This is a genomic window from Gemmobacter aquarius (assembly GCF_003060865.1).
GTDB classification, from domain to species: domain Bacteria; phylum Pseudomonadota; class Alphaproteobacteria; order Rhodobacterales; family Rhodobacteraceae; genus Paragemmobacter; species Paragemmobacter aquarius.
Genome location: NZ_CP028918.1, coordinates 3089098 through 3145949 on the forward strand (window position 1 = coordinate 3089098; position 56852 = coordinate 3145949).

Consider the following 56852-nt stretch of genomic DNA (forward strand, 5'->3'; position numbering starts at 1 on the left):
GATGCGCTGCCCTATATCCTGACCGTCCTCGTCCTTGCAGGTTTCGTTGGCAAGGCCATCCCGCCCCGCGCGGGCGGAGAGCCATATGTCAAAGAGCGCTGAACTTGCTGCGATCATCCGCGCCCGTGCGGGGAATGCGCCGGTCAAGCTGGGGCTGATCCTCGGCTCGGGCCTAGGTCATCTGGCCGGGGCGGTGGATGGCGTGGCGATCCCCTACGCCGACCTGCCCGGTTTTCCGCATGTCGGGGTGTCGGGGCATAACCCCAACCTCGTGATCGGTGATCTGGAAGGCGTGCGCGTCGCGGTCTTTGGCGCGCGCGAGCATTACTACGAAAGCGGCAACCCCTCGGCCATGCGCCTGCCGTTGGAAACGTTGAAGGCTCTGGGGGCCGATCACCTTATCGTCACCAACGCAGCGGGAAGCCTGCGCCCGGATATCCGCCCCGGCGATCTGATGCTTTTGTCGGACCATATCAACTTTTCCGGCCTGAACCCGTTGATCGGCGAGCCGACCGATGCCCGCTTCGTTCCCATGGGCGATGCCCACGACCCGGCGATCCGCGCCGCGCTGAAAGCCAGCGCCGAAGCCGAAGGCGTGGCCCTGCCCGAGGGCGTTTACGCCTGGTATTCTGGCCCATCCTTTGAAACCCCCGCCGAGATCCGCGCGATCCGCACGCTTGGCGGCGATGCCGTCGGCATGTCCACCGTGCCTGAAGTGATCTTGTCGCGCTTCCTGCATCTACGCGTCGCGGCCATTTCCACCGTCACCAACATGGCGGCGGGCCTGTCGGACGAGAAGATCAGCCACGAACACACCAAGGCCATGGCCCCTTTGGGTGCGGCAAAACTGGAACGGGTGCTCAGGCATTACCTGCGCCATCTCCGATGAGCCTGCCTAGGGTTTGACTTCGCTGCCAAAGGGGCGCAACCCTTGGCAAATCCGCGCTTTTCCCCGGCACGCCCATGCAGATCTACCTTCCCATTGCCGAGGTCTCGGTCAACGCCTTCCTGCTTTTGGGCCTGGGCGGAATCGTGGGCTTCCTTTCGGGCATGTTCGGCGTCGGCGGCGGCTTCCTCATCACACCGCTTCTCTTCTTTATCGGTGTGCCGCCTGCCGTGGCCGTCGCCACCGGCGCGAATCAGGTCGTCGCATCGTCGGTGTCGGGTGTGCTGGCGCAGTTGAAACGCAAAGCCGTCGATATGCGAATGGGGTCGGTGCTTACCGCAGGCGGCTTCATCGGGTCGGGCATCGGGGTCTGGGTATTCAAACTGATGACAGCACTGGGCCAGATCGACCTGTTCGTGCAGCTGTCCTATGTGCTTTTCCTCGGGCTTATCGGCGCGATGATGCTGCAGGAAAGCGTGCGCGCCTGGATGCGGACCAAGTCGGGCGCCCCGGTCCGCCGCAGCCATGTGCATACATGGGTGCACGGCCTGCCGCTGAAGATGAAGTTCCGCGCGTCCGGCCTTTACATCTCGGTGCTGCCGCCGCTTGGCATTGGCGCTGCCGTGGGCTTTCTGGCGGCCATCATGGGGGTGGGCGGCGGCTTCATCATGGTTCCGGCGATGATCTACCTTTTGGGCATGCCGACCAAGGTCGTCGTGGGCACCTCGCTTTTCCAGATCATCTTCGTCACGGCCTTCACCACCCTTGCCCATGCGATCACCAGCCAGACCGTCGATATCATGCTGGCGTTCCTGCTCATCATCGGCGGCGTGATCGGGGCGCAGATCGGCGCGCGCATCGGCGTGCGGCTGAAAGCCGAACAACTCCGCATCCTGTTGGCACTTCTCGTGATCACCGTCTCGTTCAAGATCGCGCTCGACCTGCTGTTACGCCCGAGCGAGCTTTATTCGGTGATGCCGGGGGTGCTGCCATGAAGGGGCTGGCCCTTGCCGTTCTCTTCCTCGCGTCCCCGGCCTTGGCCGCACCCGAACAGATCGTGGCGGGCCTGTCGCAAAACCGCGTCTCGATCACCGCCGATTTCGACGGTACGGAAATTCTTGTCTATGGCGCCGTGAAACGCGACACCCCCGCACCCCATGGCGCAATGGAAGTCATCGTGACAGTCGAGGGACCGGCAACACCCCTTACAGTCCGCAAGAAAGACCGCCGCGCCGGTATCTGGATCAATAGCGACGCTGTCCACATCGATGCAGCCCCCAGCTTTTACGCGGTCGCGACCACCGGCCCTCTGGAACGCATCCTGTCCGACACCGAAGACCTGCGCTACCGCGTCAGCCCCGACCGCGCAGTTCGCGCCATCGGCCTGACATCCGAAGCCGCCGACCCCGACAGCTTCGTCGCGGCGCTCATGCGGATCCGCTTTGCCGAAGACCGTTTCCGCCTGCTGCAAGGCTCGGTGCAATTCGTCGAAGATACACTGTTCCGCGCCGATGTGGTCTTGCCTGCCAACCTGACCGAAGGCGAATACAAGATCCGTATTTTCCTGACCCGCGGGGGCAAGGTCATCGACACACAGGACCGCGTGGTCGGCGTGCGGAAAGAAGGGCTAGAGCGGTTTCTGAACAACCTCGCCCATGAAATGCCGCTTCTCTACGGCCTGCTCGCGCTGGCACTGGCCGGGCTTGCCGGATGGGGGGCTTCGACCGCTTTCGCGATCATGCGACGCTAACCCCCGCCGCCTTTGCCTCGGCTGCAGGAAAGGCGCGGGCCATGGTCAGGCCCCGCGTGGCGTTCAGGACCATCAACGCCGCCCAAAGACCGTGGTTGTGAAGCGCGGGCACCAGCACCGCCAGAGCAACGCCGTAGACCACGACCGAGAATGTCATCGCCCGCCGCATCTCGCGCGTCAGCGTGGCCCCGATGAAGATGCCGTCGTATATCCAGCTTGCTACCCCGATCAGCGGGGCAGCAACCAACCACGGCAAGTAGAGGCGCGCCTCGGCCCGCACTTCGGGGGCGGTGGTCATCAGGTCGATGATGGCAGGGCCGAACAGCGCAAAGACCGCCGCCATCGCCGCACCGCCCGCAAGGCCCCATTGCATCGCCATGCGTGATGCCTGCCGCACCATTCCCGCCGCCCTCGCGCCGACAGCCTGACCGACAAGGCTTTCTGCGGCAAAGGCGAACCCGTCCAGCGCATAGGCAGTGATCGACAGGAACTGCATCAGGACCTGATTGGCCGCCAGAGTACCGTCTCCGAAACGCGCGCCAAGGAAGACAAAGGTGGTGAATGACAGTTGCAGCAGCACGGACCGGATCATGATGTCACGATTGACCGCCAGCATGACCGCCAGCGCCGTCCTGTCCCAGATCCGCACCAGCGCGGGCCGCAGCCACGGCAACACCCCGTCACGGCAAAGCCATATGCCAAGCATCAGCCCCGACCATTCCGCGACCAGTGTCGCCCCCGCCACTCCCGGAACACCCCAGCCCAGACCGATGACAAACCACAGATCGAGCCCGATGTTCACCCCGTTGATCCAAAGCTGCAGCGCCAGTACCGCCCGCGTCCGCTCTAGCGCGATCAACCAGCCCGTCAGCGCATAGGCCCCGATGGTCGCAGGCGCGCCCCAGATGCGAATCGCCAGATACTGCCGCGCCAGCGTCTCGACCTCGGCACTTGCCGGAGCGATGCGGAACGCCGCCCATGCGATCAGCCCTTGGCATGCGATGAACACCAGCCCCGCGACCAGCCCGATCGCCAGCGCCCTCAGCAGGATCGCCCCGCGCTCGGCCATATCCCCTGCCCCATGCGCCTGCGCTGCAAGGCCCGAGGTTCCCATCCGCAGAAAACCGAACACCCAATAGACCGTGGCAAGCACCACGGCCCCCAGCCCCACCGCGCCAATGGGCGCCGCTTGCCCCATCTGCCCCACAACGCCCGTGTCCACAGCGCCCAGCAGGGGCACGGTGGCATTCGACAGCACGATCGGGGCAGCGATCGTCAACAGGCGGCGATGGGTCAATTCGGTCATGGCCCCGCAACCTTGCGCTACCCGAACGGCAAAGCACAAGACCGCCCGATTGGGCTTGCCGCCCATTTCCCAGCCCCCTAGCCTTACGCGCAAACGGAGTGTTTCATGACCTATGATCTCGTGATCGGCGACCGCGCCTATTCCTCGTGGAGCCTGCGCGGCTGGCTGTTGTTCGACGCTTTCGACATCCCCGTCAGAACGCATCTGGCACGGCTCTATTCGGACGAGCTTCCCGCAATGTTGCGCGATTATCCGCCCGCCCGCACGGCCCCCACGATGCGAACTCCGGACGGGGTGGTGGTACCGGAAACCATCGCCATCGCCGAAGAACTGGCCTCGCGCCATCCCGAATCGCAGATCTGGCCAACAGACCCCAAGGCCCGCGCCGTGGCCCGCGTTCTGGCCGCCGAAATGCACGCAGGCTTTGGTGCGCTACGCTCGCACTGCCCGATGAACCTGCGCGTCAGCTACACGGATTGCGCCCCGCCCGATGCCGTTCTGGCCGACCTTGCGCGGCTGGAACAGGTCTGGGAATGGGGCCAAGGCCAGACAGGTTCGCAAACATGGCTTTGCGGCGACTATTCCGCCGCCGATGCGTTCTACGCCCCCGTCGCCTCCCGCATCGCCACCTATAACCTGCCTGTGTCTGCCCGCGCTGCAGCTTACGTGCAGGCGCATTTGGCGCATCCGTCCTTTCGCCGTTGGCGCGCGATGGGCATGGTCGACCTGCCCGACCAGCCCTTCTATTTCCGCGACTACCCGCGCCGCGACTGGCCGGGGCCAAAGCCCCTTGCTGCCCGCGCCGTCGAAGGGGTGGCAGCCGAGAATTCCGCCTGCCCCTATTCCGGCAAGCCCGTTACCCATGTGCTGGAACTGTCGGGTCGCCGCTTCGGCTTTTGCAACGCCTTTTGCCGCGACAAGACGGTTTCCGACCCCGAGGCATGGCCTGCCTTCATGTCGGTTTACCTTTCGTAAACCATACTGCCCTACCCCTTGGGTGAAGGGGTGGGGAACATGGTCGCCAAAGCATTCACCGTGGCTTTCGAAGGGGTCGAGGCCCGAATCGTCGAAGTGCAATGCGCCGTCACGGCGGGCATGCCGCATTTCGGATTGGTCGGCCTGCCGGACAAGGCGGTATCCGAAGCACGGGAACGGGTGCGTGCCGCCTTGGGGGCGATGTCGATCGCGCTGCCTTCCAAACGCATCACCGTGAACCTGTCGCCCGCCGACCTGCCCAAGGAAGGCTCGCATTTCGATTTGCCGATTGCCCTGGCGCTGCTGGCGGCGCTGGAAATCATCCCCAAGGACGAGGTGGAAAACGTCATTGCCTTGGGCGAGTTGTCGCTCGACGGGCGGTTGATGCCGGTCGTTGGGGCCCTGCCCGCCGCGATGGCGGCGGCGGTCGAAGACAAGACCCTGCTCTGCCCCAAAGCCTGCGGTGCCGAAGCGGCATGGGTCGGCGCGGCCGAGGTGCTGGCGGCAAGCTCGCTGGACGAGGTGGTGCGCCATTACACCGGACAATCCCCGATCATGCCCGCCGAGGCAGGCGAAATATCGGCCGAGCGGAACCACCGCGATCTGGCCGAGGTAAAGGGACAAGAGCGCGCGAAGCGGGCGTTGGAAATCGCGGCGGCGGGACGGCACCACATCTTCATGACCGGCACACCCGGATCGGGCAAATCGATGCTCGCTGCGCGTTTGCCGGGGATACTGCCCCCCTTTCGGCGCAAGAGGCGCTGGAAACCTCGATGATCCATTCGCTCGCAGGGCTGCTGACCGAAGGCGGCATCTCGCGCACGCGGCCGTTTTGCGAACCCCATCACACCGCATCGATGGCGGCAATCGTCGGCGGAGGAAAGGGCGCGAAACCGGGGCAGATCTCGCTGGCGCATAACGGGGTGCTGTTTCTTGACGAATTCCCCGAATTCGCAAGGCAGGTGCTGGAGACGCTGCGCCAACCCATCGAGACGGGCGAAGTCGTCGTTGCCCGCGCCAACGCCCATGTGCGCTACCCTTGCCGCTTCCTGCTCGTCGCTGCAGCCAACCCGTGCAAGTGCGGCTACATGACAGACCCCGCCCGCGCCTGCGCCAAGGCGCCGGTCTGCGGGAGCGATTACATGTCGCGCATTTCGGGCCCGTTGATGGACCGCTTCGACCTCCGCGTCGAGGTGCCGCCCGTGGCCTATACCGACCTCGACCTGCCCTCGACCGGCGAGACATCCGCGACAGTCGCCGCCCGCGTGCAGGCGGCACGCACCAGACAGACCCGCCGCTTTGCCAACGCGCCGCAGGCGCGGGTCAATGCCGACATGGAGGGTGCATTGCTCGAGGAAACCTCGGCCCCGGATGCCGAGGGGCGGGCATTGCTCGCCAAGGTCGCCGAACGGTTTGGCCTTTCGGCACGGGGATATCATCGGGTTTTGCGCGTGGCCCGCACCATCGCCGACCTCGACGGTTCGGATCAGGTCAAAAAACCCCATGTGGCCGAAGCGGTCAGTTTCCGCCTGCCGCCGGGGCAATGACCTCGCATGCATGGTCCCGAACCGGGCGCCGCCTGCCCTGAAGGACAGGCGGCGCAGAAGGTGTCACGGCTGGATTGCTTAACGACGCTTGGCCTCGATCACCTCCCAGATCCGGGCCGAAGCGTTGGTACCATCGAACCGCTCCAGTTCTTGCAGACCTGTGGGCGAGGTAACGTTGATCTCGGTCAGATAGTCGCCTATCACATCGATGCCGACGAAAATCTGGCCTTTCTCGCGCAGAACCGGACCGATTGCCGCGCAGATTTCAAGGTCGCGCGGTGTCAGCCCGATCTTTTCAGGCCGCCCGCCCACATGCATGTTCGACCGCGTCTCTCCCGCCTGCGGTACGCGATTGATTGCACCGACGGGTTCGCCATTCACAAGGATCACCCGCTTGTCGCCCTTGGCCACATCCGGCAGGAATTTTTGCACGATCAGCGGCTCGCGGCTCATGCCGGTGAACAGCTCGTGCAGCGACGACAGGTTCCGGTCGTTCGGGTCCAGACGGAACACACCTGCCCCGCCGTTCCCGTACAGAGGCTTTAGGATGATGTCGCCATGCCGGTCCTTGAAGGCGCGGATCGTCGCTAGATCACGTGCTATCGCAGTCGGCGGTATCAAATCGGGGAAACGCAGCACAAGCAGCTTTTCAGGACTGTTGCGGACCCAGAACGGGTCATTAACCACAAGCGTCTTGGGGTGGATCAATTCCAGAATATGGGTGGTGGTGATATAGCCCATATCAAACGGAGGATCCTGCCGCAGCCAGACCACGTCGAACTCAGCCAGATCGACCTCGGTCTCGGAGCCGTATGTTACGTGGTTTCCCGCTTCACGCCGCAGTTCGATAGGAAAACCTCGCGCCATCACCCGCCCTTCGATGAAGGACAACTTATCGGGGGTGTAAAAGAACAGGCTATGTCCGCGTTCCTGCGCTTCAAGCGCGATTCGGAACGTGCTGTCGGCATTGATATTGACTGACCCGATTGGGTCCATCTGCAGGGCGACCTTGAGCGGCATGTGCATCCTCGTTCATCCGGTGCGACCTTGATGGCGCATCGAAAGGCAGGATGCAAACGGGTCAGGCGGCGAAAGCGTTTTCCAGAATCTCTATTCTGCCCACGGCATCGACAAGCGCCACATCGAAACGCACATCGGTCAGTTGACCCTTCGGCTCTCCGGCAAGAAACTCGGAAGCCGCGCCATAAATCCGGTCCATTTGGCGCCGCGTCAGATGTTCGGCGGCTTCGGCATGGGTCCGGCTTTGCTTGACCTCGATGAAGATCAGGCCGTCTCCATCCCGCGCGATCAGGTCGATTTCGCCTTCCGACCCGCGCCAGCGCCGCGCGCAGACGTCACGGCCAGACCGCCCGTAAAGCGTCGCAACCTGATCCTCGGCCGCCAAGCCCGCATAATATGACCGTGACCCGCTCATCACTTCCCCCGCTTCAAAGCCACCTGGTAAACATCGCGCCGCGGTAGTTTGAATGCCTCGGCAACCATCGTTGCGGCATCCTTCACAGACATCTGATCAAGCGCCCGGTCGAGCGCTTCTTCCCAATCCCCTTGGTCGGCCTGAACATCCGCAGCGCGGTCGACCAGCACCACGATTTCGCCCTTCACGTCCCGCCCGGCATAGGCAGCCGACACCTCGGCCAAGGTGCCACGGGTGACTTCCTCGAATCGCTTCGTCAATTCCCGACACACCGCAGTTTGGCGCATTTCCCCGAAACTTTGCGACAAGTCTTTCAACAGTTGGTTAATGCGCTTAGGCGATTCGTACAGGATGAGCGTGGCGCCGACGTCCCGCAATCCGTCGAGAAAAGTCCGTCGCGCCCCGGCTGCGGCAGGGGCGAAGCCCGCGAAAAGAAAGCGGTCTGACGGCAGGCCCGATACGGTCAGGGCGCAAAGCGCTGCCGAAGGCCCTGGCGCGGCGATGACCGGCAGTCCCGCCGCAATGCAGGCGCGGGCCAGCGGAAAGCCCGGGTCCGAAACCATTGGCGTGCCCGCTTCCGAAGCATAGGCGACCGATTTCCCCTCGGACATGGCGCGCACAAGCCGCGGGCTGGCGGCGGCCTCGTTGTGGTCATGCACCGCCACAAGCGGGCGGTCCCCGAGCGGAATTCCGTGAATCTCCATCAGGTGGCGCAGTGTGCGGGTGTCTTCGGCCGCAAGCACATCGGCCGTAGCCAGAATATCGAGCGCCCGCAGCGTGATGTCACGGGCCGCACCGATCGGCGTGGCGACCAGATACAGGCCCGGCGCGAGAGGGCGCCCCCCGATGGTGAAACTTGGCCCCTGCGGGCTGGGCTGTAACATCTGTGCGGCTCCCCTGACAAGTTTACTTATCGCAGGGAACATCCTAGGCTTGCACGCAATTCGTGTGCTGTTCCAGCCGCTGCGCCCCAAACCATGAGGAAGCTGCATGTTCACCTTTTTGCGCTCTGCCCGCAAGTCGTTGGCCTTTGCCGCGGCGACACTCTCCACGCTTGTCCTTGCCGGATGCGAGCCTGTCGCGACCGCTGGCGGCACGGGCCTGCCTGCGGGCAAGCCGGTCGAGGTGGCTTTGCTGGTGCCTTCCGGATCGGGCGACGCCTCGGACGAGCTTTTGGGACGCAGCATCGAGAATGCCGCGCGTCTCGCGATCACAGACCTCGGTTCGGTCCAGATCGATCTGCGGGTCTATCCGACCGGAGCCTCGCCCGCGCAAGCCGCGAGTGCGGCGCAACAGGCCGTCGCCGAGGGCGCAAAGATCATCGTAGGCCCCTTGCGCGCCGAAGAAGCTAATGCCGCGGGGGTCGCCGTGGCCGCCTCGGGCGTGAATGTCCTGAGCTTCTCGAACAACCCGGCCATCGCGGGGGGCAACGTCTTCGTGCTTGGTCCGACCTTTGAAAATTCGGCCCGCCGCCTTGCCGGCTACGCGGTCCGCAGCGGCAAATCCAAGGTCATGATCGTCAGCGACCAGAACACAGCGGGCGAGGCGGGGCGCAATGCGATCCAGCGCGGCGTTACCGCTGCGGGTGGCTCGGTCGTGGCGCAAGGCTCGTATGAATTCTCGCAGAACGGCATCATTCAGGCGGTGCCGGCCATTGCGGCGCAGGCCAAGTCATCGGGCGCGCAGGCGGTATTCCTCACCGCAGACGCGGCGGGGGCCCTGCCGCTGGTCTCGCAGCTTCTGTCGGAAAACGGCGTCAGTCCGGCGATGTATCAGTACATCGGCCTGACCCGTTGGGATATTCCCGCCGCCACGCTGGCCCTGCCCGGCGTGCAGGGTGGCTGGTTCGCCATCCCCGATCCGGCGCTTTATGCACAATACCAGAACCGCTACGCAGCCGCCTTCGGCGAAGCGCCGCATCCGGTTTCGGCTGTCGCCTATGACGCCATCGCCGCCATCGGTGCGCTTGCCAAAAAGGGATCGGGGCTGGACCGCGCATCACTGACCCAGGGCGCAGGCTTTGCCGGTGTGAACGGCGTGTTCCGCCTGCTGCCGGATGGCACCAACGAACGCGGGCTGGCCGTGGCGCAAATCCAGTCGGGCAGCGTGGTCGTGGTCGATCCCGCGCCGCGCAGCTTCGGCGGTGCCGGCTTCTGAGGCAACCCTAGATGCAATTGGCCAATCTGGCCGCTCCAGCCGCCCCTGCCCCACCCCCGGCCGAATTGCTCGTGCCGGGACCGGATCTTGTGGACATCGTGGCGCTTCGCACTGCGATCGGGGCCGATCTTGCCGCCGCACCCGATGCCAAGGCCGCCCGCGCCGTTGCCGTGCGCCATTTGCTCGAGGCCAAGAACCGCGCCAATGCCCTGCTGGCCGAGGCGTTCATATTGCGCCCCCACGCATCGCGCGCTTTGATCCGAGCGCAGGCGCATCTGACTGACGGGCTGGTCGTCACCGCCTTCCATGTGGCGATCGACCATCTGCACCCTTTACCAAACCCAACCGAATCGGAACGCATCGCCGTGCTTGGCGTGGGCGGCTACGGCCGGTCGGAAATGGCGCCGCATTCCGACGTAGACCTTTTGTTCCTGACACCGTGGAAACTGACACCCTGGGCCGAAAGCGTCATCGAATCGATGCTTTACATCCTGTGGGACCTGAAGCTGAAGGTCGGCCATTCCAGCCGCACGGTAAAAGACTGCCTGCGTCTGGGCCGCGAGGATATCACCATCCGCACCGCCCTTCTGGAACACCGTTTCGTCGCGGGGTTCGAACCGCTGGCAACCGAACTCGGCGACCGGCTCTGGGGCGAGCTTTTCCGCAACTCCGGCCCCGAATTCATCGAAGCCAAACTCGCCGAACGGGCCGAGCGGCACAAGCGGCAGGGCGGGCAGCGCTACGTTCTCGAACCCAACGTCAAAGAGGCCAAGGGTGGTCTGCGCGACCTTCAGACGCTGTACTGGATCGGCAAATACCTGAACCGCGTGCCCAGCGCCGAAGGGCTGGTGCAGGCGGGTCTGCTTGGCCGCGACGAATACGGCATCTTCACCCGCGCCGAAGATTTCCTCTGGGCCGCCCGCTGCCATCTGCATTACGTCACCGCCCGCGCCACCGACACGCTGACCTTCGACGTTCAGGTCGAGGTCGCGGCCCGCATGGGATACCGCGATGCGGGCGGGCGCAGGGCAGTCGAGCATTTCATGCAGGACTATTTCCGCCACGCCACCCGCGTCGGCGAATTGACCCGCGTGTTCCTGACGCAACTCGAAGCCCGCCACGCCAAGCCCGAAGCCAGCCTGTTGGGGATGTTCAAGCGCACGAAACGGGTGCGTGCGGGGCTCAAGCTCGTGCAAGGCCGGATCGACGTGGCCGACCCCGCCGCTTTCCTGTCCGACAAGCTGAACCTTTTGCGCGTGTTCGAAGAAGCCTTGCGAACCGGGTATCTTCTGCACCCCAACGTCATGCGCCTGATCGCGGCCAATCTGCACCTGATCGACGACGACATGCGCCACGACCCCGAAGCGGTGCGTATCTTCCTCAACCTTATGCTCGAACACGGCAACCCCGAACGCGCCCTGCGGCGGATGAACGAGCTCGAGGTGCTTTCGGCCCTTATCCCCGAATTCGAACCCATCGTCGCGATGATGCAGTTCAACGTCTACCACCACTACACGGTCGACGAACACATCATCCAATGCATCAGCATCCTCGCGCAGATCGAACGCGGCGAGCTGGTCGAGGAATTGCCCGTGGTGTCGGGCATCCTGAAAGAGGGCGTGAACCGCAAGGTCCTTTATGTCGCCCTGTTGATGCATGACATCGGCAAGGGCCGCCCCGAAGACCATTCGATCATCGGCGCGCAGATTGCCCGCCGCGTCTGCCCGCGACTGGGATTGAGCGCCGAGGAGACCGAGACCGTCGAATGGCTGGTGCGTTATCACCTCCTGATGTCGGACACCGCGCAAAAGCGCGACATCGGCGATCCGCGCACGGTGCGCGATTTCGCCAAGGCGGTGAAATCGAAGAAGCGTCTCGATCTGCTGACCGTGCTTACTGTCTGCGACATCCGTGGCGTGGGTCCGGGCACTTGGAACAACTGGAAAGCAATGCTCTTGCGCCAGCTTTACCAGAAATGTGCCGATGCGCTGGAAGGGGGCCTCGAAAACCTCAACCGCGAAAAGCGCGAGGACGAGGCCAAGCGCGCCTTGGCCGCAGGCCTGCGCGACTGGAGCGCCGAGGCCTTGCAGGCCGAATGTGCCCGCCACTATGCGCCCTATTGGCAGGGCTTGCCCACAGAAAGCCATATCGTCTTTGCCCGCCTGCTTGCGGGGCTGCGTGACGATGAAATCCGTATCGACCTGCATCCAGACCCCGACCGCGATGCCACCCGCGCTTCTTTCGCGCTGGCCGATCATCCGGGCATCTTTTCGCGTCTTGCCGGGGCCTTGGCGCTGGTCGGGGCCAATGTCGTAGACGCCCGCACCTATACGTCCAAGGACGGCTATGCGACCGCGGTGTTCTGGGTGCAGGATGCCGAAGGCAAGCCCTACGAGGTGTCGCGCCTGCCGCGCCTGAGCCAGATGATCGACAAGACCCTCAAGGGCGAGGTTCTGGCGCGCGAGGCGCTAAAGGACCGCGACAAGATCAAGAAGCGCGAACGCGAGTTCCGGTTTCCGACCCATATCACCTTCGACAACGAAGGGTCGGACATCTACACAATCGTCGAGGTCGACACCCGCGACCGTCCGGGGTTGCTGTATGACCTGACGCGCACGCTTGCGGCGAACAACATCTACATCGCAAGTGCGGTGATCGCGACATTCGGTGCGCAGGTGGTCGACAGCTTTTACGTCAAAGACATGTTCGGCTTGAAGCTGCACCAGAAAACACGGCAAGAGGCGCTGGAAAGGAAGCTGCGCCAGGCGATTGCCGAGGGCGCCGAACGGGCCAAGGCATAATGCAACCGATCCGTCTGATCCGCTCTGTCCTGACCGTGGGCGGGTGGACCCTGATGTCGCGCGGTGCGGGATTTCTGCGCGATGTTATGATGGCGGCCTATCTGGGTGCGGGGCCGGTGGCCGATGCCTTCAACGTCGCCTTCTCGCTGCCCAACATGTTCCGCCGCTTCTTCGCCGAGGGCGCGTTCAACATGGCCTTCGTGCCGATGTTCGCCAAAAAGCTGGAATCCGGCGAGGATGCAAAGGGCTTTGCCCGCGATGCCTTCAACGGGCTGGCGGGCATATTGATCGTGTTTTCGGTGATCGGCACCTTTGCGATGCCGTGGCTGGTCTGGGCCATGGCATCGGGCTTTGCCGGCGATGCGCGGTTCGACATGGCCGTGACCTTTGGCCAGATCTGCTTTTCCTACATCCTGTTCATCAGCCTCGTCGCCCTGCTGTCGGGCGTGCTGAATGCATTCGGCCATTTTACCGAAGCCGGTTTCGTGCCGGTGCTGATGAACATCATCTTCATCGTCGCGATGCTGATCGCGGCACGGACCGGTTGGGACATGGGCCTGACGCTGGCATGGACGGTGCCGATCACCGGCATCGCGCAATTGGTCTTTACCTGGGTCGCAGCCCACCGGATCGGGTTCCGCTTCCATCCGGGCTGGCCGAAGATCACGCCCGAGTTGAAGCGCCTTGCCGCCATCGCCGCGCCTGCCGTGCTGGCCGGGGGCGTGGTGCAGATCAACCTTCTGGTAGGCCGTCAGGTCGCCAGCTACACCGAAGGGGCTGTGTCGTGGCTCGTCTATGCCGACCGGCTGTATCAACTCCCCCTCGGCGTGGTGGGCATCGCGATAGGCACCGTCCTGTTGCCCGATCTCTCGCGCCGCCTGCGGGCCGGAGATGCGGCAGGCGGGCGCGCCAGCTTCAACCGTGGCGCGGAATTCGCGCTGCTTCTGACAATCCCCGCCGCCGTGGCGCTGGTCGTGATGGCGCTGCCCTTGACCACCGTGCTTTACCAGCGCGGGGCCTTCGACGCGCATGATGCCCAGATGACAGCGCTTGCCCTTGCGATCTACGGCGCGGGTCTTCCGGCATTCGTGCTGCACAAGGTGTTCCAGCCGCTTTACTACGCCCGCGAAAACACCCGCGCGCCGTTCAACTATGCCGTGGTGTCCATGGTGGTGAATGTGGCCATCGCCGTGGGGCTGATGCCGTTCATCGGCTTTGCCGCCGCCGCCCTTGCCACCACTCTGGCGGGTTGGGTCATGGTATGGCAGCTATGGCGCGGAGCGCAGCCTATGGGGCCGGAAGCGCATTTCGACGACCGCATGCGCCAGCGTCTGCCCCGCATCGTCGCGGCATCGGCGGTGATGGGGGCCGTGCTTTGGAGCGGCGACACGCTGCTGGCCGAAGCTATGACGCTGCACGGCTGGCGCTATGCCGCCCTTGCCGCCGTGATCGTGGCGGGCATGGCAAGCTACGGGGCAGCGGGCCTCGCCCTCGGGGCGTTCCGCAAATCCGACCTTGCCGCCCTGCGCCGTCAGCGCTGACGGATCATCGCGACGACCTTTGCCCAGCCCCCCGGACTGACGACGAAGGAAAGCGCGAAACCCGCCGCGAAACCCGCCAGATCGGCAATCCATTCTGACCCGCCGCCAAACAGCAGGCTAAACAGAAGCTGCACGCCAAGCAGGAAGCCTATCATGGAAAAGGCGCGGAATTTGTTGGCTCCCACGGCGGCCAGACCCACCCAGAGCAGATAGGTGAAACTGCCTATCAGCCCGTAAACCGGCGGGTAGGCCCCGATCAGCGGCGCATGCACCCAAGGGGCCGCCGTATAGGCCAGCGCCCCCGCAACCGACGCGCCAAAGAACACGACCAGAACTGCCCACCATCGGAACACCTCGCCCGTCATCTTGCCAAGCGCAAGCAGGATCACCAGCGCAAAGATCGCATGGGTCGTGTTGCCGTGAACCAAGGGATAGCTCACGAGCCGCATCAGATGCTCCCACGGGTATTCCCCCCTCTCGACCATCACGCGCATCAGATCGGGCGCAAAGGCGAAACGCTCCATCGCTTGCAGACGCCAGCCCGCGCCCTCCATCCCGCCGACGATCCCGCTTGCACCAAGGCCAAGCACCACCTCCATCGCGATGATCGGCAAGGCCAGCGCCCAGACGACGGGCGGCAGCGGGTTCAGCGGCGGTGCGTTTCTGTCATCGTCGAGCATGTGTTTTCCCTTGCGCGATAGCGCCTCTGTGCGGCTTTGCCCGTGCGGCTTTGATTGACGCCCCACGCCCCCAGCGATAAGCGGAAAGCGATCAAGTTTCCAGACGAGGCGCCTCACATGTCCGAAACCGCGTTCCCGACCCGCATTTTCTCGGGCATCCAGCCTTCGGGCGGGCTGACGCTGGGCAATTACCTCGGCGCGCTGAAACGCTTCGTCGAAAAGCAGGACGAGGGGATCGAGACTATCTATTGCATGGTCGACATGCATGCGATCACCGTCTGGCAAGACCCCGAAAAGCTGCGTCAGCAAACGCGCGAGGGGGCTGCCGCCTTCATCGCGGCCGGAATCGATCCCAAGCGGTCGATCCTGTTCAACCAAAGCCAAGTGACCGCCCATGTCGAACTGGGCTGGATCTTCAACTGCATCGCCCGGATGGGCTGGATGAGCCGGATGACCCAGTTCAAGGACAAGGCCGGCAAGAACAGCGAAAACGTGTCGCTCGGCCTGTTCGCCTATCCGTCGCTGATGGCCGCCGACATTCTGGCCTACAAGGCCACCCATGTGCCCGTTGGCGATGACCAGAAGCAGCATCTCGAACTGTGCCGCGACATCGCGATCAAGTTCAACAACGACTACGGGGTCGACTTCTTCCCCGTGGTGGAACCCCTGATCGAAGGCGCTGCAACCCGCGTGATGAGCCTGCGCGATGGCACCAAGAAAATGTCGAAATCCGACCCGTCGGACCAGTCACGCATCAACCTGACCGATGATGCCGACACCATCGCCAAAAAGATCCGCAAGGCCAAGACCGATCCCGAACCGCTGCCCGACAATCTGGGCGACCTGAAAGACCGGCCCGAGGCAAAGAACCTCGTGAACATCTATGCGGCACTTGCGGGCCATACGCCCGAGCAGGTGATCGCAGATTATGCAGGCGCGCAATTCGGAACCTTCAAGCCCGCGTTGGCCGATCTGGCGGTGGCAAAGCTGGAACCGATCACGCTCGAGATGAACCGGCTGATGCAGGACATCGCCGAAATCGACCGCATCCTTGGCGAAGGGGCAGACCGCGCCGATGCGCTGGCGCGGCCGATCGTGGATCAGGTCTACGACATCGTGGGCATGATCCGCTCGCGCCGTCGCTGACCGATGCGGCGGCTGGTCCGGCGGCTTCTGGCGCTGGCCCTCGCCGGATCGCTTGGGCTGACGCTTCTGGCCACGGCCCGCGTCGCGCTCGACCCGGCGCTGTCACCCCTGCGCGACGCGACTGCCGCCGAGATCGTTGCGGCAACCGACAGGATGCTGCTGACCGAAGCCACCCCCGCCCGCATCGAAAGCCTCGTGCTGACGCGACTGGCCGAGGCTCCGCGCAACTGGGCCTCGCTTTCGGCAATCAGGGCCTTGGCCGACGAACGCGGCATCCCGCTCGCCCCCGATACCGCAGCCGCCTATGACGCCGCCTTTGCCGAAGATGCGGGCATGGTCAAACAGGCGGGCGATTGTGCGCGCTGCATCTGGGATATCACCCGATGCTCGATGGACACGGTGCTGATCTGCCGCGCGCCCGTCGATCTGACCTTCGTCGGCGATCTGGCGGGCGTGGCGCGGGCAGGAACGGCCTATGTCACGGGTGCCGAAATCGACGAGATCGACCTTGGCCTGTCGGTCGTCGGTCTGGCGGCAACCGCGGCGATCCTCGTCTCGGGCGGAACGTCCGTGGCACTGAAAGCAGGGGCCGGAGCCGCCAAGGTGGCGCGTGGGATGGGCAGGCTTTCGGACGGGGTACAGGACATGGCGCGCGTGGCGGTCAAAAGCGGCGTGAAATGGGATGCGCTGCCCGCCGCCCGCTCGGCCGACGACCTTTACGCCGCCCTGCGATGGGAGGCCTTTGCGCCGCTTGCCGACACTCTGACCGGCGTCGATCGCATCCGCACGGCAACCGGCACGACAGACATGCTACACATCCTGCCGCTTATCGACACCGCCACTGATGCCCGCCGCATCGGCAATGCGGCCGAGGCCTTGGGGTCAAAGCTGGTGGGCCGGGCCGAGGTGCTGGGCAAGGCCAAACTGATCCGCGCCACATCGCGCATCACCGGTACGGCATGGGCATTGGGATCGGGGATCGTCGGGCTGCTCTTGTCGGCTGCGATGCTGCTGGTCCACAGCTTCCAGCACTGGGCGCTCCGCCGCCTGCGCCGCGCGGTCGCCGAATAGTCGCTGGCCCCCGCAGCGCATCGAAACGCTGGCATCCTTGACCATAGAAGCAGGCGAGGCGGCTTTACCCTGCCCGTTCGGGATGGTTATCTGCACCCCGAAGCAAAGGGGACTGGCATGGCATTCGGAACGCATATCCGCACGTGGTTCGAGGGGCGATGGCACGATGGCGACGTGGCGGTAGTGAAGGCCGCCGATCACGGTATCTGGCAGGGATCGTCGGTCTTCGACGGGGCGCGGATGTTCGATGGGCTGGTGCCCGACCTTGCGTTCCACTGCGCCCGAGTGAATGCGTCAGCCGAGGCGCTGATGATCACCCCGACCTGTGATCCCGCAAAGATGGAAGCAATCATCCGTGACGGGCTCAAAGCCTATGGGCCGAACGATGCGGTCTATATCCGCCCGATGTATTGGGCGCTCGACGGGTCCGACCTTGGCGTCGCCCCCGCGCTGGGGGCCACCGGCTTTGCCATCAGCCTAGAACAGGTCGCCATGCCGCCCGCCGCCTTTCAGACGAGCGTGACGCGCACCCGTTTCCGCCGCCCCGTACTGGAAGACAACGTCTGCAACGCCAAGGCAGGCTGTCTTTACCCCAACAACGCCCGCATGCTGGTCGAGGCGAAAGCCAAAGGCTTCGGCAATGCACTGGTGGCCGATGCGCTGGGCAATCTGGCCGAAAGCGCCACGGCCAACGTGTTCCTCGTCAAGGACGGCACCGTGTTCACCCCGATCCCCAACGGCACCTTCCTTTCCGGGATCACCCGCGCGCGCCACATCGCCAACCTGCGCGCCGACGGGGTAACGGTCATCGAAAAGGTGCTGACTTTCGACGATGCCCACGCGGCCGACGAAATCTTCCTGTCGGGCAACTTCGCCAAGGTCACATCCGTGCGCGCCTTTGACGAAACGGACTTCAAGACCCGCGCCATGACAGAACGCGCCCGCTCGCTTTACTGGGACTGGGCCAAAAGCCAGCCGCTCTGACGCGCGATCCCTTGCGAAAGGCGCGGCGGGGCGGCATGATTGCGCCCATCTTGGAGTGAATTGAATGCGGAAGTTTCTCGTCGTTCTCGACGACACGCGCGAATGTCTGAACGCGATGCGCTTCGCTGCGCTGCGGGCAGCGCATACCGGGGGCGGGGTCCAGATCCTGTCGATCATCCCGCCCGAAGAATACCAACATTGGCTGGGCGTGGCCGACCTGATGCGTGCCGAAGCCCGCGAGCGGATCGAGGCGCATTTTGAAGTTTTCGCCAAATGGATGCGCGACAAGCAGGGCGTGAACCCCGAGCTCATCATCCGCGAGGGCGATCCGGTCACCGAAATCCTCGCTCAGGTGAACGACGATCCGCAGGTCGGGATTCTGGTTCTGGGTGCGGGCACCGAAAAGGCGGGGCCGGGTCCGCTGGTCACCGCGATGACCCGCACCTCGGGCAACCTGCCGATCCCGATCACGATCGTGCCTGGCGACATGTCGAAAGAGCGGCTGGAAAGCATCACCTGACGCGAAAGCTGCGGGTGGAAGTCAGTCGAACGTGCCTGTCACCCGACCGAACAGCATGAAGGCCCGCGCCGTGCGCGTGTCTCCCAACTCGGCCAGATCCGCATCCGAAGCGTTCGGCTCGACCTCCTGGAACACTTTGTCAAAGGTCCGCAGGAAATGATGGCCGGCGTCGCGGAACACGGGGTCTTCCCGCATCCGCGCCGCGGTCAGTGCCAGCGACGAGCGGTCGCGGATGCCGCCAAGCGCCGCGATGCCGCGCCCGCGTTCACCGCCTGCGAACCGGCGCCAGAACTCGGGCCGTGCCCGCTCGGGGCGCAGATCGTCCATGTAGATGCCTTCCTGCGACAGCAGGGTCAGCACGTCCTGCGCCGCCCGCACCAGACGGGCGGCGTTGCGGTCCTCCAGCGCCAGACGCAGGGCGCGGAACCCGCCCTTGTCATCCGGCCCCTCGGGGAAATTCATCGCGCGGATGAAATCGGCAATTCCCAGCGGAGAGCGCAAATCTTCTGCCGGAGTGCCCAGCGCCAGACCGGGCTGTTCCTCGCCCGCCGCAGCCCGCGCCGGAACCATCGCCGCCTTGCGATCGGCCGAAGGCACGGTCAGCGTCGCATCGCGCCGCGTCTGGAACGACGCCAGCGCAAAGCCTGCCTCTTTGGTCACGGCCGCAATCTCGTCAAGCCGCTGTTCGACGACGGGCCTGATCGACGCCGCCGACTGCTGGCTGACCAGAAAGGCGTTGCGCATCGCATCGACTGTGGATTGCAGTCGTGCCGCCTCGGCCCGCAGCACCCTGACGGACCGCAGCGTCGTGATCGCGGCCCAGATCAGCGCAAGCGGCAGGAACACCACCAGAAGCGTCATCACCAGCCCGAGAAATCCGCCATCATCGGCCTGTGGCGAAACGATCGCATAGGCGACGACCGCAATGACCCAGACCACCGCAAGCCCCGCTGCGACCAACTCGGTCGCGCCCAGACCCGAAGGCTCTCCGCCCTGCAGGAACACGCCGATGCCCGGCTCGGGTCTTTCGCCTTGGGTCATGTGCCGCCCCGATCAGACGTAACGGATACTCAGGATCTCATAGCTTTTCTGCCCGCCGGGGGTTTTCACCTCGACGCTGTCGCCTTCGTCCTTGCCGATCAGGGCACGGGCCAGCGGCGACCGGATATTGAGCAACCCGCGCTCGATATCGGCCTCGGCTTCGCCCACGATCTGAAAGGTCTTTTCCTCGTCGCTGTCTTCATCGACGATTGTGACGGTCGCGCCGAATTTGATCGCGCCCGACAGTTTCGACGGGTCGATCACCTCGGCCAGCGATACAAGCGCCTCGAGTTCCTTTATCCGGCCCTCGATGAAAGACTGCTTTTCGCGGGCGGCATGGTATTCGGCGTTTTCCGACAGGTCGCCGTGTTCCCGCGCCTCCGAAATAGCCCGGATTACCGCAGGACGCTCGACTGACTTCAGCGTCTTCAACTCTTCGTCCAGCGCGGTGAATCCCCCGCGCGTCATCGGAATTTTTTCCATGGTCTCCAACACAATAAAAAGGAAGCCACGGTCCCGATAAGGGGAGCGTGGCATACCGCAGCTTTTGACTACCAGACCCGACCAAGACCACAATTGCAAGGGGTCGCTCCACCGCAATCGTCGCGCAACGCGGGTTGTTCCTCCGGCAACGGCTGGCATGCGCCACGATGCCGTATTGCGACATCGGAATGCCGCGTCCTGATTGACCCTGTCGCGCACGATGGGCTAGGGAACGGCAGCAAATGTCGCAACTTTATTGCGCGCCGCGTTGGCACTGGCAAAAGGAAGCTCTGGAATGACCGAGATCGTCCGCGAATCCATGGAATACGACGTGGTGATCGTCGGCGGTGGCCCCGCAGGGCTTTCGGCCGCGATCCGCCTCAAGCAACTCGACGCCAACCTTTCGGTCGTGGTGCTGGAAAAGGGGTCCGAGGTCGGCGCGCATATCCTGTCGGGTGCGGTGCTCGACCCTTCGGGTCTCGACGCGCTGATCCCCGACTGGAAATCGCGCGGCGCGCCGATCCAGACCGAAGTTGTCGAAGACAACTTCTACATCCTCGGCCCCGCAGGTCAGGTCCGCATCCCGAACTGGCCGATGCCGCCCCTGATGAACAACCACGGCAATTACATCGTCTCGATGGCCAACGTCTGCCGCTGGATGGCTGGGCAGGCCGAAGAGCTTGGCGTTGAAATTTTCCCCGGCATGGCTGCAAGCCAACTGGTCTATGAAGGCGACCGCGTCAAAGGTGTCGTCGCAGGCGAATTCGGCCTCGACCCCGAAACCGGTAAACCGGGCCCCTCCTACGAACCCGGCATGGAGCTGCACGGTAAATACGTCTTCCTGTCCGAAGGCGTGCGTGGGTCGCTCTCAAAAGAGGTCATCGCGAAATACGACCTGTCCAAAGGCCACTGCCCGCAGAAATTCGGCCTCGGAATGAAGGAAATCTGGGAGATCGACCCCGCCAAGCACAAACTCGGCACCGTCACCCACACCATGGGCTGGCCGCTCGGGTCCAACGCAGGCGGCGGATCGTTCATCTACCACCTTGAAAACAATCAGGTCTATGTCGGCTTCGTGGTCCACCTGAACTACGAAAACCCCTACCTCTACCCCTACATGGAATTCCAGCGCTTCAAGCACCACCCGATGGTCGCCGAACTGCTGAAAGGCGGCAAACGCATCGCCTACGGCGCCCGCGCGATCAGCGAAGGCGGCTGGCAGTCCATCCCCAAGATGGTAGCGCCCGGCGTGGCGCTTCTGGGCTGCTCGGCAGGCCTCGTGAACGTGCCCCGCATCAAGGGCAACCACAACGCCATGCTTTCGGGCAAGGCCGCCGCCGAAGCGGCATTTGCCGCGCTGCAAGCGGGCCGCATGGGCGACGAATTGACCGAGTATGAGACCGAAGTGCGCGGCGGTGCCATCGGGCGCGACCTGAAAAAGGTCCGCAACGTCAAACCGCTCTGGTCGAAATACGGTCTCGTCGCCTCGCTCATGGGTGGCGGCATCGACATGTGGACCAACACGCTCGGCTTTTCGCTTTTCGGCACCGTCAAGCATGGCAAATCCGACGCCGCTGCAACGGGTCTGGCCAAGAACCACAAGCCCATCGACTACCCCAAGCCCGATGGCAAACTGTCCTTCGACCGCCTGACCAACGTCGCCTTCAGCTTCACCAACCACGACGAGGCGCAACCCGCCCACCTCAAACTGCGCGACGCCTCGGTTCCCATCGCGGTCAACCTGCCGAAATACGCCGAACCGGCGCAACGCTACTGCCCCGCAGGCGTCTACGAAGTCGTGTCGGAAGAGGGCAAAGACCCCCGCTTCGTCATCAACTTCCAGAACTGCGTCCATTGCAAAACCTGCGACATCAAGGACCCCTCGCAGAACATCGTCTGGACCACGCCCCAGGGGGGTGGCGGTCCGAACTATCCCAACATGTGACGCCCCCTTCCCTGACGCGGCTTTCGGCGCGCCCCTCCAAGGGCGCGCCGTCGTTTTCTGCAGCAAACTCCGCCCTTCCCCTGACAATCGCGCGATCAGGCCCAAAGCCGGGCAGCTTTCCTGCCCCGCCCGATTGCCTTGGCCCCACATCGGCCCTAGCCTTACATCGAGCAAGCCCCGGAGACGCCATGCCCTTCCGCCTTAACCGCCCGCTTTTCGCGCTGGCACTGGCCGCCCTGACCCTGCCCGCGGCGGCACAAGACGGGCCCCGATCCGAAAACGCCGGTGCCTATCTGGCCGCGCGCGTCGCAGCCACCGAAAACGATTACCGCGAAGCCGCCGCATGGTATGATCGCCTGCTCCAAACCACACCTGACGCAGCAGCGATGCTCGACGGTGCGATCATCGCCAACCTCGGCCTTGGCGACATTCCGAAAGCCGCCGATCTGGCCAACCGGCTCGTCGCGGCACAGGGCAACTCGCAGGTCGCATGGCTCGCCCTGATCGCCGACAAGGCGCAAAAGGAAGATTACGCCGGTCTCATCGCCGACCAGAAGGCCGGGCGCAGCGCGGGAAAATTGCTCGACGGTCTGGTGCTCGCCTGGGCCGAGCTTGGCAATGGCGACATGACCGATGCGCTGGCGGGCTTTGACGCCATGGCCAAAACCCCCGGCCTCGAAGCCTTTGGCCTGTATCACAAGGCCCTCGCCCTCGCCTCGGCGGGCGATTTCGAAGGGGCAGACGCCATCCTGTCGGGCCGCACGTCCGGCGCGATCTCGATGATGCGGCGCGGCGTGATCGCGCATATGCAAATCCTGTCGCAACTCGAACGCAACGCCGATGCGCTGGCCCTGCTCGACCGCACTTTCGGAACCGAAGCCGATCCGCAGATCGACAGCCTGCGAAGCCGCCTGAAAGCGGGCGAGGTTGTGCCCTTCGATATCGTGGCCACCGCCCGCGATGGCATAGGCGAAGTGTTCTTCACCCTCGCGGCCGCCCTTCGCGGCGAAGCCGATGACGGCTTCACCCTGCTTTACACGCGCATCACCGCCTATCTTCGACCCGATCACGGCGAAGCGGTGCTCCTGTCTGCGGGCCTGCTCGACCAGTTGGGCCAACCCGCCCTGGCCGAGGAAACCTACGCCAAGATCCTGCCCGACAGCCCCAGCTACCACATAGCCGAAATAGGCCGCGCGGAATCGCTTCTGGCACAGGACAAGACCGAGGCCGCAATCGAAGTGCTGCAATCGCTCGCCCGCAGCCACGGCAACCTTTTCGGTGTGCAAACCGCGCTCGGCGATGCGCTGCGCCGTCAGGAACGTTTCGCCGAGGCAATCCCCGCCTATGACGCCGCGATCAAGCTGGTGGGCACGCCCGAACGCCGCCATTGGCCGCTGTTTTACAGCAGGGGCATCTGCCACGAGCGGGTCAGTGACTTCAAAGCCTTCGAGGCCGATCTGCGACGGGCGCTCACCCTCGAACCCGACCAGCCGCAAGTGTTGAACTACCTTGGTTACAGCTTCATAGACCGCGGCGAAAATCTCGACGAGGCGTTGACGATGATAAAGACCGCCGTCGCGAAACAGCCCGACGCGGGCTATATCATAGACAGCCTCGCTTGGGCCTATTTCCGCCTTGGTCGCTACGAAGATGCGGTCGAACCGATGGAAAAGGCATCTCTGCTCGAACCTGTCGATCCGATCGTGACCGACCATTTGGGCGATGTCTACTGGGCCGTCGGCCGCCAGCGCGAGGCAAAGTTCCAGTGGCACCGCGCGCTGTCCTTCGACCCCGAGGAGAAAGAGGCAACCCGCATCCGTGCCAAGCTGGAAAAGGGCCTCGACGCCGTGCTGGCCGCCGAAGGAGCGCAACCGTTGACCGATCTGGCGGATGGTAACTGAATTCGCGCCGGCCAAGATAAACCTCGCGCTGCACATCACGGGGCAGCGCGCCGATGGCTATCACCTGCTCGACAGTCTTGTCGTGTTTGCCGATGCCGGCGACCGCGTCACGGTCGAGACAAGCGACGCGCTGACGCTGGCAATCACCGGCCCGCAATCGGCGCGGCTTGTCGCGGAGGACGATAACCTGTGCCTGCGCGCGGCGCGGGCCATGGGCATCACGGCGGCAATCGCGCTGGAAAAACACCTGCCCGTCGCGTCAGGCATAGGCGGCGGCTCGTCCGATGCGGCGGCCACCCTTCGCGCCTTGTCGCGCCTGTCGGGCAAGCCCCTTCCCGAACCCGCAGCCGTGCTTCAACTCGGCGCAGACGTGCCTGTTTGCCTGACCGGGCGCCCCGCCCGCATGTCGGGCATAGGCGAGACGGTCACCCCCCTGCCCCACGCCCTGCCGCCCGCATGGCTTTTGCTGGTCAACCCCGGCGCAGGTGTCTCGACCCCGCAGGTATTCAAGGCCCTGACCCGTCGCGACAATGCTCCGCTGCAGGCAGTGCCACGGTTGGCAAACACCGCCGAACTCGCCGCTTGGGTCGCCATGCAGCGCAACGACCTAGAGCCGCCAGCCCTGACTTTGCTGCCCCAAATCGCCCGCGTCAAAGCCGCCCTCAGCGCGCAACAAGGCTGCCTTCTTGCCCGCATGTCAGGATCGGGCGCCACCTGCTTCGGGCTGTTCTCCGACCCGCTGACCGCCCATGCGGCTGCCGCGGCCATCAGATCGGTCCAGCCCGATTGGTGGGTCGCGCCTGGCCGGATGCTCGACTAATCGCGCCTTGCCACGATCACCGCGCCCGAGGTCGCGACGATGTGCAGACCCGCCCGTTCGATCAGGCGGCTAAGGTCGCGAACCGACTGGCCACGGTCATGCAACGCCGCAGGTTTGGTTTCGACCACCAACACCGCGCACCGCGCCAATGCAACCGCATCCCGACCCAGCAGATCGACCTCGCCGCCTTCCAGATCGCACAGCAGCGCAAAGGTCCCCTCGATGCCCTGCGATGCCAGAATATCGCCAAGCCCTGCGTCACGGCCCGCGACAGTCACGCGTTGCCCAAGGGCGACCCGGCGGCGCAGCGCCGCCTCAGCCACACCGTATGGCCCCCCCAGCAGGATCACAGGCCCTTCGGACGGCAGCCATGCGTCAAGCATCGCGCGCAGGTTCTGCCGGTAGGTTCCGGCCTGCATGGCAACCCGCACCGAAACAGGCGCATCGGCAGGCACACGGAACGGCATCCCGTCGATGCGGCATCCCATCGCCACAGGAACGACACCCAGCACCGCCAAAGGCCCCTGCATCAGCGCCATCAAGGCGTCGACGACTGGAATCCTCCACCCGCCCCGCACCTGACGGGCCAGTACCAGACGCGCAAGCCACGTCCATATGCTTTGGCGCCCCAGTTCAAGCCAGGTGATCGGCGTCCGCACCGTCCGCCGCGCAAAGGCCCTGCGATACTTGCGCTCCAGCGCATCGCGGGCCGCGACGAAAGACCCGTCGATCTTGCCGCGCCCCAGATGCTCGACATGGAAATCGACCACCCATGCCGTCCGGCCCCGCACCATGGCCTGCAAGACAAGGTCGGTCGCGTAAAGATGGAAACCGCCCAGATCGTGCGAAAACCCGAGCAGCGCATCGCGGCGCAGGATCAGCAGGTTTTCATCCAGCGAAACGGCCTGACGCGCAGGCACATCGCCTATCGGCGCCACAAGATCACTTTCGGTAAGCGTCCGCAGATAGTCCCATTGCGTCGGATCAAAACCCGCATTGCCCGCCACCGCCCAATCCGGAGCAGTCCGGTCAAGTTCGGCCAGCACCCCGTCCAACCGCTCGATCCGGTCCACCGCCAGCACATCCTGATGCACCAAAAGAACGATCCGCCCACGCGCGGCGGCGATCATCCGGTTCAAGCCGCGATAGCCGTCCGCCCGGTTTCCGGCCGTGTTGTCGGCATAAAGGTATTCGCAACGGTCAGGCGCAAAGCCTGCTTCGATGAACGAGGCGGCCATTCGGCCGTAAAGCGCGTGGTCTGTCACCAGCGAGCAAATGGAATAGTCGATGTCGGGTGCAGGCAGGCTGCCGATTTCGCGCAGAAATTCAAACTGCGGCATCGCACGGCCCCGCCATGCCTAGAATGCCGGATTGTGGGAAGACCGATGCCAAGCGTTCCAATGCACCCTCACGCGATACGCGCCACCACATAATCCGCCAGTTCGTCGAGCATCCCGCGCAGCGGATGGTCGGGCAAGACGCCAAGCGCCGACCGCGCCCGTGCGACCCAGTCCAAAGCCTCGGCCCGCGCCGCTTCCATCGAACCGGCCTTCGCCATCAGCGCCTTGGCGTGGTCGAGATCGCCCTCGCGCTGGTCGCCCTTTTCGATCACGCGCACCCAGAACGCCCGCTCCTCGGCATCGGCCTTGGCCACCGCCTTGATCACCGGCAGGGTCAACTTGCGCTCGCGGAAATCGTCGCCGGTATTCTTGCCGATCGCCGCATCGGTCCCGCCGTAATCCAGCAGATCATCGACGATCTGGAACGCGATCCCCAAGGCATCGCCATAATCGCGCAACGCCACCACCTGCGCCTCGGGTACACCCGCGATCACCGCGCCAACCTCGGTCGCTGCGGCGAACAGCGCTGCCGTCTTGCCCCGCACGACCGTCAGATAGATCGCTTCCGTCGTCGCCAGATCCTGCGCCGCGGTCAGTTGCAACACCTCGCCTTCGGCGATCACCGCGGACGCATTGGCAAGGATATCCATCACCCGCAGCGAATCCGTCTCGACCATCAACTGGAACGACCGCGCGAACAGATAGTCGCCGACCAGCACGCTTGATTTATTGTCCCACAAAAGGTTCGCCGTCGGTCGCCCGCGACGCCGCTGGCTTTCGTCGACCACGTCGTCATGCAAAAGCGTGGCGGTGTGGATGAACTCGACCGTCGCGGCCAGCTTGATGTGATTGTCGCCATCGTAGCCACACAGCCGCGCCGCAGCCAGCGTCAGCATGGGGCGCAGACGCTTGCCGCCCGCCTCGACCAGATGCGCCGTGACTTGCGGAATACGGGGGGCGTGCTCGCTTGCCATCCGCGCCGCGATCAGCGCATTTACCGCCGCCATGTCGCTTGCCAGCCATGCGGCCAGCCTGTCATGCGGCTTTTGCGAAACGTCATCCAAACCCATCGTCCTCCGACCTCTCGACACATGGGCCACAACGCCCTTAAGTCTATCGCATGAAAGAACTTCTGCGAAGCACAGACCCCACGATCATCGCCTATGCCTCGGCCCTTCTTGCGGGCGAGGGTATAGAGGTATTCGAGCTTGACGTCCACATGAGCATCCTTGACGGATCGCTTGGCATCTTGCCGCGCCGCCTGATGGTGCGCGACGCCGATCACTTCATGGCGAACGCCGTCCTGCGCGACCTCGATATCCCGACCGGCCTGCCATGACCTTCCCCGAAGATGCCCTGACCGACGACAAATTCCTGACGGGCCGCCTGCGCCTGCTGCAACCGGCGCAAGGCTACCGCGCCGCGACCGATCCGGTGCTTCTTGCCGCCGCTTGCCCCGCAACCGCAGGGCAATCGGTACTTGACCTTGGCTGTGGCGCAGGGGCGGCGGCCCTTTGCCTCGCCGCCCGCGTGCCCGGCCTGTCGCTTGCAGGGTTGGAGTTGCAACCCGAATATGCCGCCCTCGCCCGCCGCAACGCCGCCCGCAACGGCATCGCGATGCAGATCGAAACTGGCGATATCACAGCCATCCCCGCCGAGCTGAGGCGCGGCTTCGACCATGTCATCGCCAACCCGCCCTATTACCCCGCCGCAGGTTCGCCCTCGCCGGTCAAACTGCGCGACACGGCGCTGCGCGTCGAAACGCCCCTCGCCGCATGGGTCGCCGCCGCAGCCACCCGTCTGAACCCAGGCGGCTGGCTGACGATGATCTTTTCCACCCCAAACCTGCCCGAGGCGCTTGGCGCGCTTGCCCCCAAACTCGGCTCTCCGCTGGTATTGCCGCTCGCCCCGCGTCTGGGCCGCGAAGCGCCTCGGCTTATCCTGCGTGCGCGCAAAACCGGACGCGCCGCCTTTCGCCTGCTGCCGCCCTTTGTGCTGCATGAAGGCGCCGCGCATGACGGAGACCGTGAAAACTATACGCCCGAGGCCAATGCCGTCCTGCGCGACGGCGCCAGTCTGTCGGCTGCGTTCCGCTGATTCCCTAAATGTGTCCAAAAGTCTGTACGACATTTCCGTGACACGACTCACTTTCCGTGGTGCACTGTTCCTATCTGAAACCAACTCAGGAGGACGACTATGACGATTGCTTCGCATCTGCAGGAACTGCGCCGGAAGCATGAAAGCCTCTCCGATCTGGTCGAACGCGAGCAGCGTAGCCCCGGCTCTGACGCCATGCGGATTGCCGAGCTGAAAAAGCAGAAGCTCAAGCTCAAGGAAGAAATGAACCGCCTTTCGAACTAAGGCACGTCACGGCCTAACGGCCTCCGGCGCTGGCCTTTGCCGCCAGCGCCGCACCGCCTGTGATCAGCACGGCCGCCGCAAGGATGGTCCATGATGCCGAAGTGACCCCCGCCGCGATCAGCGCCAATGTCGACAAAAGCGGCGCAGCATAGGACGCCACGCCAAGAAGCTGGATATCGCCCTTTTTCATTCCGATATCCCACGTGAAGAACGCGGCCCCCACCGGCCCGATCCCCAGCGCCAGCACGGAAAGCCAACCATAGGCGCCTACAGGCCAGACAGTCTCTTCGATCCAGAAATGCACCGCCAGCGACAGCACGGCCGTCCCCAGACAATAGACCGTGACGCTTTCGGTCGGCACATCGCCCAGACGCCGCGACAGCGTCGAATACCCCGCCCAGACCAGCGCGCACAGAAACCCGAGCCCAAGCCCAAGCCCCGTCGCCGCCCCGCCCGCCTCTCGCCCCAGTACGATCAGCGCGGCACCGGCAAAGGCCACCACCGCCCCCACCAAAGCGAGCGGCCTCAACTTCTCGCCCGGCAAAAGCCCCGCGAACAGCACCAGAAACAGTGGCCATAAATAGGCCATCAGCCCCGTTTCGGCAGCCGGTGCGATACGGAAGGCGGTGAAGTAAAGCGCGTGGTAACCGAACAGACCGACGATCCCGAAGGCATAGACCCGCCACGAAATCCCGCGCAGACGGTCCAACCCGTTGCGCAGCGTCCAGACCAGCCCGAGCATCCCGCCGATCCCGAAGGTCAGCGCGTTCAGCAAGAACGGCGGCACAGGCGCCGACCCGATGGTAAACAGCGCCAGCAGCGACCACATCAGCACCGCCGAAAACCCGATAGCCGTTGCGCGCGCCGATGTCATCGCTCTCTCCGTTTGCGCGGCACTCTAGGTGCCCGACACACCGAACGGAAGCCAAGCAAGCGGTTTCTGACGCAGAAACCGCGCCGGAATTTGACGCAAATTCCAGAGCCCACCGGCACGCACCCGATTTTTGCGTCAAAAATCGACGCGGAATTTGCGTCAAATTCCGCGCCGCGATGTCAGACGAAGAACTGCCCGCCATTGGCCGAAATCGTCGAACCGGTGATAAAGCCCGCATCGTCGGATGCAAGGAACACGACCGTCCGCGCGATCTCCGAAGGCTCGCCCAGACGCCCCACCGGAATTTGCGGAATGATCCGCTCGTTCAGCACCTTTTCATCGATCGCCTTGACCATTTCGGTCGCGATGTAACCGGGGCAGATCGCGTTGACGGTGATACCCGCCCGCGCGCCTTCCTGCGCCAGCGCCTTGGTGAACCCGAGGTCACCCGACTTGGCGGCAGAATAGTTCGCCTGCCCCGCCTGCCCCTTTTGTCCGTTGATCGAACTGATGTTGATCACCCGCCCGAACTTGCGGTCGCGCATCCCGCCCCACAACGGATGGGTCATGTTGAACAGACCCGTCAGGTTGGTGTCGATGACCTCTTTCCACATCTGGGGCGTCATCTTGTGAAACATCGCATCCCGCGTGATGCCTGCGTTGTTCACCAGCACGTCCACCGGCCCAACCTCGGCCTCGACGCGGGCCACACCCGCGACGCATTCGTCGTAATCCGCGACAGACCATTTAAAGGTCGGAATACCCGTTTCGGCCGTGAAAGCCTGCGCTGCGGCATCATTGCCAGCGTAATTCGCCGCAACCTTGTATCCAGCCGCTTGCAGAGCCACCGAAATCGCAGCGCCAATACCGCGCGAACCGCCCGTAACCAATGCCACCCGTGCCATTCTTTCCTCCCTGAAAGATCAAAGCGTTTGAAATAGTGTTATCCATATGAAAACGGGCGCGCAACATTATTGCGCGCCCCATTTGCAATTGCGGCATTGCGCCTGCAGAAAATCAGGCGCGTTCCAGACACATTGCAACACCCATGCCGCCGCCGATGCACAGGGTCGCAAGGCCCTTTTTGGCCCCGCGGCGCCCCATCTCGTGCAGAAGCGTGTTCAGGATGCGCGCACCCGAAGCGCCGATCGGGTGGCCAATCGCAATCGCGCCGCCGTTCACGTTCACGATCGACGGATCCCAGCCCATGTCCTTGTTCACCGCACAGGCCTGCGCTGCAAACGCCTCGTTCGCTTCGACCAGATCGAGGTCGCCGACCTTCCAGCCCGCCTTGTCCAGCGCCTTGCGGCTGGCATGGATCGGGCCGACCCCCATGATCGACGGGTCCAGACCTGCGGTCGCATAAGATGCGATCCGCGCCAAGGGCGTCAGCCCCCGACGTGTCGCTTCGTCTGCGGTCATCACCATCACTGCCGCCGCGCCATCGTTCAGGCCGCTGGCATTGGCTGCCGTCACCGACCCGTCCTTGACAAAGGCAGGGCGCAGTTTCTGCATCGATTCAAGCGTCGCGCCGTGGCGGATGTATTCGTCGGCATCGACCACGATGTCGCCCTTGCGGGTCTTCACCACGAATGCGGCGATCTCGTCCTTGAACTTGCCCGCCTTCTGGGCGGCTTCGGCCTTCAGCTGGCTTTGCAGCGCGAATTCATCCTGCATCTCGCGCGAGATCTGCCACTGGTTTGCGACGTTCTCGGCGGTCTGGCCCATGTGATAGCCGTAAAACGCATCCCACAGCCCATCACGAATCATCGAATCGATAAAGTTCAGATCGCCCATTTTCTGGCCAGCCCGCAGATGCGCGACATGGGGCGACAGCGACATGCTTTCCTGACCACCGGCGATGATGATCTTTGCATCGCCCAGTTGCACATGCTGTGCAGCCAAAGCCACAGCCCGCAAGCCCGAGCCGCACACCTGGTTCAGCGACCAGGCGCTCGCCTCTTTCGGCAGACCGGCCTTGATATGGGCCTGACGCGCGGGGTTCTGGCCTTGCCCTGCGGTCAAGACCTGACCAAGGATCGTCTCTTCGACCTCGGCCTTGTCGATGCCTGCGCGCGACACGACGGCTTCGATCACGGCAGCCCCCAGATCATGCGCCGGTGTCGCGGCAAAAGCCCCGTTGAAACTGCCAACCGCCGTCCGAGCTGCGGAAACGATTACCACATTGGTCATTTCTTGAATCCTCTCTCCCGAAATTCCGGCGCAAGGATTGTTACGCCGCTTTGCAGCATGGCTAGACAAGCAGTTCTGCAAAAGCAACGGGAGTCTTTCGCACCTGTCCGCTCAGTCCCACTCGGTCCCGTGACGATGCGCGATCAGGCCACAGGCAAATGCGACATGCGCTCAAGCTCGGCCGCCGCCGCCTCGAAGCCGATGGCAACGCTATCGGCCCCGCTGATTCCGATCATATCGATATCTTCCGGATCGATATGCCCGCAGACAAGGATGCGCGACGCGGGCATCGACAGCTTGATCGCCACCAAAAGCCGCGTCAGCGACGCAAGCGACCGCTTGCCGCTTGCCGAAATTCCCACAAGGCGGGGCTGCGTGGCGGCCAGTTCATCGACCAGCCGGTTATGGCCCAGCCCCAGCAGCAGATGAATGTTCCAGCCCTTGGTCCGCAGCAATTCGGCAGCCATCGCCACACCAAGCGTGTGGTCCTCTCCGGGGACCGAAACAAAGGTCGCCGTCCGCGCTTCGATCAAGGGCGGCACTGGCGTGTTGCGGCGCAGGCTTCGCATCAGCGCATAGATCCGCCCCACGGCCACCGTGACCTGCAAGAAGGACACGCGGTCCTGATCCCACATCTCTCCCAGCCGCGACGCGGCCACCGCAAGATAGGACAGGCAGATCACGTCCTGCGCGATCCCCCGCGCCTGTGCATGCAGCACAAAATCGGACGCGGCCTGACGGTCATCAGACAAAAGCGCCGTGCACAGCGCCTCGATTTCGCAAGCGGGTGCCGGAATGGCGGGTTGCAGCGGGCTTTGGCGGGCGACCCGTTCCAGAACCTCTTGTGCCAGAATACGCAGCGCATCTTCGGGCAGCTTGTGGCGCGCGCCTTCGACCGCGCTCAATGCGCGATTCAGCAATTCTGCGCTGATCGGATCGGATGCGTTCATAGTCGGTCCCCCACAGCTTGCGCCCGCCCGCGCGTCCTTCTCCGGGACAGATCGGTATGCAGCCGCATGCACAATGTTAGCGGAACCTGCCGACGCGGCAAGCCGAACGATCAACGAATTCCGGAACCGACTGACCAGTTTGGAAAAACATAGGGTTTTTCACGTCATGGCGCAGTGCCGATGCGGAACAGAACAGGCCTCCGAACGGTTCGACACCCAAGCACGGCCCTGCCTTGCACCGAATCAAAAGGGCGACACAGATGACCGACACCGACAATCTGACCGCCGAGGCGCTCGACGCCGAAGACTATCTTCTCGACAGCATGGGCGATGCCATCACCCTGTGGGAAGCCCTGCGCCACCCGACCTTGACCGACCGGTTCGCCCGTTTCGAAGCCCTGCGCGGGGGTGACACCTGGGCCGCGCGTGAAAGTACCGCGCAGCTTGTCGAATATTTCCAGAACGCGACAGAAGCATCCGATGCCCCCGCCGAGTCTCTGGCAGAGCTTTTCCTGATCCACTGCACCAACGCCGCAGATACCGTCGCAGGGGAAGAAGCCGAAGACGCGTTTCTCGAATGCCTGATCGCCTACGAACTCTTGCCCGAAGCGGGCGAGCATCTGGCGGCGCTCGACATCGCCGAAGACGATGAGAAACCCGAAATAGAGGGCAAGCTGAAAGCCCTGCGCGACCGCCGAGACGCGTGACCGCCCCCAGAATGGAGCCCCTATGCCTGACGATTTCGCCACGGCGATGAACCGTGCGCGCGACCTTGTGCGCGCCGGAAAACCGCAAGAAGCCACCCGCCTGATCCAGGCCACCCTCACCGCGCAGCCCGCGCTCGACGCAACGCCCGATCCGGTGACCCATCCGCGTCCGGCCCCCCCGCGCAACCGCAAACCGCGGATCGATCCGTCGCAGATCGACGAAGCGGAACTTGCCACGGCAAAGCCAGACCGGAAACGCCGCCCGCTTGGCGACGTGATTTCAGGGCTGACGAAGAACCGGCCCGACAGCCCCAAAGCCCGCGCCACCACAACCGCTATCGACCTTGCGGCAGGCGCCCGGTTTGACTGGCGCCGTCTCGAAACCCCGCAGGGAAGCCGCGACTACCGCCTTTACGTCCCCTCGGCTTTTCCTGACGGGCCGCAGGGCCTCATCCTCATGCTGCACGGCTGCACCCAAAGCCCCGATGATTTCGCCGCTGGCACCGCCATGAACGTCCACGCGGAACGGCACGGGCTGCTTTTGGCCTACCCCGCCCAGACCCGCAGCGACAACGCACAATCCTGCTGGAACTGGTTCCGCCCTGCCGACCAGATGCGCGACCGTAGCGAACCCGCGGTTCTCGCCGCGATCGCCCGCGCCCTTTGCTCGGAATTTTCCGTTCCTGCCGACCGCATCTTCGTGGCGGGCCTTTCCGCAGGCGGGGCAATGGCGGCGATCCTTGGCCAGACCTACCCAGACCTGTTTTCGGCCACCGCCATCCACTCGGGCCTCGCCGCTGGATCGGCCACAGATGTCGTCTCGGCCTTTGCGGCCATGCGCGGCGATGCAACCGTCCCTGCGCGCGGCAACCGCCCCGTGCGGACCATCACCTTCCACGGCAGTGCCGACACCACGGTCCACCCTGACAACAGCGCGCAGATCATGGCGCTTGCCCGCCAGACCGCCGAAGAACCGCTTTTCACCACGGGCACGGCCAACGGGCGCTTCTTCACCCGCAGCCAGACCTTCGCGCCGGATGGCACCGTGCAGACCGAGCATTGGGAAATTTCGGGCACAGGCCACGCATGGTCGGGCGGATCGCCAGCCGGCAGCTATACCGACCCCAAAGGCCCCGACGCCTCGGCTCTGGCGGTCGGCTTTTTTCTTGGCCACGCGGCAGAAGGCACATAATCCTTGCATCCCGACTGCCCCGCCGTCATGCACGACCTGTGATACCGCTGGATGACCCCTTGCTTTCTTCCCTTGGCTGGTCGGCTTTCTTCGCCGACCAGACCGATGCGGGTGACGCTGCATTGGTTCCTGCCCGCATCGCCACCGTCCACCGCGCCCGCATCTCGGCCTTCACAACCGCAGGCAGCGTGCGGCTTTCGCTGCCGGTCAAGCTGAACACCGCCGATTACGCCGTGGGCGACTGGGTTCTGATCGAGCCTGAAACCTACCTCGTCACACGCCGCCTCGACCGCCGCAGCCTTTTGCAGCGTCGCACCGAAGGCGCCAAATTCCAGCAACTTATCGCCGCCAACGTCGATACGCTGTTCATCGTCACCTCCTGCAACGATGACTTCAACCCCGCCCGCCTGGAACGTTATCTGGCACTCTGCAACGAGGCCGGAACCACGCCCGTCATCGTGCTGACCAAGATCGACCAGACCGACACGCCAGACCGATTCCTGCGCGAAGCCGCAAGCCTGCAACGCGACCTTCAGGTCGTGGCGCTGAACGCCAAATCGCCCGACGCCGCCACAGCCCTGGTTCCGTGGTGCGGTCCGGGCCAGACCGTGGCGTTGGTCGGATCGTCGGGCGTCGGCAAATCCACCCTGCTCAACACCCTCGCCGGTCTCGACGGTGACGGGGCGCAGGCCACCGGTGGCATCCGCGAAACCGACGACAAGGGCCGCCACACCACCACCTCCCGCTCGCTCCACCGCATTACTGGCGGTGGCTGGTGCATCGACACCCCCGGCATGCGGACGCTGCACGTCAGCGACGTGGCAGCCGGACTCGACGTGCTGTTCGCCGAGATCATCGAACTCGCACCCTTATGTCGCTTTCGCGATTGCACCCACGCGCATGAACCGGGCTGCGCGGTGCAGGCCGCGATCAAGGCCGGAACGCTGGAACAGGCCCGCCTCGACCGCTGGCGCAAGCTGTCGGATGAAAACCGCGACAACACGCCCGTCCTGACGGGGCCGCGCGGCAACAAGATAGACCCCTCGCGCCGCAACCGTCGCTGAACGGCAAAGGGCCGCAGGTTTCCCTGCGGCCCTTGCCTTGGCGTCAAACGCCCTCAGAACAACAGAGTGTTGTCATAGGTCAGCATCGACTCGGTGAAGCCGACGAGTTTGATCGACCCGCCCTCCATCGAAACTCTTCCGGTGAAATCACCGACCGATTGGTCGAGCAACTGGTTATCCGCAAGATCGGCTTTGGCTTGGTCCAGATCGTTGTAGTACAGCGTCAGATCGACAAGATCGTTGTCGCTGGTGTCGAAGTTATCCATCAGGCCGGACCCGGCGCCGAAGTCGCCGATATCCATATGTCCGCCTACGACAAAGACGAAGACATCCGCCCCGTCACCGCCGAACAGCGTATCCTGTCCGCTGCCGCCGGTCAGGGTATCGGCATCCAGCCCGCCGAACAGCAGATCGTTGCCATCGTCACCCGACAGGTTGTCGGCATCGTCGCCACCGAACAGCGTGTCATTTCCGGCACCCCCGAAAAGCTCGTCGATGTTGTTGACTGTCGATGCATCGGGGGTGTTCAGATCGTCGTCGGCTGCCGCGAAGGGATCGTTGCCGTCTGCCGCACCGCCCACCAGCAGGTCGTCGCCGTCACCGCCCGAGATGAAATCGCGACCCTCGCCACCGATGATGGTGTCGTTGCCTTCGTCACCCGAAATGAAATCCGAGTCGATGCCGCCATCGATCGAGTCGTCCCCGCTTCCGCCATTGATGATATCGGAATCGTCGCCTGTCCGGATCGTGTCGTTCCCGGCGCCGCCATTGACGAAATCGGCATCGTCGAACTGGAACGGATCGGCGACCTGCACAGTGGCAATCCCGATGTCAGGCCCGCCAATTCCCGGTTCGGACGTAACGATCACATCGCTGCCATCCCCGCCTTCGACGGAATCCGCCCCGTTGCCGGTCTGGATGATGTCGTCGCCCGACCCTGCATTGATGGTGTCATCACCCGCCGTGGCGGTGACGATCGCATCGCCCACACCAAACAGCAGGTTTTCGATTCCGGAGAACACGGCAGTGCCGCCCGCAGCAGTCAGCACACCGGACCCGGTGCCGGTAAAGGTGATCGTCACCGGCCCGAGGCCCGAAGCATCCAGCGTGTCGCCGGCAGTTTCGCCAAGATCGCCACCGAACAGGGTGTCATTGCCGAACACACCAGTCAGAACGATGGTGTCGTCCCCGTCACCGCCGAACACGCGGTCATTGCCTGCGCCGGCATTGATGACGTCGTCACCCGACAACCCGTTGACCGTGTCGTTCACTCCGTCGGTGCCGTCGATCTGGCTGCCCGTGGCATCCACATAGCCCGCTCCGATAAGGTCATCGCCTGCGGTTCCGTTGACCGGCCGGTCGTTCAGCAGCACGGTTTCGATGCTGTTGAAGGTAAAGGTGACAATCGCCCCGTCCGCAGTGGTGTATTGCCCCGTTCCCGAGGTGCCGTCTGCCGGGTTGAAGATGACGCTCGCACCGTTGACGTTGGTCAGATCCAGCGTATCGGCCCCGTCGCCACCCAGGATGACGGCCGCGCCGCCGGTCGTGATGGCAGGGTTGAAGATGAAGCTGTCACCACCTGCGCCACCGTCGGCTGTGTCGCCCGCAGTCAGGATCAGCCGGTCATCGCCGGCTCCGGCCAGCAGCGTATCGGCCCCTGTGCCACCAACCAGAACGTCGTTGCCATCGCCCCCCGTCAAGCTGTCGTTGCCACCGCCGCCCAGGATCGTGTCATTGCCAGCCCCGCCATTCAGCGTGTCGGCGGCCCCGTCGTCCGACCCGACAGGCGGGGTCAACGTCTGGTTTGCCGGATCGGTGATACCCGCCACATCGAAGCCGGTGATGTAATCGTCGCCGTCATCGCCAAAGACCAGATCGGCGCCGTCATGCCCCTCGATCACGTCATTGTCCGCGCCGCCATAGATCGTGTCGTTGCCGACCTCACCGCTTAATATGTCACTGCCGCTATCGCCAAACAGCGTGTCCTGACCTTCGCCCCCGACCAACATGTCGTTGCCCGCGCCGCCCGTCAGCAGGTCATTCCCGGCCTCGCCATAAAGCGAATCCTGACCGTCGCCGCCGAACAGCGCATCGTTGCCGTTGGCGCCCGAAAGGCCGTCGTTGCCCGCACCGGCTGACAGGACATCGTCGCCATCCTCGCCGTGCAAGCTGTCGTTGCCGTCATCGCCCTGAAGCTGGTCGTTTCCGGTGCCGCCGATCAGCAGGTCATTGCCCGCGCCACCAGCCAGCAGGTCATTCCCGGCCTCGCCATAAAGCGAATCCTGACCGTCGCCGCCGAACAGCGAATCGTTGCCGTTGGCGCCCGAAAGACCGTCGTTGCCCGCACCGGCTGACAGGACATCCTCGCCATCCTCGCCGTGCAAGCTGTCGTTGCCGTCATCGCCCTGAAGCTGGTCGTTTCCGGTGCCGCCGACCAATACGTCATTGCCCGCGCCACCAGCCAGCGAGTCGTTTCCGGCTTCGCCGAACAGCGAATCCTGACCGTCGCCACCCGACAGCGTATCGTTGCCGTTGCCTCCCACGACGACGTCATCGCCCGCTCCCGCGGATGCGACATCCTCGCCATCCTCGCCATACAAGCTGTCGTTGCCGTCATCGCCATTCAGCAGGTCGTTTCCGGTGCCGCCGACCAATACGTCATTGCCCGCGCCACCAGCCAGCGAGTCGTTTCCGGCTTCGCCGAACAGCGAATCCTGACCGTCGCCGCCGCCTAGCGTGTCGTCTCCAATGCCGCCAAACAGCGTATCGTTGCCGGTACCGCCCTGCACAAGGTCATGTCCCGACCCGCCGAACTGGCGGTCGTTGCCATTGTCGCCATAGATCGAGTCGTTGCCGTCCTCGCCATAAATCAGGTCGTCACCGTCGCCACCGCCGATGACATCACCGTCCGCCGTGCCGGTCGTCGTATTGACCAGCCGCACATTATCGAGCAGCACGCCCAGCGTATTGTTCTGCCAGAATGACTCGGCGAATGTCAGCCGGTCCATTCCGCCGGTTCCGGTCACAGTCAGGGTAAAGGTCTGCCATCCGCTGCCCGACGGGGTCACGCAAGCGATCTCGCACCCGTTCCACAAGACGATCACGACGTCGCAAACTCCGTTGCGCTGGGCGGCGCTGAAGGTCAGGGTATAGGTCTGTCCTTGGTCGGTTTTCACGTCCTGCCAGATCGAGTCGATTGCATGTTCCGTATCGATCTCTAGGAAGTTGTTGCCGTCAGCCGCAATGCGGCCTTCCTTGCCGCTGCCCCAGGTCTCGAAATATCCGGCAGCGCTGCACCAGCCGGTCTGCTGGTTGAACTGGATGTCGCCAGCCGCCACGCCGGCCTCGAAGCTGCCGTTGACGATCAGATTGTTGTCTGCCGCATCGTCGCCATAGATCGTGTCGTTTCCGGTCCCACCAAGCAACGTGTCGCTGCCCGCGCCGCCTTCCATGAAATCGTTGCCTTCGTCGCCCTGCGCGTGGTCATTGCCGGCACCGCCATAAAGATCGTCATTGCCGCCCTCTCCCGTCAACACGTCGTTGCCAGCGCCGCCGTCCAGACTGTCATTGCCCGCCGTGCCGGAAATCCCGTCGTTGCCCGCGCCGCCGAAGGCCAGCACGCTGCCGCCGCTGGTCGCGTTATATCCAGCGGCGTCGTCGATCGCATCGTCGCCATCGCCCCCGAAAACCGTGTCCCGGCCCGAGCCGTAAAGCAGCAGGTCATTGCCGGTGCCACCATCGACAAGGTCGTTACCCGCCCCCGCGTTTACGGTGTCGTTTCCGGCGCCGGCATAGATCGTATCCGCCCAGGAGGACCCGTTGATCGTATTGTTGCCGCTGCCGCCGTAGGTTGCAAAAAGGGTCATGTCACTCGTTCCTGTCACTGGGTCGCGCCGCAACTGCGGCGATGGATGTCTCGCGTAAAGCCCGCCCCTGCTGGGGCGACCACGGATTGTCATGCGATGGGAAGGGTGCCTTCTCGCGGCCACTGGCAGCCAAACAGAACCTTTGCACCCTCTGCAGGGCGCGGGTCGTCCGCAATGCCATCTTTACCCCTTACCACACACTGGACGTTGCCTCGATGCGCCCACCGAAACCTGCCCCGTCGGGGCAAAGCCGCGTCCCTTGCGGCACAGAATCCTCAAGGCTTGCAGTAAATCAACGACTTTCTGATAGTCGTACTGACTTTTTCCTTAACCGACCCACACCAAAGGATGCGAAAGCCCCCCCGCCCTACGCCACATCTAGGGGCGCCGTGCAACCACAGGTTATGCGGCCCATGGATCGTGGCAGCAGGCCAAGCGGTGCGGCGCAAGCATCGACCTGCCGGGTTAAGCCCTTGGATTACACGGTTTCGTGACCTACAGGCCCCGCATGAAATGCAGCCCCCGGAACATCGCCCGCATGTCGCGCACCCGCGCCGCAACGGCCGCCGGATCATTGCCGCGCAACCCTTCGGCGATCAGTGCGGCCAAGGCTGGTGTATGCGCAACAGACACACCCCGCCGCACCAGTTCGGGCGTTCCGATCCGCAAACCGTTCAGATCACCGTCCACAGGGGCAATCGGCAAACCTATCCCGCAGGCCAGAAACCCCGCCTTGCGAAGCGCCTTCGAAGCCGCCTGCCCGCCGCCGAAACCGGCCGCCTCTATCGCGAACTGGTGGCTTTGCGTCATCCCGCGATCTGCACCGAACACCGGCAGACCCAGTTTTGCCAGCTCTGCCGCCAAAGCGCGCGACACATCGACCATCGCCTGTGCATAGGCCCGCCCATGCGCCCGCCAATCCAGAAGCGTTATCGCCAGCGCCGCCGACTTTCCCGCGTCGAAGTTCGCGGTCATCCCCGGATAGGCTATCGCATCCAGCCGCTTCGCGATTGCGGCCTCGCGCGTCACGATCAAGCCGCCTGCTGGCCCGCCAAGGCTTTTATAGGTGCTCATCGTCATCAGATGCGCGCCCTCGTCCAGCGGGTTCGCCCAGACACCGCCTGCGATGATCCCGCATTGATGCGCGGCGTCGAACAGCACGAAAGCCCCCACCTCGTCGGCAATCGCGCGCACCTCGCGCACCGGATGGGCAAACAGGTTCAGCGACCCGCCGATGGTGATGATCTTTGGCCGCACCCGCAGCGCCAGATCGCGCAGCGCCGTCAGGTCCACCGTATAGCCGTCGGCATCGACGGGGGCCGAATGCGTCACCAGCCCGTAAAGCCCCGCGCAGCCGTCTGCATGGTGCGTGACATGCCCGCCCACCGCTGGCGGCGGCGCGATGATCGCATCGCCGGGCTTCGCCAGCGCCATGAAACCGTAAAGGTTCGCCAAGGCCCCCGAACCCACCCGTATCTCGGCATGGCTTGCCCCGAAAACCTCGGCCGCCAGTTCGGCGGCAATCACCTCGATTTCCTCGATCGCCTCCAGCCCCATTTCGTACTTGTCACCCGGATAGCCAAGCGAAGGCCGCGACCCCAACCCGCGCCCCAGCGCCGCCTCGGCCCGCGGATTCATCACATTGGTCGCAGGATTCAGGTTGAAACACTCGTCATCATGGATCGACAGGTTCGCCTGTATCAAACCTTCGATCCGCGCATCCACCACCGCATCCGAAGTGGCAGCCACCGCACCTGCGACCGAGGCGATCAGGTCTTCGCAGACGGCAGGTACCCAGTCACGGCGCGTCAGATGGGCTGTCATGGTGTGGCTCCTTCGATGTCTGGCCTTTATTCTCTGGCACGACCCAAACAAACCCCGGCCTTGCGCGCAAATCAGTTTTGCGAAATTCTAGCCTTAGAAAAAATGAGGCTCCATTGCCCGTCACACCGCCGCGCCCCAAAGACCTGCCCCTCACCGCGCTTCGTGCCTTCGAGGCTGCGGCACGTCTGGGCAGCTTTGCCCTTGCCGCAGCCGAACTTGGCGTCACGGCAGGCGCGATCACGGCCCATGTGAAAACATTGGAGGCCACCCTTGGCGCAACGCTGTTCCAGCGCACGCCGCGTGGCGTACGGCTGACAGCCCTTGGCCAGACGGCACTTCCCGGCTTTACCGAAGCCTTCGATGCGCTCGGCCAAGCCGCGCAATCCCTGCGCAGCGCCGCCGCCCCGCGCAGGGTCCATATCGCGACGCTTCCGGCCATCGCCCAACTTTGGCTCTCGCCCCGCCTGCCTGCCCTGCGCGCGGCAGCGCCCGACATCGAAATCTCGATCACAGCGCTGGAACATCCGCCGAACCTCAAACGCACGCCCTATGACCTGTCGCTGTTCTACGGCGCCGACCCGCAGGGCATGCTTTCCGAAGACGTCATCTTTCCGGTCTGTGCCCCCGCCCTTGCCCGGCGCCTGAAGCACCCCGCCGACCTTGCCACCGTTCCCTGCCTGTCGGATGCGGTCTGGTCGGACGACTGGGCGCACTGGCTTGGCGCGGCCGGGGAAACCTTCGTTCCGCGTGGCCCGGTCTTTTCGCTCTACGCCCTCGCGGTCGAGGAAACCGTGAATGGCGCAGGTGTCCTCGTCGGCCATGCCGACCTTGTCGCGGGCCACTTGAAACGCGGCACGCTGGTTGCGCCCTTCGCCCTTGGCGTCACCTTGCCACGCCACCTGCGGCTTTGGTCCGAACGCCCGCTACCCGCCGGATCGGCGGCCCGGCGGACCGCCGACTGGCTGCGCACCCTTGGCACCGCCGCCCTTACACCCTAGCGTCGCGCAAACCCGAACCGGACGTCCAATGACCCAGCCCCCCAGCCGCAAACCCCGCCCCGTCATCGGCGTGGGGCTCATGCTTCTCGCCATGATGATCCTGCCGTTCCTCGACGTGGTGGCAAAGACGCTCGGGCGGCAGGATATGCCGATCATCCAGATCGTCTGGGCGCGTATGGCGTTCGGAGCCCTGTTGACCCTGCCCTTCGTTCTGCGGATCGGCGGCAGCGCCGCCCTGCTTCCCGACCGACCATGGTATCACACCCTGCGCGCGGGGCTCCTGATCCTCGCCACCTTCTTCTTTTTCTTCGCCCTGAAATTCCTGCCCATCGCCGATGCGCTGGCGATCTTCTTCGTGCAGCCGCTCGTCGTCACCGCGCTCTCGCCGCTGGTTCTTCGCGAAAAGGTCGGCCCCCGTCGCTGGAGCGCCGTGGCCATCGGCTTCATCGGTACGCTGATCATCATCCGCCCCGGCTTTGCCGAGGTAAACCCCGGCACCTTCCTTGCACTCGGGGCCGGAACCTGCCTTGCGCTCTACTTCCTCATGACGCGCCGGATCTCGGGCCAGACCCATGCCGTCATCACCACCTTCCACACCAGCCTGATCGGCACGGCCCTTACCAGCGCCTTTGCCCTTTTCGTCTGGCAATCGCCTTCGCCGTCGCAATGGGGGCTTTTGCTGCTCATCGGGCTGATCGCGACCGTGGGCCATTTCCTGATCGTCCGCGCCTACGACCATGCCGAGGCATCGCTTCTCGCGCCCCTCGCGTATACCGAGATCATCATGGCGACCTTTGCCGGATGGTGGTTCTTCGGCGATTTCCCCGATGGCTGGACCTTTGTCGGCGTGGCGGTCCTGATATCTTGCGCCATCTATATCTCGCTGCGCGAACGCACGAAGAAACCGCCCCTCAGCCCCGAAGCGGCCTAGGCGTTTTCTGACGCAGAAAACGCGTCAAATCCTGACGCAGGATTTGCGCCCCGCCCGACCGGCGCACCCCGTTTTCTGCGTCAGAAAACGCCGCGAATTCTGCGCCAGAATTCGCTTAGCCGACCCGGAACGAAAAAGGCCCGCAGCAGCGGCGCGGGCCTGTTTCAACCAAAGGACGACAAGTCAGATCAGCCCCAGATCCCGCGCCACGATCACCGCTTGCGTGCGGTTCGTCGCCGACAGTTTCTTGCAGATGCTCGTCACATGCATCTTGATCGTCGGCTCGGCCAGTTTCAGGTCGTTGGCGATTTCCTTGTTCTGCTTGCCCTCGGCAAGGTAGGACAGCACCATCATCTCCTTGTCGGACAGTCGCCCGTTCTTCGTCGTCCGTCCGGCATTGTGGCGCTCGCGCACCAGTTCCAGCGGCATGTAATGCTCGCCCGCGTGCATGAAGCGGATGGCGTTGGCCAAGGACCGCACGCCCGTGGTCTTCAGCACGATCCCCGACGACCCGGCATTCATGATCTCGTCCAGCATCCGCGGCGTAGGGTTGCCGGTGATTATGGCCACCGGCTTGCCGCCGTTTATGCGTATGGCGCGGCGCAGACCAGACACCCCGTTCATCCCGGGCATGTTCAGATCGAGCAGCACGACATCGAACGGCCCCGAGGCGGTGATGTGCTCCAGCGCCTCGTCCAATGTCTTTCCGGTCGTCACCTCCATGTCCGAGGCTGACGAAAGATACATTGCGAATACATCGAGGACCATCTCATGGTCATCCGCTATGAGAATCTTGATCTTCCCGCTACCGTTCCCGCCCGTCATAGACATTTGTCTGCCATCTCCATTCCGTTCGCTCGCCTGCCTGGCTGGCGGAAGCCTCTCACCAACCAAACAGCCTTTCGGCAGCGTCGATCAATCAAGGATACCGTCTTCTATCGGTATGACAACCTACACCATGCTTAGCCCGACCAAGTATAAAACTTAACATACTTTTGGATAGGGTGGCATACGTAATTGGAATAGCCCCAAACCCCTCTTTCGCTATTCTATCGGCAAAAGGGCGCTTGCCCCAGACCTTTCGCCTTTCTGCCCTTGTATCGAGTGTCCGTGTTTCGACCGTTGCCGACTGCTTGCATATACCGGCCGCCCGCTTTCCGGCGGGCCCGGATGGCAGCATCGGGACCGTGCACCTTGTAGGTACTGACGGGTAGAGCTTTCTGCCAACCTCCCTGTCGCGAAGGCGGCGCAGGGAAAAACGTACCGGTACGAGATGAGCCTGTTCAACGAAGCACTCGAGGAAACGCGGCGCGCACGTGTCACACAACGTGCACGTAACCTCATGCTGTCCGCCGTCGGCTTCGTGGTGCTGGGCGCGATGTTCTACGTGTTTTCGAACATCGACCGCCAGCTTGAGCGCGCCTCGTCGGTCGACAGCGACAACATCACATGGTCGGTCGCCCAGGTCGAGGTTGACACACTCAAGCTGCAACGCGCCGTCATCCATGCCATCGCACATCCCCAAGACCCTGACAGGCTGAAGAACCTGCGCCTGCTTTTCGACATCTTCTACAGCCGCTTCAACATGATGGCCCGGTCCGACCAGATGGCGACCCTGCCCATCAATGACGAATTGCGCAACGAACTGTGGAACAGCGGCGCGTTTTTCGACCGCATCACTCCGCTGATCGACGGCGATGATGCGACCCTCGTCGCCGCACTGCCCGCGCTCGAAGCCGAAATGGACCAGATCGCCAACGATGTGCGCCGCCATGTCGTCTCGTCGTTGCAGCAGCTGATCGCCACGGGCGGCGTCCGCCGCGACGAACTGCGCGTTTCGCTTCAGGGATTCGCAGCGGCAGGATTGGGCTTCATGGGTATTCTGGCCGGTTTCGCGCTGGTGATCGTGATGCAAAGCCGCGCCCAGCAGCGCCGCTCCGAAACCACCGAGCGCGCTGTCCACAACCTGCGCGCCACGATCGAGAACTCGCTCGATTCGGTGATCATTGCGGACAATTACGGCACGATCATCGATTGCAACCGCTCGGCCGAGGCCCTGTTCGGGCTTCTCCGGACCGAAGCGCAGGGCCGCCGTCTGGCCGATCTCTTGTCCAAGGACGGCTTTGATGATCCGCTGTCAGCCCTGCACCACGCCGCCACCGGCGGGACCGCCGCCATGATCGAGGGGGGCCGTATCAGGATGACCGGACGCCAGCGCAGCGGTCACGATGTCCCCGTCGAGGTCGCCCTGACCGAAGCCAAGGGGGCAAGCGGCGACCCGATGTCCATCGCCTTCGTCCGCGACATATCCGAACGCATCGAACGCGAGGAAAGCCTGCGCCGCGCCCGCAACGACGCCTTGCAGGGCGAAGAGGCCAAATCGCGTTTCCTCGCGATGATGAGCCACGAGATGCGAACCCCGCTCAACGGCCTGATCGCCGCGACCGAGTTGTTGCAGAATTCGACGCCGCTCGACCAGCGCCAGTCGTGGCTGTCGGAAATAGTGCTGTCTTGCGGTTGGGCCGCCCTCGATCAGGTCAACAACGTGCTGGAACTAACCCGCCTCGGCGGCGACCAGACCGGCACCTACCCCCATTCCGTATTCTCGCCGGTGCAGGTGATCCGCGACCTCCTGCTGCAAAGCCAGCCGCAGGCCGCGAAACGCGGCAATCTTCTGTCCTTCGACGAACCCGAAACCGCCGTTCCCCTCGTCTCGGCCCCCCGTCAGCTGTTTTTGCGCGTGCTTTACAACCTCATCGGCAACGCGATCAAATTCACCGATGGCGGCACCGTCACCATAACCCTGAAAACCCAACATCACGCCGGATCGTTGCGTCTTGTCGTCTCGGTCATCGATACCGGCATCGGCATCGACGAAGGCAATCTGGAGAGGGTGTTCCACAATTTCGAAACCCTCGATTCGTCCTATGCCCGCATGCGCGAAGGCACCGGCCTTGGCCTTGGCATCGCCAAACTGGCGGCGGAAGCCATGGGTGGCGAAATCCATGTCAGCTCCAAACTGGGCGAAGGCAGCACCTTCACGCTCGACGTCACACTGCCCGTGGCCGAAGGCCAGATCGAAGCCGCCCCGACAGGCATTTCCGCCCTTGGCGAAGGCAACGCCCTGTCGATCCTCGTGGTCGAAGACAATCCGATCAACAGCCTTCTGCTGACGGAAATGCTGCGCTTGCGCGGCCATGCCGTGACCAATGCGGTCGACGGGATCGAAGCGGTCGAGGCCGCCACCGCCACGACCTTCGACCTGATCCTGATGGATATCTCGATGCCCCGGATGGACGGGCTCGAGGCCACGCGCCGCATCCGTGCGGGGGGGGCTTCGTCGGGGGTTCCCATCATCGGCGTGACCGCCAACGCGGCCCCTGACAAACTGCCCGAATTTCTTGGGTCGGGCATGACCGACGTGCTGGTGAAGCCGATCACCCGCGGTTCGCTGATGAATATCATCGAAGAACATATCGCCGCCAAGCCGAAACCCACGCCCGACGCGCTCGCCCGGCCTTCGGTTCTGGACGCAAAGGTCTTTGCCGAAACCCTTGCCGATATGGGCCGCGATTTCGTACAGACGCTGGCAACACGCCTGCTGCAAGAGACAAACACAACCGTCGACACGATCCGCGAGCTTGCCACCGAGGGACGCTACCGCGAAGCCGCGGCCGCCGCGCACAAGACCGCCGGCGCTGCCGCAGCCATAGGCCTCAGCGGGCTTCACGGCACGCTGGCGGCCTATGAAAGTGCGGCCCTCGGCGGCGATGCCGACAGCGCCCACCGTTGCCTTGCCGATATACCGGGCATGCTGACCCGGACGACCCGCGCCCTTGCCGAACACGGGCTGGCGCTCGATCTGCACACCGCATGAAACTACTCTTCCCCGAATGCCGCGAATTGCGCCGACAGGTCGATTGGCAGCGCCGCAGGCTTGCCTTTTTTCGCGGGTTCGGGCGGCTCGGGGTCCGCATCGGAACCCATCGCTGCGAATTGCGCGGATAGGTCCAAGGGCGCCGGCTTGGCCACGGGCGCATCCCCGCCCATGTCGGCAAACTGTGCCGCAAGATCGTAAGCCGCCGCAGGCTTGCTCTTTTTCGCAGGCTTGGACGGCACGGGGTCCGCATCGGAACCCATCGCTGCAAACTGCGCGGCAAGGTCCAAAGGCGCCGCCGTAGCCACGGGCGCATCCCCTTCCATGTCGGCAAACTGCGCGGCAAGATCGAAAGCCGCCGGTTTGGCCGCGCCCCCACCTGCTGGCTTGGCCTTGGATTTCTTCGCCTTGCCCGCCGCCACAGCGGCTTCCCCGGCGATCACACCGGCCAGATCGGCAGCGGCCAGATCGGCAGCGGCGACCGCCCCCGCGACAGTGTCGGGTCCAGCGACATCGGCAGGCGCATCGGGGGTCACGTCCTCTGCCGCCATCAACATCTTCGCCGCATCCTCGAGATTGAGCAGCGTCAAAGCCCCGGCTTTCAACGGCACCGGCTTCGGCATCGGGGCGGGCACGAAGACCGGCTCGACGACAGGGTCCGGCTCCAACACGGAGTCAGGCACCTCGACCACAGGTGGCAGGGCCGTCATCGCCTTTCGCATCAGTGCGATCCGCGCTGCAAGCAGGGCGCGCCGCGCGATCCCGGGCTTGAACGCGTCCCATAGCGGCCCAAGCCGCGCCAGCGCCTCGTCGGGATGCAGCGCGACGGTCACGCGCAAGATCTCGTCCACCAGAACCGGCAGCGGTGCGCGCACAGCGGGCAATGTCGTCATCTTCGCCTCCATGGCCAGCAGGTGGCACGGCCCTTGCAAAGCCCGTTGCCGAACGCCCGCGGCCCGCCGCACCAAATCGAAAGTTCATCTCTATGACGGTCAGTTTCCGGGATTCGATAGCCCTGCATGCAAATGCCCTGTCGCTGCGCGAAAAGCGCAACGAGATCCTCGCCTCGAACATCGCCAATGCCGCGACGCCCAATTTCCAGGCCCGCGACTTCGACTTCGAAGCCGAACTCGCCCGCGCATCAGGCCCTGCGGCCAGCCAAGGTTCAGGCGTGGATGCCACGCTCGGCTACCGTGTTCCGGTCAACCGGTCGCTCGACGGAAACACCGTCGAGCTTTCGGTCGAGCAGATGGAGTTTTCCGAAAACACCCTGCGCTATCAGACCAGCCTTGCCTTCATCAACCGCCGTATCTCGGGGTTGATGACCGCGATCAAGGGAGAATGAGATCATGAACGACATCAAGAACGTCTTCGACGTGGGCGCGCGCGCCATGTCGGCGCAAATGGTCCGCATCAACACCGTGGCCTCTAACCTTGCGAACGCAGGCACGGTTTCAGGCAGCGCCGACACCGCCTTCCGCGCCCTGCGTCCGGTGTTCGAGACCGAATTCTCGAATTCCTCCGACAGCCTTGCGACAACGGACGTATCCGAAATCGTCATGCTCGACCGCGAACCCGAACGCCTGTTCCGCCCCGACAACCCGCTCGCCGACAAAGACGGCTTCGTCTACTCGGCCGCCGTCAACACCGAAGAGGAAATGGTCGAGATGACCGAGGCCAGCCGCCAATACCAGAACACGCTCGAAGCCATGTCCACGCTCAGGACGCTCATGGCACGAACCGTGCAGATGGGCTCGTGAAAGGATCATATCCATGGACATCTCCTCGCTCCTGACCAACAGCACAAGCAGCGCCACCAGCGCTGCCGCCTCATCGTCCAAATCCGGCCCTTCCGCACTGGGCCAGCAGGATTTCATGACGTTGATGCTCGCGCAGTTGCAAAACCAGAACCCGCTCGACCCGATGGAAAACACCGAATTTCTGGCGCAGCTCGCCCAGTTCAACACCGTGGGCGGTATCGACAAGGTCAACACCACCCTCGCCAGCCTCGGTTCGCAGATGCAGACCTTCCGCGTCGCCACAGCGACAAACCTTCTGGGCCATCAGGTGCTCGTGCCGGGCAATGTCGCCCGCCCCGACCCCACGGGCAGCATCGAAGGCGTGGCCGACCTGCCCGAAGCGGCGACCGCCGTCACCGTCACCTTCTCGAACGCGACCAGCGGCGAGATATTGAACACTCGCGTCTACGGCGCCCAACCCGCAGGGCTGATGGGCTTTGACTGGACCGGCATGCCCCGCGAACTGACCGATGCCCGCACGCCTGTGCGCATCACCGTCAGCGCAACCACCCCCGCCGGCACCAAAGACGTCGGCGCTTCGGTCTTTGCCAAGGTGCTTTCGGCCCGCTCGGGCGCGAACGGCGCCGATCTCACCCTCAACATCGAAGATTTCGGCGCGATGGACTCGGCCGAGGTCAGCAGCGTCCGCTAAGCGCCGCCAAACAGGACAAGGTAGAACAACATGTCGATGAGCACCGCCCTCTCCGGCCTCAAGGCCGCCCAGACCGAAATTTCGGCCACCTCGCACAACATCGCCAACGTCGGCACCGTGGGCTTCCGCTCCAGCCGTGTCGAATTCGCCGACGTGTTCTCCTCGTCGCCCATGTCGAACCAGCGCACCGCGGTCGGCTCGGGCGTGCAGGTCCAGCGCGTCGCGCAGAACTTTACCCAAGGCAACGTCGTCACCACCGGAAACCTTCTCGACATCGCGATCGAGGGGCAGGGCTTCTTCGCCCTGCAGCCCCAGGCCGCCAGCAACGGCGCGGCAGGTGGCGCGGTCTTTTCGCGCGCGGGGGCCTTTACCATGGACACCACCGGCCATGTGGTGAACGGCGCGAACCAGGCGCTGCTGTGCTGGCCGGTCGCCAAAGACGGCGTGCCGCTGACGAACCAGATCAACCAGGCCGTGCCGCTGACCATCCCGATGCAGACCGGCGCGCCCACCCGTTCGTCGCAGGTGAACCTCTCGCTGCACCTTCCGTCCGACGACGCGATGCTCGGCAGCCAGTCCGCCGTGCCGCCCGCTGCCGCCTTCGATCCGGCAGACCCCACCACCTATGCCCGCCGCAGCGTGGTTCCGGTCTTCGGCACCGATGGCACGCCGCGTCAGGCCGAAGCCTATTTCGTCAAGACCGCCAGCCCCGATGCCACCAGCACCGACACCAGCTATGAAATGCATCTCGTGATCGATGGCGAAGCCGTCGCCCCGACCGCTCCGGCCACCTCGGCCACGATCACCTTCAACGGCGCGGGTGACATCACCTCGGGCGGCGCTCCCTCGTTCGGCACCGCCGAACCCGTCGCCTTCAACCTGACCGGCTCGGTCTTGTCGACCGGCCCCTTTGCGGTCATGTCGGCCACCCACAACGGCGCGGCCCCCGCAAAACTGACTAACCTCGAACTCGACGGCGCAGGCTCGGTCTGGGCCACCTATGGCACGGGCGAACGCATGGCATTGGGCCAAATCGTCCTTGCCAATTTCTCGAACCCCCAAGGGCTCAAGGTCATGGGCAAATCGACCTTCGGCACCACCTCGGAATCCGGCCAGCCCGTCACCGGCACCGCTGGCACCGCAGGCTTCGGCGCTCTGCGCTCGGGCGCGCTCGAACGCTCGAACGTCGAACTGACCGAAGAGTTGGTGAACCTGATTTCGGCGCAGAGAAACTATCAGGCTTCGGCCAAGGCGATGGAAACCTCGACCTCGCTGATGCAGACCATCATGAACATCCGCGGCTGATAACACGCCATGGACAAGCTGATCTTCACGGCGCTGAACAGCCTTGGCAACCTGCGCGGAACGCAGGTTGTCACCGCCCAGAACCTTGCCAACCAGAACGTCCCCGGTTTCCGCCGCGATACGCTGGGCGAGGGCAAGGCCTTCATCATCGAAGACCAAGGCGCCCTTACCTCGCGCGCGTTCCAGATCGAACGCGAACAGGCCAGCTTCTCCGACCTGCCCGGTTTCATGAACCAGACCGGCGAACCGCTTGACCTTGCCATTGCCGACAAGGGCTATTTCTACATCCAGCCCGATACCGGCGGCCCGCCCGCCCTGACCCGTCGCGGCGATCTGCACGTGGGCCTCGACGGCAGCCTAGTGAACGGCGCGAACGAAGCGATCCTCGGCGCCAACCAGCAACCGATCACCATCCCCCCCTTCCGCAACATCGTGGTCGATGAAGTCGGTCGCATCACCATCGAACCGATCGAGGGCGCACCGGGCGAACGACTCGAAGTCGCCACCATCGCCACCACCCTCGCCAACGGTGCCGACCTCGTGAAAGGCGAAGACGGCCAGATCCGCCCCAAGACCGGCCCCCTGCCCGCCGCAGACCAACTCGCCAAGGTCCGCCAAGGCGTGCTCGAAGGCTCGAACGTCAATTCGACCGAGGAACTGATCTCCTCGATCGACCTGCAACGCAGCTTCGAATTGAACATGCGCGTCGTCTCGACCGCCAAGGAACTCGATGAGGCCGGCGTCTCGCTCATGCGGCTTCCGGGCTAAGGGTTAAACTTTCCGCGCCGCCATCCGTGGCGTGGCACAGCCCTTGCAAAACGACATCGAACGCAACTCCTCAACAGGTGCCCCGATGTCCTCAGACGCGATGCACGTCGCCAAGACCGGCCTCAACGCCCAGCAGACCCGCATGCAGGTCATCGCCAACAATCTGGCGAACGTGAACACCACGGGTTTCAAGCGCGACCGCGCGAATTTCGAAACCCTGCTTTACCAGAACATCCGCCCCGCAGGCGCGCAGACCTCGGATACCACGCAGCTCACCACGCCGCTTTCCGTCGGCACGGGCGTGCGGATCGTGAACACCGAAAAGCTCTATTCCCAAGGCAACCTTGTGACCACCGACAACGCGCTCGACGTGGCGATCGACGGGCAGGGCTTCTTGCAGGTGCTCATGCCCGATGGCCAGATCGGCTATACCCGCGACGGCACGCTTTCCCGCAATGCCGAAGGCACGCTGACCACCGCTTCCGGCTATGTGATCCAGCCCGAAATCCAGATCCCCGACAATGCCCAGTCGATCACCATCTCCGCCGATGGCATCATCAGCGTGCAAACCCCCGATCAGGTCGAGGCGCAAGAGGTCGGCCAGATCACCCTCGCCGCCTTCCCCAACCCGCGCGGTCTGGAACCGGTGGGCGAGAACATGGTGCTCGAAAGCCCGGCCTCCGGCCCTCCGGTCGTGACCACCCCCTATACCGACGGCATGGGCAAGATCGTGCAAGGCGCGCTCGAATCCTCGAACGTCAACGTGGTGCAGGAACTCGTCGACATGATCGAGACGCAACGCGCCTACGAAGTGAACTCCAAATCCATCTCGGCCTCGGACGAGATGATGCGCTTCCTGTCCAACAAACTCTAAAGGGCCTTCTTGATGAAATTCGCTCCCCTGTCCCTCGTGGTCCTTCTCCTCGCATCGGCCTGCACCTCGACCCTTGTCGAGGAAGCCGAGTCGGTGAATTACGATCCGGTCTATCCCGCGACCGGCATGGCCGAGACCAGCGCCACGGGCGGCATCTATACCGCCTCGTCGGCCGGCCTTTTCGCGTCAGACCGCCGCGCTGCCCGTGTAGGTGACATTCTCACCGTCGAATTCGAAGAACGCTTCCAGGCGTCGAAATCGCAATCGACCAGCGGCAACCGCGCCAGCGACTACGAACTCGACATGCCCGATGCGCTGACCATGGGCCTTGATAACGGCATGATCGACAACGGCACCAAACAGTCCTTCTCGGGGCGCGGTTCGGCGCAGCAGTCGAACTCGTTGACGGGCCGACTTTCGGTCTCGGTGGTCCGCGTCCTTCCCGGCGGCCTTCTGGAAATCGCGGGGCAAAAGCGCCTCACCCTCAATCAGGGCAACGAATACATCCGCCTGACCGGCGTCGTCCGCCCCGAGGATATCAACGCCGAAAACGTGGTCATGTCCGACCGCATCGCCCATGCCTCGATCAAATACGTCGGCGCGGGTGCCATCTCGGACACGTCCCGCCAGGGCTGGCTGCGCCGTGGCCTGAACGAGGTGTCGCCGCTGTGATCCGCCGCATCGCCCTTGCCGCACTGCTTGTGCTGGCCACGTTTCCCGCCCATGCCGACCGGATCAAGGATCTCGCCTCGGTCGCGGGCGTCCGCTCGAACCCGCTCGTCGGCTACGGCGTGGTGGTCGGGCTTTCCGGCACGGGCGACGGCAACTCGGGCCTGACCCTGCAATCGCTGCAATCGCTGATCTCGCGGCTCGGCCTTGTGGTCGAAACCGCCGATCTCAACGCCAAGAACGCCGCCGCCGTGATGGTGACGGCGGAACTTGCCGCCTTTGCCAAGGAGGGCCAGACGCTTGACGTGACGGTGTCCACCGTCGGCAGCGCCAAATCGCTCAAGGGTGGCACCCTTCTCATGACCCCGCTCATGGGGGCCGACGGCGAAATCTACGCCATCGCCCAAGGCAACCTCGTCGTCGGCGGCCTTGGCGTGGCGGGCGAGGATGGCTCGTCGCTCACCGTCAACATCCCCACCGTGGGCCGCGTTCCCGAAGGCGGGCAGGTAGAAAAGGTGGTGAACGCCCCCTTCCTCGACAGCGACAACCTGATCCTCAACCTCAACCGAGGCGATTTCTCGACCGCCTCGGCCATGGCCAAAGCAATCAACGAAGTCTTCGGCCCCGACATCGCGACCCCGATCGACGCAACCTCGGTCAGCGTCCGCGCACCCTATGAAGCAGGCCAGCGCGTCACCTTCATGGGGATGCTCGAAAACGTCGAGCTCACCCCCGACGCACCTGCCGCCAAGGTTGTCATAAACTCTCGCTCTGGCACCGTGGTGATAGGCGGCAACGTCCGCGTCACGCCCGCCGCCGTCAGCCACGGCTCGCTGACCGTCAAGATCAACGAAGACTCGACCGTAACCCAAGGCGCGACCGTGGTGAACGGCCAGAACGGCAGCGTCGTCGTGCCGGGCCAGACCACCACCACACCAAACAGCAGCGTGACCGCCAAGCAAGACCCCGTCCGCGCCTTCGTCTTCGACGCGGGCGTGTCGCTCTCATCGCTGGTCGATGCGATCAACGCGGTAGGGGCGTCGCCCTCGGACCTTGTCGCCATCCTCGAATCCCTGCGCGAAGCCGGTGCGCTGCGTGCCGAACTGGTGGTCATCTGATGGACATCAAACCAACGACCACCCTGTCCCTGCACCCCGAGATGGACAAGGCAAAGACGCTCCGCAAAGCCGCCGAAGGGTTCGAGGAACTCTTCCTTACCCAATTCCTCAAGGCCGCCCGTCAGGGCAACCTGGGCGAAGACATCATGGGTTCCTCCGCCGTCGACAGCACCCGCGACATGTTCGACGCCGAAATCGCCCGCGCCTCGTCGGGCCGCACCGGGTTCGGCATCGCCGACGCGGTCGAACGGCAATTCCAGCGCTTCACGAAAGGCTGATCCCCATGTCGAACATCATGGACATCGCCCGCTCTTCCATAGCCGCCTATCGCACGGCGCTGGGGATCACGGGCGAGAACATCGCCAACGTCAACACCGAAGGCTACCGCCGCCGTGATGTGACCACGACCCAGATCGGCGGGGCAAAAACCTCGGTCACCACGCTGGCAACCGGCGGTCAGGGCGTGCAGGTCGACCAGATCCGCCGCGCCTTCGACAGCCTTCTGGCGGGGCGGCTGCGGAACGCAACGGGCGACATGTCCGCTGCGACCGTCGCGGTGGATGCGGCGAAAGCCGTCGAAGCGCAGCTTTTGCCCAACTCCGGCGGCATCGACGCTGCCCTCGAAGATTTCTTCGGCGCGATGGGCAGCCTTGCCTCGTCCCCCGCCGACACCGCACTGCGCCGCGTCGCGATAGAAAGCGGCCGAACCCTCGCCTCGGCTTTCCAGAACGTGGCGGGCGGGTTGATGCGCCTGCGCGACGACACAGTGAACGCCGTGCAGATGACGGCGGCGTCTCTCGGCACCGACCTGAACGCGCTGAACGAATTGCAACAACGCTTTTCGTCGAACACCGGCACCGTCGGCGCGATGAACCCGCTGCATGACGAACGCGACAGGCTGCTTGGCGACATCGCCTCGAAAATCGGTGTCACCGTCGAACTTGATGCCATCGGTCGCGCCCGCGTCACCCTCGGGACAGGCGGCGGCGGGCCGGAACTTCTCGGGCAGAACGGTCCCGCAACCATCACAGCCGATGCCGACCCCGACCTTACGCTGCACATCGCGCTGAACGGAACCATGCGCGACACCCGCATGATCGGCTCGGGAGAGCTTGGCGGATACCGCGCTGCCCTCGGCGGCATCGACCGTGCCCTGGCCGAGGTGGACAGCCTCGCCCGCAAAATGGCAGGCGAGATGAACGCCGTTCACCGCGTCGGCCTCGACCTGACAGGCGCACCCGGCGGCGACATGTTCTCGCTCGACAACTGGAGCGTGACCCGCGCCGCCGGAAACCAGGGCTTTGCCCGCGCCGAAATCACCCCGAACGGCCCCGACATCACCGGCCCCGTCACCCTGATACGCGACGCCGCAGCTGGCGTCTGGCGGGCCGAGGATGCCGCGGGAACCGTGCTTGGCAGCGCCGACAAATTGCTGGTCCTGCCCAACCTGACCATCACGCTCGAAGGCGACGCGGCAAACGGCGACCGCTTCACGCTGAACCCCACCTCGGGCAAGGCGGTGAACATGCGCTTCCTGCCCGCCATTCCCGAACGGCTCGCGGCAAGCGTGGCAACCCTCGTCGCGCCGTCCCCCGGCAATTCCGGTTCGGCAACCGTGGCGATGGCCCCGACCACCGTCGCGCGCCCTGCATTGCCGGTCCTCTCCGACCTTCTCGCAAACGCAGCTGACGCCGCGAGCGCAGTCACCCTACGCAGCGCCGGCGTGGTGGGCTACATCCCGGCAGGCAGCAGCACCGCAACCCTCGCCAGCCTTGGCGCGCAGGCGACGGCCGACTTTTCCGCAGCGGCCAGCCCCGCCAGCCTGACCGTCACCGCGAACGGCACCGCGACCACGCTCGACCTGACCACGCTGTCGGATGGCACGCCCCGCCCCGGCAGCTATACCCTGTCCGACATCGCGACCGCCCTGAATGACGGCCGCATGACCGGACCGAACGGCGAAACCCTTGCCAACCTTGGCATGTCGGCCAGCAGCACGGGCGGCACGCTGACCCTTGCGCTGAACTCGGGCAATTTCACCGCAGCCAGCCTGGACACCAGCGCCGCGACGCTTACCCCCGCAGCCCCGCAGGGCGGCACCATGCAGATCTTCACGCGCGAAGGCCGCCAGATCGCGGGCACACCGATGGCGCCCGCCGAGATCGCGCTGCTTTTCACCCCGCAGAACGGCTTTCTGCCCGGCGCGCAATACAACACAGCCTACCTTAACAGTGGCTATCGCGGCTTGACCCTCGGCGCCACCAGCGGCAGCGGCCAACAATCGCTGTCCGTCCAGCCCGGCGGCATCACTACATGGACAGGCTTCACACCCGCCCCCGCCAGCGCCGCGCAAGCCATCGGCATAGACACCGGCCTCGGCCTGCCCCTGTCGTTGACCCTGCCGCAGGGCGGCACGGCCCAGCGTCTGGCCCGGATCGTCGGCGCGGCTGTCCCCGGCCTGACGGCGACCGCACAGACCACAGCCACCCTTACCGCCACGA

The 56852-nt window shown here is 64.2% G+C and carries 51 protein-coding genes and 1 pseudogene (2 of these 52 only partly in view); 35 read left to right on the forward strand and 17 right to left on the reverse strand.

Annotated features, from left to right (window positions below):
• The 4 genes from HYN69_RS14910 to HYN69_RS14925 form a co-directional block, all read left to right on the forward strand.
• Positions 1–102, forward strand: partial view of an ABC transporter permease gene (locus HYN69_RS14910; protein ID WP_108436430.1) — the end only. 867 nt of this gene lie to the left of the window's left edge; the window shows 102 of its 969 coding nt (coding positions 868–969); its start codon lies off the left edge, out of view; its stop codon occupies positions 100–102.
• A complete protein-coding gene (locus tag HYN69_RS14915; RefSeq protein ID WP_108436431.1) occupies positions 86–889 on the forward strand; it encodes a purine-nucleoside phosphorylase in 804 nt (267 codons plus the stop codon). The genes HYN69_RS14910 and HYN69_RS14915 overlap by 17 nt, the downstream gene beginning before the upstream one ends.
• Positions 890–963: 74 nt before the next feature.
• Positions 964–1881 carry a sulfite exporter TauE/SafE family protein gene (locus HYN69_RS14920; protein ID WP_108436432.1) on the forward strand — a complete coding sequence of 306 codons (918 nt, stop codon included), beginning with the start codon at positions 964–966 and terminating at the stop codon, positions 1879–1881.
• Positions 1878–2636, forward strand: coding sequence for a TIGR02186 family protein (locus HYN69_RS14925; protein WP_108436433.1), 759 nt, complete (start codon positions 1878–1880; stop codon positions 2634–2636). Before HYN69_RS14920 ends, HYN69_RS14925 begins: the two co-directional genes overlap by 4 nt.
• Here the strand turns inward: HYN69_RS14925 and HYN69_RS14930 are convergent.
• A complete protein-coding gene (locus tag HYN69_RS14930) occupies positions 2623–3942 on the reverse strand; it encodes an MATE family efflux transporter (RefSeq protein WP_108436434.1) in 1320 nt (439 codons plus the stop codon). The genes HYN69_RS14925 and HYN69_RS14930 overlap by 14 nt on opposite strands.
• 105 nt (positions 3943–4047) lie before the next feature.
• Between HYN69_RS14930 and HYN69_RS14935 the strand changes: the two genes are divergently transcribed.
• Both HYN69_RS14935 and HYN69_RS14940 read left to right on the forward strand, forming a co-directional pair.
• Positions 4048–4917: a glutathione S-transferase gene (locus HYN69_RS14935; protein WP_108436435.1), complete on the forward strand. Its 870-nt coding sequence runs from the start codon at positions 4048–4050 to the stop codon at positions 4915–4917.
• A gap of 39 nt (positions 4918–4956) precedes the next feature.
• Positions 4957–6464: pseudogene (locus HYN69_RS14940) on the forward strand (YifB family Mg chelatase-like AAA ATPase).
• 78 nt (positions 6465–6542) lie between these two features.
• Here HYN69_RS14940 and gshB read toward each other — a convergent pair.
• The 3 genes from gshB to rsmI form a co-directional block, all read right to left on the reverse strand.
• Positions 6543–7484: a glutathione synthase gene (gene gshB, locus HYN69_RS14945; RefSeq protein WP_174213628.1), complete on the reverse strand. Its 942-nt coding sequence runs from the start codon at positions 7482–7484 to the stop codon at positions 6543–6545.
• Positions 7485–7545: 61 nt separating this feature from the next.
• On the reverse strand, positions 7546–7899 hold the full coding sequence (locus HYN69_RS14950; protein ID WP_108436437.1) for a YraN family protein: 354 nt from the start codon (positions 7897–7899) through the stop codon (positions 7546–7548).
• Positions 7899–8783, reverse strand: coding sequence for a 16S rRNA (cytidine(1402)-2'-O)-methyltransferase (gene rsmI / locus HYN69_RS14955; RefSeq protein WP_108436438.1), 885 nt, complete (start codon positions 8781–8783; stop codon positions 7899–7901). The genes HYN69_RS14950 and rsmI overlap by 1 nt, the downstream gene beginning before the upstream one ends.
• A 106-nt stretch (positions 8784–8889) precedes the next feature.
• On the opposite strand from rsmI, the gene HYN69_RS14960 reads away from it, so the two are divergent.
• The 3 genes from HYN69_RS14960 to murJ are packed head-to-tail and all read left to right on the forward strand — an operon-like array spanning position 8890 to position 14398.
• Positions 8890–10056 (forward strand): penicillin-binding protein activator, encoded by a 1167-nt coding sequence (locus HYN69_RS14960; protein ID WP_108436439.1) that lies wholly within the window; start codon positions 8890–8892, stop codon positions 10054–10056.
• A gap of 11 nt (positions 10057–10067) precedes the next feature.
• Entirely contained in the window at positions 10068–12857 is a 2790-nt protein-coding gene (locus tag HYN69_RS14965) for a [protein-PII] uridylyltransferase (protein ID WP_108436440.1), read from the forward strand.
• Entirely contained in the window at positions 12857–14398 is a 1542-nt protein-coding gene (murJ, locus tag HYN69_RS14970) for a murein biosynthesis integral membrane protein MurJ (protein WP_108436441.1), read from the forward strand. The genes HYN69_RS14965 and murJ overlap by 1 nt, the downstream gene beginning before the upstream one ends.
• On the opposite strand, the gene HYN69_RS14975 is transcribed toward murJ, so the two are convergent.
• Complete coding sequence (locus tag HYN69_RS14975) at positions 14389–15078, reverse strand: rhomboid family intramembrane serine protease (protein WP_108436442.1); 690 nt, start codon at positions 15076–15078, stop codon at positions 14389–14391. The genes murJ and HYN69_RS14975 overlap by 10 nt on opposite strands.
• Before the next feature lie 117 nt (positions 15079–15195).
• Here HYN69_RS14975 and trpS point away from each other — a divergent pair, with 117 nt between their 5' ends.
• The 4 genes from trpS to HYN69_RS14995 all read left to right on the forward strand — a co-directional run bounded on the left by trpS (position 15196) and on the right by HYN69_RS14995 (position 18799).
• A complete protein-coding gene (gene trpS / locus HYN69_RS14980) occupies positions 15196–16224 on the forward strand; it encodes a tryptophan--tRNA ligase (RefSeq protein ID WP_108436443.1) in 1029 nt (342 codons plus the stop codon).
• A 3-nt stretch (positions 16225–16227) separates the two neighbouring features.
• Entirely contained in the window at positions 16228–17295 is a 1068-nt protein-coding gene (locus HYN69_RS14985) for a hypothetical protein (protein ID WP_108436444.1), read from the forward strand.
• 117 nt (positions 17296–17412) lie between these two features.
• Positions 17413–18279, forward strand: a complete 867-nt coding sequence (locus HYN69_RS14990; protein WP_108436445.1) for a branched-chain amino acid aminotransferase — start codon at positions 17413–17415, stop codon at positions 18277–18279.
• A gap of 64 nt (positions 18280–18343) precedes the next feature.
• Positions 18344–18799: a universal stress protein gene (locus HYN69_RS14995; RefSeq protein WP_108436446.1), complete on the forward strand. Its 456-nt coding sequence runs from the start codon at positions 18344–18346 to the stop codon at positions 18797–18799.
• A 21-nt stretch (positions 18800–18820) separates the two neighbouring features.
• Here HYN69_RS14995 and HYN69_RS15000 read toward each other — a convergent pair whose 3' ends face one another.
• Positions 18821–19840, reverse strand: coding sequence for a hypothetical protein (locus HYN69_RS15000; RefSeq protein WP_108436447.1), 1020 nt, complete (start codon positions 19838–19840; stop codon positions 18821–18823).
• Positions 19841–19852: 12 nt separating this feature from the next.
• Complete coding sequence (gene greA / locus HYN69_RS15005; RefSeq protein ID WP_108437246.1) at positions 19853–20323, reverse strand: transcription elongation factor GreA; 471 nt, start codon at positions 20321–20323, stop codon at positions 19853–19855.
• A 295-nt stretch (positions 20324–20618) separates the two neighbouring features.
• Between greA and HYN69_RS15010 the strand changes: the two genes are divergently transcribed.
• The 3 genes from HYN69_RS15010 (at position 20619) to HYN69_RS15020 (ending at position 24989) form a co-directional block, all read left to right on the forward strand.
• Positions 20619–22268 (forward strand): electron transfer flavoprotein-ubiquinone oxidoreductase, encoded by a 1650-nt coding sequence (locus tag HYN69_RS15010; protein WP_108436448.1) that lies wholly within the window; start codon positions 20619–20621, stop codon positions 22266–22268.
• A 188-nt stretch (positions 22269–22456) separates the two neighbouring features.
• Positions 22457–24169, forward strand: a complete 1713-nt coding sequence (locus tag HYN69_RS15015) for a tetratricopeptide repeat protein (RefSeq protein ID WP_108436449.1) — start codon at positions 22457–22459, stop codon at positions 24167–24169.
• Positions 24159–24989, forward strand: coding sequence for a 4-(cytidine 5'-diphospho)-2-C-methyl-D-erythritol kinase (locus tag HYN69_RS15020; RefSeq protein WP_108437247.1), 831 nt, complete (start codon positions 24159–24161; stop codon positions 24987–24989). Before HYN69_RS15015 ends, HYN69_RS15020 begins: the two co-directional genes overlap by 11 nt.
• Here HYN69_RS15020 and HYN69_RS15025 read toward each other — a convergent pair.
• Together HYN69_RS15025 and HYN69_RS15030 are read right to left on the reverse strand one after the other, a co-directional pair.
• Complete coding sequence (locus HYN69_RS15025; RefSeq protein ID WP_108436450.1) at positions 24986–26329, reverse strand: hypothetical protein; 1344 nt, start codon at positions 26327–26329, stop codon at positions 24986–24988. The genes HYN69_RS15020 and HYN69_RS15025 overlap by 4 nt on opposite strands.
• A gap of 68 nt (positions 26330–26397) precedes the next feature.
• Entirely contained in the window at positions 26398–27399 is a 1002-nt protein-coding gene (locus HYN69_RS15030) for a polyprenyl synthetase family protein (RefSeq protein WP_108436451.1), read from the reverse strand.
• Between the two features lie 50 nt (positions 27400–27449).
• Here HYN69_RS15030 and HYN69_RS15035 point away from each other — a divergent pair, with 50 nt between their 5' ends.
• From HYN69_RS15035 to HYN69_RS15045, 3 genes are all read left to right on the forward strand, one after another.
• Complete coding sequence (locus HYN69_RS15035; RefSeq protein ID WP_108436452.1) at positions 27450–27668, forward strand: putative signal transducing protein; 219 nt, start codon at positions 27450–27452, stop codon at positions 27666–27668.
• On the forward strand, positions 27665–28426 hold the full coding sequence (locus tag HYN69_RS15040; RefSeq protein WP_108436453.1) for a tRNA1(Val) (adenine(37)-N6)-methyltransferase: 762 nt from the start codon (positions 27665–27667) through the stop codon (positions 28424–28426). Before HYN69_RS15035 ends, HYN69_RS15040 begins: the two co-directional genes overlap by 4 nt.
• Positions 28427–28525: 99 nt before the next feature.
• Positions 28526–28690, forward strand: a complete 165-nt coding sequence (locus tag HYN69_RS15045) for a DUF465 domain-containing protein (RefSeq protein ID WP_108436454.1) — start codon at positions 28526–28528, stop codon at positions 28688–28690.
• Between the two features lie 13 nt (positions 28691–28703).
• Here HYN69_RS15045 and yddG read toward each other — a convergent pair whose 3' ends face one another.
• The 4 genes from yddG to HYN69_RS15065 form a co-directional block, all read right to left on the reverse strand.
• Positions 28704–29564: an aromatic amino acid exporter YddG gene (gene yddG / locus HYN69_RS15050; protein ID WP_108436455.1), complete on the reverse strand. Its 861-nt coding sequence runs from the start codon at positions 29562–29564 to the stop codon at positions 28704–28706.
• A 179-nt stretch (positions 29565–29743) separates the two neighbouring features.
• Positions 29744–30469 carry an acetoacetyl-CoA reductase gene (gene phbB, locus HYN69_RS15055; protein WP_108436456.1) on the reverse strand — a complete coding sequence of 242 codons (726 nt, stop codon included), beginning with the start codon at positions 30467–30469 and terminating at the stop codon, positions 29744–29746.
• A 112-nt stretch (positions 30470–30581) separates the two neighbouring features.
• The gene (locus HYN69_RS15060) at positions 30582–31757 is read right to left on the reverse strand and encodes an acetyl-CoA C-acetyltransferase (protein ID WP_108436457.1); all 1176 of its coding nucleotides are present in this window, start codon (positions 31755–31757) and stop codon (positions 30582–30584) included.
• A 143-nt stretch (positions 31758–31900) separates the two neighbouring features.
• The gene (locus HYN69_RS15065; protein WP_108436458.1) at positions 31901–32707 is read right to left on the reverse strand and encodes a cobalamin B12-binding domain-containing protein; all 807 of its coding nucleotides are present in this window, start codon (positions 32705–32707) and stop codon (positions 31901–31903) included.
• A 260-nt stretch (positions 32708–32967) separates the two neighbouring features.
• Between HYN69_RS15065 and HYN69_RS15070 the strand changes: the two genes are divergently transcribed.
• From HYN69_RS15070 to rsgA, 3 genes are read left to right on the forward strand one after another with little or no spacing between them, the layout of a single operon-like run.
• Positions 32968–33414 (forward strand): hypothetical protein, encoded by a 447-nt coding sequence (locus HYN69_RS15070; RefSeq protein WP_108436459.1) that lies wholly within the window; start codon positions 32968–32970, stop codon positions 33412–33414.
• A 22-nt stretch (positions 33415–33436) separates the two neighbouring features.
• Positions 33437–34606, forward strand: a complete 1170-nt coding sequence (locus tag HYN69_RS15075; protein ID WP_108436460.1) for an extracellular catalytic domain type 1 short-chain-length polyhydroxyalkanoate depolymerase — start codon at positions 33437–33439, stop codon at positions 34604–34606.
• Between the two features lie 59 nt (positions 34607–34665).
• Positions 34666–35670, forward strand: a complete 1005-nt coding sequence (rsgA, locus tag HYN69_RS15080) for a ribosome small subunit-dependent GTPase A (protein WP_230426435.1) — start codon at positions 34666–34668, stop codon at positions 35668–35670.
• Between the two features lie 53 nt (positions 35671–35723).
• Here the strand turns inward: rsgA and HYN69_RS15085 are convergent, their stop codons facing one another.
• Both HYN69_RS15085 and HYN69_RS15090 read right to left on the reverse strand, forming a co-directional pair.
• Positions 35724–39536: a beta strand repeat-containing protein gene (locus HYN69_RS15085; protein ID WP_159082493.1), complete on the reverse strand. Its 3813-nt coding sequence runs from the start codon at positions 39534–39536 to the stop codon at positions 35724–35726.
• A 495-nt stretch (positions 39537–40031) separates the two neighbouring features.
• Positions 40032–41360, reverse strand: coding sequence for a serine hydroxymethyltransferase (locus HYN69_RS15090; protein ID WP_108436463.1), 1329 nt, complete (start codon positions 41358–41360; stop codon positions 40032–40034).
• A 113-nt stretch (positions 41361–41473) separates the two neighbouring features.
• On the opposite strand from HYN69_RS15090, the gene HYN69_RS15095 reads away from it, so the two are divergent.
• A complete protein-coding gene (locus HYN69_RS15095; RefSeq protein ID WP_108436464.1) occupies positions 41474–42358 on the forward strand; it encodes a LysR family transcriptional regulator in 885 nt (294 codons plus the stop codon).
• 28 nt (positions 42359–42386) lie between these two features.
• On the forward strand, positions 42387–43289 hold the full coding sequence (locus HYN69_RS15100) for a DMT family transporter (RefSeq protein ID WP_108436465.1): 903 nt from the start codon (positions 42387–42389) through the stop codon (positions 43287–43289).
• A gap of 183 nt (positions 43290–43472) precedes the next feature.
• Here the strand turns inward: HYN69_RS15100 and HYN69_RS15105 are convergent, their stop codons facing one another.
• Positions 43473–44057 (reverse strand): response regulator transcription factor, encoded by a 585-nt coding sequence (locus HYN69_RS15105; protein ID WP_230426436.1) that lies wholly within the window; start codon positions 44055–44057, stop codon positions 43473–43475.
• Between the two features lie 505 nt (positions 44058–44562).
• On the opposite strand from HYN69_RS15105, the gene HYN69_RS15110 reads away from it, so the two are divergent.
• Complete coding sequence (locus HYN69_RS15110) at positions 44563–47166, forward strand: PAS domain-containing sensor histidine kinase (protein WP_108436467.1); 2604 nt, start codon at positions 44563–44565, stop codon at positions 47164–47166.
• Positions 47167–47168: 2 nt separating this feature from the next.
• Here the strand turns inward: HYN69_RS15110 and HYN69_RS15115 are convergent, their stop codons facing one another.
• A complete protein-coding gene (locus HYN69_RS15115; RefSeq protein WP_159082494.1) occupies positions 47169–48059 on the reverse strand; it encodes a hypothetical protein in 891 nt (296 codons plus the stop codon).
• Between the two features lie 92 nt (positions 48060–48151).
• On the opposite strand from HYN69_RS15115, the gene flgB reads away from it, so the two are divergent.
• From flgB to HYN69_RS15165, 10 genes are all read left to right on the forward strand, one after another.
• On the forward strand, positions 48152–48511 hold the full coding sequence (gene flgB / locus HYN69_RS15120) for a flagellar basal body rod protein FlgB (protein WP_108436469.1): 360 nt from the start codon (positions 48152–48154) through the stop codon (positions 48509–48511).
• A gap of 4 nt (positions 48512–48515) precedes the next feature.
• The gene (gene flgC, locus HYN69_RS15125) at positions 48516–48926 is read left to right on the forward strand and encodes a flagellar basal body rod protein FlgC (protein WP_108436470.1); all 411 of its coding nucleotides are present in this window, start codon (positions 48516–48518) and stop codon (positions 48924–48926) included.
• 13 nt (positions 48927–48939) lie between these two features.
• Positions 48940–49617, forward strand: a complete 678-nt coding sequence (locus HYN69_RS15130) for a flagellar hook assembly protein FlgD (RefSeq protein ID WP_108436471.1) — start codon at positions 48940–48942, stop codon at positions 49615–49617.
• A gap of 30 nt (positions 49618–49647) precedes the next feature.
• On the forward strand, positions 49648–50922 hold the full coding sequence (locus tag HYN69_RS15135) for a flagellar hook protein FlgE (protein ID WP_108436472.1): 1275 nt from the start codon (positions 49648–49650) through the stop codon (positions 50920–50922).
• Between the two features lie 9 nt (positions 50923–50931).
• On the forward strand, positions 50932–51690 hold the full coding sequence (locus HYN69_RS15140; RefSeq protein ID WP_108436473.1) for a flagellar basal body rod protein FlgF: 759 nt from the start codon (positions 50932–50934) through the stop codon (positions 51688–51690).
• An 85-nt stretch (positions 51691–51775) separates the two neighbouring features.
• Positions 51776–52564 (forward strand): flagellar basal-body rod protein FlgG, encoded by a 789-nt coding sequence (gene flgG, locus HYN69_RS15145; RefSeq protein ID WP_108436474.1) that lies wholly within the window; start codon positions 51776–51778, stop codon positions 52562–52564.
• A gap of 12 nt (positions 52565–52576) precedes the next feature.
• Positions 52577–53236 (forward strand): flagellar basal body L-ring protein FlgH, encoded by a 660-nt coding sequence (locus HYN69_RS15150; RefSeq protein ID WP_108436475.1) that lies wholly within the window; start codon positions 52577–52579, stop codon positions 53234–53236.
• Positions 53236–54351 (forward strand): flagellar basal body P-ring protein FlgI, encoded by a 1116-nt coding sequence (locus HYN69_RS15155; RefSeq protein WP_230426569.1) that lies wholly within the window; start codon positions 53236–53238, stop codon positions 54349–54351. The genes HYN69_RS15150 and HYN69_RS15155 overlap by 1 nt, the downstream gene beginning before the upstream one ends.
• A complete protein-coding gene (locus HYN69_RS15160; RefSeq protein WP_108436476.1) occupies positions 54351–54629 on the forward strand; it encodes a rod-binding protein in 279 nt (92 codons plus the stop codon). The genes HYN69_RS15155 and HYN69_RS15160 overlap by 1 nt, the downstream gene beginning before the upstream one ends.
• A gap of 5 nt (positions 54630–54634) precedes the next feature.
• A protein-coding gene (locus tag HYN69_RS15165; RefSeq protein ID WP_108436477.1) for a FlgK family flagellar hook-associated protein crosses the window boundary here: on the forward strand, positions 54635–56852 show its 5' portion. 1853 nt of this gene lie beyond the right edge of the window; 2218 of the gene's 4071 nt are visible here — the first part of the coding sequence; it begins with the start codon at positions 54635–54637; its stop codon lies off the right edge, out of view.

Excerpts from the sequence above, each read along its gene's own strand:
- HYN69_RS15130 (WP_108436471.1), top strand. The coding sequence starts at position 48,940 with ATGGACATCTCCTCGCTCCTGACCAACAGCACAAGCAGCGCCACCAGC.
- HYN69_RS14950 (WP_108436437.1), bottom strand. The coding sequence starts at position 7,899 with ATGAGCGGGTCACGGTCATATTATGCGGGCTTGGCGGCCGAGGATCAG.
- HYN69_RS14915 (WP_108436431.1), top strand. The coding sequence starts at position 86 with ATGTCAAAGAGCGCTGAACTTGCTGCGATCATCCGCGCCCGTGCGGGG.
- HYN69_RS15000 (WP_108436447.1), bottom strand. The coding sequence starts at position 19,840 with ATGACCCAAGGCGAAAGACCCGAGCCGGGCATCGGCGTGTTCCTGCAG.
- yddG (WP_108436455.1), bottom strand. The coding sequence starts at position 29,564 with ATGACATCGGCGCGCGCAACGGCTATCGGGTTTTCGGCGGTGCTGATG.
- HYN69_RS15115 (WP_159082494.1), bottom strand. The coding sequence starts at position 48,059 with ATGACGACATTGCCCGCTGTGCGCGCACCGCTGCCGGTTCTGGTGGAC.
- HYN69_RS15135 (WP_108436472.1), top strand. The coding sequence starts at position 49,648 with ATGTCGATGAGCACCGCCCTCTCCGGCCTCAAGGCCGCCCAGACCGAA.
- HYN69_RS15140 (WP_108436473.1), top strand. The coding sequence starts at position 50,932 with ATGGACAAGCTGATCTTCACGGCGCTGAACAGCCTTGGCAACCTGCGC.
- phbB (WP_108436456.1), bottom strand. The coding sequence starts at position 30,469 with ATGGCACGGGTGGCATTGGTTACGGGCGGTTCGCGCGGTATTGGCGCT.
- HYN69_RS15150 (WP_108436475.1), top strand. The coding sequence starts at position 52,577 with ATGAAATTCGCTCCCCTGTCCCTCGTGGTCCTTCTCCTCGCATCGGCC.
- HYN69_RS14920 (WP_108436432.1), top strand. The coding sequence starts at position 964 with ATGCAGATCTACCTTCCCATTGCCGAGGTCTCGGTCAACGCCTTCCTG.
- HYN69_RS15065 (WP_108436458.1), bottom strand. The coding sequence starts at position 32,707 with ATGAACGCATCCGATCCGATCAGCGCAGAATTGCTGAATCGCGCATTG.
- flgG (WP_108436474.1), top strand. The coding sequence starts at position 51,776 with ATGTCCTCAGACGCGATGCACGTCGCCAAGACCGGCCTCAACGCCCAG.
- flgC (WP_108436470.1), top strand. The coding sequence starts at position 48,516 with ATGAACGACATCAAGAACGTCTTCGACGTGGGCGCGCGCGCCATGTCG.
- HYN69_RS15030 (WP_108436451.1), bottom strand. The coding sequence starts at position 27,399 with ATGGGTTTGGATGACGTTTCGCAAAAGCCGCATGACAGGCTGGCCGCA.
- gshB (WP_174213628.1), bottom strand. The coding sequence starts at position 7,484 with ATGCCGCTCAAGGTCGCCCTGCAGATGGACCCAATCGGGTCAGTCAAT.
- greA (WP_108437246.1), bottom strand. The coding sequence starts at position 20,323 with ATGGAAAAAATTCCGATGACGCGCGGGGGATTCACCGCGCTGGACGAA.
- flgB (WP_108436469.1), top strand. The coding sequence starts at position 48,152 with ATGACGGTCAGTTTCCGGGATTCGATAGCCCTGCATGCAAATGCCCTG.
- HYN69_RS15085 (WP_159082493.1), bottom strand. The coding sequence starts at position 39,536 with ATGACCCTTTTTGCAACCTACGGCGGCAGCGGCAACAATACGATCAAC.
- HYN69_RS15160 (WP_108436476.1), top strand. The coding sequence starts at position 54,351 with ATGGACATCAAACCAACGACCACCCTGTCCCTGCACCCCGAGATGGAC.
- HYN69_RS14985 (WP_108436444.1), top strand. The coding sequence starts at position 16,228 with ATGCGGCGGCTGGTCCGGCGGCTTCTGGCGCTGGCCCTCGCCGGATCG.
- HYN69_RS14960 (WP_108436439.1), top strand. The coding sequence starts at position 8,890 with ATGTTCACCTTTTTGCGCTCTGCCCGCAAGTCGTTGGCCTTTGCCGCG.
- HYN69_RS14975 (WP_108436442.1), bottom strand. The coding sequence starts at position 15,078 with ATGCTCGACGATGACAGAAACGCACCGCCGCTGAACCCGCTGCCGCCC.
- rsmI (WP_108436438.1), bottom strand. The coding sequence starts at position 8,783 with ATGTTACAGCCCAGCCCGCAGGGGCCAAGTTTCACCATCGGGGGGCGC.
- HYN69_RS15060 (WP_108436457.1), bottom strand. The coding sequence starts at position 31,757 with ATGACCAATGTGGTAATCGTTTCCGCAGCTCGGACGGCGGTTGGCAGT.
- HYN69_RS15045 (WP_108436454.1), top strand. The coding sequence starts at position 28,526 with ATGACGATTGCTTCGCATCTGCAGGAACTGCGCCGGAAGCATGAAAGC.
- HYN69_RS14930 (WP_108436434.1), bottom strand. The coding sequence starts at position 3,942 with ATGACCGAATTGACCCATCGCCGCCTGTTGACGATCGCTGCCCCGATC.
- HYN69_RS15010 (WP_108436448.1), top strand. The coding sequence starts at position 20,619 with ATGACCGAGATCGTCCGCGAATCCATGGAATACGACGTGGTGATCGTC.
- HYN69_RS14935 (WP_108436435.1), top strand. The coding sequence starts at position 4,048 with ATGACCTATGATCTCGTGATCGGCGACCGCGCCTATTCCTCGTGGAGC.
- HYN69_RS15040 (WP_108436453.1), top strand. The coding sequence starts at position 27,665 with ATGACCTTCCCCGAAGATGCCCTGACCGACGACAAATTCCTGACGGGC.
- HYN69_RS14990 (WP_108436445.1), top strand. The coding sequence starts at position 17,413 with ATGGCATTCGGAACGCATATCCGCACGTGGTTCGAGGGGCGATGGCAC.
- trpS (WP_108436443.1), top strand. The coding sequence starts at position 15,196 with ATGTCCGAAACCGCGTTCCCGACCCGCATTTTCTCGGGCATCCAGCCT.
- HYN69_RS15015 (WP_108436449.1), top strand. The coding sequence starts at position 22,457 with ATGCCCTTCCGCCTTAACCGCCCGCTTTTCGCGCTGGCACTGGCCGCC.
- HYN69_RS14925 (WP_108436433.1), top strand. The coding sequence starts at position 1,878 with ATGAAGGGGCTGGCCCTTGCCGTTCTCTTCCTCGCGTCCCCGGCCTTG.
- HYN69_RS15100 (WP_108436465.1), top strand. The coding sequence starts at position 42,387 with ATGACCCAGCCCCCCAGCCGCAAACCCCGCCCCGTCATCGGCGTGGGG.
- HYN69_RS14965 (WP_108436440.1), top strand. The coding sequence starts at position 10,068 with ATGCAATTGGCCAATCTGGCCGCTCCAGCCGCCCCTGCCCCACCCCCG.
- HYN69_RS15110 (WP_108436467.1), top strand. The coding sequence starts at position 44,563 with ATGAGCCTGTTCAACGAAGCACTCGAGGAAACGCGGCGCGCACGTGTC.
- HYN69_RS15075 (WP_108436460.1), top strand. The coding sequence starts at position 33,437 with ATGCCTGACGATTTCGCCACGGCGATGAACCGTGCGCGCGACCTTGTG.
- HYN69_RS15070 (WP_108436459.1), top strand. The coding sequence starts at position 32,968 with ATGACCGACACCGACAATCTGACCGCCGAGGCGCTCGACGCCGAAGAC.
- HYN69_RS15090 (WP_108436463.1), bottom strand. The coding sequence starts at position 41,360 with ATGACAGCCCATCTGACGCGCCGTGACTGGGTACCTGCCGTCTGCGAA.
- HYN69_RS15025 (WP_108436450.1), bottom strand. The coding sequence starts at position 26,329 with ATGCCGCAGTTTGAATTTCTGCGCGAAATCGGCAGCCTGCCTGCACCC.
- HYN69_RS15105 (WP_230426436.1), bottom strand. The coding sequence starts at position 44,057 with ATGGTCCTCGATGTATTCGCAATGTATCTTTCGTCAGCCTCGGACATG.
- HYN69_RS15020 (WP_108437247.1), top strand. The coding sequence starts at position 24,159 with ATGGTAACTGAATTCGCGCCGGCCAAGATAAACCTCGCGCTGCACATC.
- HYN69_RS14995 (WP_108436446.1), top strand. The coding sequence starts at position 18,344 with ATGCGGAAGTTTCTCGTCGTTCTCGACGACACGCGCGAATGTCTGAAC.
- HYN69_RS15035 (WP_108436452.1), top strand. The coding sequence starts at position 27,450 with ATGAAAGAACTTCTGCGAAGCACAGACCCCACGATCATCGCCTATGCC.
- murJ (WP_108436441.1), top strand. The coding sequence starts at position 12,857 with ATGCAACCGATCCGTCTGATCCGCTCTGTCCTGACCGTGGGCGGGTGG.